52 protein-coding genes and 3 pseudogenes (1 of these 55 only partly in view) are annotated in these 57,671 nt (G+C 69.8%); 33 read left to right on the top strand and 22 right to left on the bottom strand.

Translation table 11 applies throughout. The annotated features are described in order from the left end of the window. A protein-coding gene (locus OHA03_RS36610) for a polysaccharide deacetylase family protein (RefSeq protein ID WP_267008334.1) crosses the window boundary here: on the top strand, positions 1-103 show its end. Its footprint begins 653 nt before the window's first position; the window shows 103 of its 756 coding nt (coding positions 654-756); the start codon falls outside the window, past its left edge; its stop codon occupies positions 101-103. A 177-nt stretch (positions 104-280) separates the two neighbouring features. Next, complete coding sequence (locus OHA03_RS36615; protein ID WP_267008335.1) at positions 281-1,132, top strand: IS5 family transposase; 852 nt, start codon at positions 281-283, stop codon at positions 1,130-1,132. Here the strand turns inward: OHA03_RS36615 and OHA03_RS36620 are convergent. Beyond that, a pseudogene (locus tag OHA03_RS36620) lies at positions 1,125-2,764 on the bottom strand (IS200/IS605 family accessory protein TnpB-related protein). The gene OHA03_RS36615 and the pseudogene OHA03_RS36620 sit on opposite strands and share 8 nt — an antisense overlap. Positions 2,765-2,897: 133 nt before the next feature. Here OHA03_RS36620 and OHA03_RS36625 point away from each other — a divergent pair. The 5 genes from OHA03_RS36625 to OHA03_RS36645 all read left to right on the top strand — a co-directional run bounded on the left by OHA03_RS36625 (position 2,898) and on the right by OHA03_RS36645 (position 8,965). After that, complete coding sequence (locus OHA03_RS36625; protein ID WP_267008336.1) at positions 2,898-3,062, top strand: hypothetical protein; 165 nt, start codon at positions 2,898-2,900, stop codon at positions 3,060-3,062. A gap of 277 nt (positions 3,063-3,339) precedes the next feature. Continuing rightward, complete coding sequence (locus OHA03_RS36630; protein WP_267008337.1) at positions 3,340-5,814, top strand: polysaccharide lyase 8 family protein; 2,475 nt, start codon at positions 3,340-3,342, stop codon at positions 5,812-5,814. 16 nt (positions 5,815-5,830) lie between these two features. After that, complete coding sequence (locus OHA03_RS36635; RefSeq protein WP_267008338.1) at positions 5,831-5,983, top strand: hypothetical protein; 153 nt, start codon at positions 5,831-5,833, stop codon at positions 5,981-5,983. A gap of 118 nt (positions 5,984-6,101) precedes the next feature. Further along, complete coding sequence (locus OHA03_RS36640; RefSeq protein WP_267008339.1) at positions 6,102-8,561, top strand: polysaccharide lyase 8 family protein; 2,460 nt, start codon at positions 6,102-6,104, stop codon at positions 8,559-8,561. 233 nt (positions 8,562-8,794) lie between these two features. Further along, on the top strand, positions 8,795-8,965 hold the full coding sequence (locus tag OHA03_RS36645) for a hypothetical protein (protein ID WP_267008340.1): 171 nt from the start codon (positions 8,795-8,797) through the stop codon (positions 8,963-8,965). Between the two features lie 55 nt (positions 8,966-9,020). On the opposite strand, the gene OHA03_RS36650 is transcribed toward OHA03_RS36645, so the two are convergent. From OHA03_RS36650 to OHA03_RS36685, 8 genes are all read right to left on the bottom strand, one after another. Then, positions 9,021-10,517, bottom strand: a complete 1,497-nt coding sequence (locus OHA03_RS36650) for an HAD-IA family hydrolase (RefSeq protein ID WP_267008341.1) — start codon at positions 10,515-10,517, stop codon at positions 9,021-9,023. Positions 10,518-10,707: 190 nt separating this feature from the next. After that, a complete protein-coding gene (locus OHA03_RS36655; protein WP_267008342.1) occupies positions 10,708-11,763 on the bottom strand; it encodes a hydroxyacid dehydrogenase in 1,056 nt (351 codons plus the stop codon). A 2-nt stretch (positions 11,764-11,765) separates the two neighbouring features. After that, positions 11,766-12,701, bottom strand: a complete 936-nt coding sequence (locus OHA03_RS36660) for a carbohydrate ABC transporter permease (RefSeq protein WP_267008343.1) — start codon at positions 12,699-12,701, stop codon at positions 11,766-11,768. After that, entirely contained in the window at positions 12,698-13,657 is a 960-nt protein-coding gene (locus OHA03_RS36665; protein WP_267008344.1) for a carbohydrate ABC transporter permease, read from the bottom strand. Before OHA03_RS36665 ends, OHA03_RS36660 begins: the two co-directional genes overlap by 4 nt. A gap of 85 nt (positions 13,658-13,742) precedes the next feature. Continuing rightward, on the bottom strand, positions 13,743-15,050 hold the full coding sequence (locus OHA03_RS36670) for an ABC transporter substrate-binding protein (protein WP_267008345.1): 1,308 nt from the start codon (positions 15,048-15,050) through the stop codon (positions 13,743-13,745). Positions 15,051-15,167: 117 nt separating this feature from the next. Continuing rightward, positions 15,168-16,262: a substrate-binding domain-containing protein gene (locus tag OHA03_RS36675; RefSeq protein ID WP_267008346.1), complete on the bottom strand. Its 1,095-nt coding sequence runs from the start codon at positions 16,260-16,262 to the stop codon at positions 15,168-15,170. 279 nt (positions 16,263-16,541) lie between these two features. Beyond that, positions 16,542-17,039, bottom strand: a complete 498-nt coding sequence (locus OHA03_RS36680) for an FBP domain-containing protein (RefSeq protein ID WP_267008347.1) — start codon at positions 17,037-17,039, stop codon at positions 16,542-16,544. A 55-nt stretch (positions 17,040-17,094) separates the two neighbouring features. Next, positions 17,095-17,601, bottom strand: a complete 507-nt coding sequence (locus tag OHA03_RS36685) for an NUDIX hydrolase (protein WP_267008348.1) — start codon at positions 17,599-17,601, stop codon at positions 17,095-17,097. 395 nt (positions 17,602-17,996) lie between these two features. Between OHA03_RS36685 and OHA03_RS36690 the strand changes: the two genes are divergently transcribed. Beyond that, the gene (locus tag OHA03_RS36690; protein ID WP_267008349.1) at positions 17,997-18,851 is read left to right on the top strand and encodes a tyrosine-type recombinase/integrase; all 855 of its coding nucleotides are present in this window, start codon (positions 17,997-17,999) and stop codon (positions 18,849-18,851) included. A gap of 368 nt (positions 18,852-19,219) precedes the next feature. Here the strand turns inward: OHA03_RS36690 and OHA03_RS36695 are convergent. Beyond that, positions 19,220-19,432, bottom strand: a pseudogene (locus OHA03_RS36695) (hypothetical protein); the annotation flags it as partial. 89 nt (positions 19,433-19,521) lie between these two features. Between OHA03_RS36695 and OHA03_RS36700 the strand changes: the two are divergent. The 4 genes and pseudogenes from OHA03_RS36700 to OHA03_RS36715 all read left to right on the top strand — a co-directional run bounded on the left by OHA03_RS36700 (position 19,522) and on the right by OHA03_RS36715 (position 22,273). Beyond that, a complete protein-coding gene (locus tag OHA03_RS36700; protein WP_267008350.1) occupies positions 19,522-19,950 on the top strand; it encodes a hypothetical protein in 429 nt (142 codons plus the stop codon). Positions 19,951-20,070: 120 nt separating this feature from the next. Beyond that, entirely contained in the window at positions 20,071-20,433 is a 363-nt protein-coding gene (locus OHA03_RS36705) for a MarR family transcriptional regulator (RefSeq protein ID WP_323181401.1), read from the top strand. Next, positions 20,430-21,863: an MFS transporter gene (locus OHA03_RS36710; RefSeq protein ID WP_267008352.1), complete on the top strand. Its 1,434-nt coding sequence runs from the start codon at positions 20,430-20,432 to the stop codon at positions 21,861-21,863. Before OHA03_RS36705 ends, OHA03_RS36710 begins: the two co-directional genes overlap by 4 nt. A 33-nt stretch (positions 21,864-21,896) precedes the next feature. After that, positions 21,897-22,273: pseudogene (locus tag OHA03_RS36715) on the top strand (DUF1330 domain-containing protein). Between the two features lie 209 nt (positions 22,274-22,482). On the opposite strand, the gene OHA03_RS36720 reads toward OHA03_RS36715, so the two are convergent. The 5 genes from OHA03_RS36720 to OHA03_RS36740 form a co-directional block, all read right to left on the bottom strand. Further along, positions 22,483-23,610, bottom strand: a complete 1,128-nt coding sequence (locus OHA03_RS36720; protein ID WP_267008353.1) for an SUKH-3 domain-containing protein — start codon at positions 23,608-23,610, stop codon at positions 22,483-22,485. A gap of 392 nt (positions 23,611-24,002) precedes the next feature. After that, positions 24,003-24,902 carry a hypothetical protein gene (locus OHA03_RS36725; protein ID WP_267008354.1) on the bottom strand — a complete coding sequence of 300 codons (900 nt, stop codon included), beginning with the start codon at positions 24,900-24,902 and terminating at the stop codon, positions 24,003-24,005. Further along, positions 24,899-25,912, bottom strand: coding sequence for an SPFH domain-containing protein (locus OHA03_RS36730; RefSeq protein WP_267008355.1), 1,014 nt, complete (start codon positions 25,910-25,912; stop codon positions 24,899-24,901). The genes OHA03_RS36725 and OHA03_RS36730 overlap by 4 nt, the downstream gene beginning before the upstream one ends. Before the next feature lie 55 nt (positions 25,913-25,967). Next, positions 25,968-26,783: an SDR family oxidoreductase gene (locus OHA03_RS36735; protein ID WP_267008356.1), complete on the bottom strand. Its 816-nt coding sequence runs from the start codon at positions 26,781-26,783 to the stop codon at positions 25,968-25,970. 235 nt (positions 26,784-27,018) lie between these two features. Beyond that, positions 27,019-27,648 carry a TetR/AcrR family transcriptional regulator gene (locus OHA03_RS36740; protein ID WP_267008357.1) on the bottom strand — a complete coding sequence of 210 codons (630 nt, stop codon included), beginning with the start codon at positions 27,646-27,648 and terminating at the stop codon, positions 27,019-27,021. A gap of 163 nt (positions 27,649-27,811) precedes the next feature. Here OHA03_RS36740 and OHA03_RS36745 point away from each other — a divergent pair, with 163 nt between their 5' ends. Both OHA03_RS36745 and OHA03_RS36750 read left to right on the top strand, forming a co-directional pair. Then, on the top strand, positions 27,812-28,681 hold the full coding sequence (locus OHA03_RS36745; RefSeq protein ID WP_267008358.1) for a phosphatase PAP2 family protein: 870 nt from the start codon (positions 27,812-27,814) through the stop codon (positions 28,679-28,681). Beyond that, complete coding sequence (locus tag OHA03_RS36750) at positions 28,678-29,640, top strand: hypothetical protein (RefSeq protein WP_267008359.1); 963 nt, start codon at positions 28,678-28,680, stop codon at positions 29,638-29,640. The genes OHA03_RS36745 and OHA03_RS36750 overlap by 4 nt, the downstream gene beginning before the upstream one ends. A gap of 107 nt (positions 29,641-29,747) precedes the next feature. Here the strand turns inward: OHA03_RS36750 and OHA03_RS36755 are convergent, their stop codons facing one another. After that, positions 29,748-30,308: a PadR family transcriptional regulator gene (locus OHA03_RS36755; RefSeq protein ID WP_267008360.1), complete on the bottom strand. Its 561-nt coding sequence runs from the start codon at positions 30,306-30,308 to the stop codon at positions 29,748-29,750. A 63-nt stretch (positions 30,309-30,371) separates the two neighbouring features. After that, a complete protein-coding gene (locus OHA03_RS36760) occupies positions 30,372-32,393 on the bottom strand; it encodes an NADPH-dependent 2,4-dienoyl-CoA reductase (RefSeq protein ID WP_267008361.1) in 2,022 nt (673 codons plus the stop codon). A gap of 208 nt (positions 32,394-32,601) precedes the next feature. On the opposite strand from OHA03_RS36760, the gene OHA03_RS36765 reads away from it, so the two are divergent. From OHA03_RS36765 to hypE, 15 genes are all read left to right on the top strand, one after another. Beyond that, positions 32,602-33,126, top strand: coding sequence for a DoxX family protein (locus OHA03_RS36765; RefSeq protein WP_267008362.1), 525 nt, complete (start codon positions 32,602-32,604; stop codon positions 33,124-33,126). A gap of 214 nt (positions 33,127-33,340) precedes the next feature. Then, a complete protein-coding gene (locus tag OHA03_RS36770; RefSeq protein WP_267008363.1) occupies positions 33,341-35,125 on the top strand; it encodes a hydrogenase maturation protein in 1,785 nt (594 codons plus the stop codon). 59 nt (positions 35,126-35,184) lie between these two features. Further along, on the top strand, positions 35,185-36,270 hold the full coding sequence (locus OHA03_RS36775; protein ID WP_267008364.1) for a hydrogenase expression protein HypE: 1,086 nt from the start codon (positions 35,185-35,187) through the stop codon (positions 36,268-36,270). Positions 36,271-36,372: 102 nt separating this feature from the next. Beyond that, positions 36,373-38,157, top strand: coding sequence for a nickel-dependent hydrogenase large subunit (locus OHA03_RS36780; protein ID WP_267008365.1), 1,785 nt, complete (start codon positions 36,373-36,375; stop codon positions 38,155-38,157). Continuing rightward, positions 38,154-38,771, top strand: a complete 618-nt coding sequence (locus tag OHA03_RS36785; RefSeq protein WP_267008366.1) for a hypothetical protein — start codon at positions 38,154-38,156, stop codon at positions 38,769-38,771. Before OHA03_RS36780 ends, OHA03_RS36785 begins: the two co-directional genes overlap by 4 nt. Further along, a complete protein-coding gene (locus tag OHA03_RS36790) occupies positions 38,768-39,439 on the top strand; it encodes a DUF5947 family protein (RefSeq protein ID WP_267008367.1) in 672 nt (223 codons plus the stop codon). The genes OHA03_RS36785 and OHA03_RS36790 overlap by 4 nt, the downstream gene beginning before the upstream one ends. Continuing rightward, positions 39,436-40,137, top strand: coding sequence for a DUF6084 family protein (locus tag OHA03_RS36795; RefSeq protein WP_267008368.1), 702 nt, complete (start codon positions 39,436-39,438; stop codon positions 40,135-40,137). Before OHA03_RS36790 ends, OHA03_RS36795 begins: the two co-directional genes overlap by 4 nt. Beyond that, on the top strand, positions 40,134-41,582 hold the full coding sequence (locus OHA03_RS36800) for a hypothetical protein (protein ID WP_267008369.1): 1,449 nt from the start codon (positions 40,134-40,136) through the stop codon (positions 41,580-41,582). Before OHA03_RS36795 ends, OHA03_RS36800 begins: the two co-directional genes overlap by 4 nt. Further along, positions 41,579-42,127, top strand: a complete 549-nt coding sequence (locus tag OHA03_RS36805; RefSeq protein WP_267008370.1) for a hydrogenase maturation protease — start codon at positions 41,579-41,581, stop codon at positions 42,125-42,127. Before OHA03_RS36800 ends, OHA03_RS36805 begins: the two co-directional genes overlap by 4 nt. Positions 42,128-42,381: 254 nt before the next feature. After that, positions 42,382-42,774, top strand: coding sequence for a hydrogenase maturation nickel metallochaperone HypA (locus OHA03_RS36810; protein ID WP_267008371.1), 393 nt, complete (start codon positions 42,382-42,384; stop codon positions 42,772-42,774). A 3-nt stretch (positions 42,775-42,777) separates the two neighbouring features. Further along, positions 42,778-43,722, top strand: coding sequence for a hydrogenase nickel incorporation protein HypB (gene hypB, locus OHA03_RS36815; RefSeq protein ID WP_267008372.1), 945 nt, complete (start codon positions 42,778-42,780; stop codon positions 43,720-43,722). Next, a complete protein-coding gene (gene hypF, locus OHA03_RS36820) occupies positions 43,719-46,130 on the top strand; it encodes a carbamoyltransferase HypF (RefSeq protein WP_267008373.1) in 2,412 nt (803 codons plus the stop codon). Before hypB ends, hypF begins: the two co-directional genes overlap by 4 nt. Positions 46,131-46,179: 49 nt before the next feature. After that, positions 46,180-46,500 (top strand): HypC/HybG/HupF family hydrogenase formation chaperone, encoded by a 321-nt coding sequence (locus OHA03_RS36825; RefSeq protein ID WP_267008374.1) that lies wholly within the window; start codon positions 46,180-46,182, stop codon positions 46,498-46,500. Next, the gene (hypD, locus tag OHA03_RS36830; protein WP_267008375.1) at positions 46,497-47,621 is read left to right on the top strand and encodes a hydrogenase formation protein HypD; all 1,125 of its coding nucleotides are present in this window, start codon (positions 46,497-46,499) and stop codon (positions 47,619-47,621) included. Before OHA03_RS36825 ends, hypD begins: the two co-directional genes overlap by 4 nt. Before the next feature lie 13 nt (positions 47,622-47,634). Beyond that, complete coding sequence (hypE, locus tag OHA03_RS36835; RefSeq protein WP_323181402.1) at positions 47,635-48,723, top strand: hydrogenase expression/formation protein HypE; 1,089 nt, start codon at positions 47,635-47,637, stop codon at positions 48,721-48,723. A gap of 455 nt (positions 48,724-49,178) precedes the next feature. On the opposite strand, the gene OHA03_RS36845 is transcribed toward hypE, so the two are convergent. After that, a complete protein-coding gene (locus tag OHA03_RS36845; protein ID WP_267008376.1) occupies positions 49,179-49,400 on the bottom strand; it encodes an antitoxin in 222 nt (73 codons plus the stop codon). 403 nt (positions 49,401-49,803) lie between these two features. Next, on the bottom strand, positions 49,804-50,766 hold the full coding sequence (locus OHA03_RS36855) for a GNAT family N-acetyltransferase (protein WP_323181351.1): 963 nt from the start codon (positions 50,764-50,766) through the stop codon (positions 49,804-49,806). 290 nt (positions 50,767-51,056) lie between these two features. Between OHA03_RS36855 and OHA03_RS36860 the strand changes: the two genes are divergently transcribed. Then, positions 51,057-51,266, top strand: a complete 210-nt coding sequence (locus tag OHA03_RS36860; protein ID WP_267008377.1) for a hypothetical protein — start codon at positions 51,057-51,059, stop codon at positions 51,264-51,266. Positions 51,267-51,728: 462 nt separating this feature from the next. Here the strand turns inward: OHA03_RS36860 and OHA03_RS36865 are convergent, their stop codons facing one another. Next, positions 51,729-52,256 (bottom strand): universal stress protein, encoded by a 528-nt coding sequence (locus OHA03_RS36865; protein WP_267008378.1) that lies wholly within the window; start codon positions 52,254-52,256, stop codon positions 51,729-51,731. A 126-nt stretch (positions 52,257-52,382) separates the two neighbouring features. Continuing rightward, entirely contained in the window at positions 52,383-53,216 is an 834-nt protein-coding gene (locus OHA03_RS36870) for a slipin family protein (protein WP_267008379.1), read from the bottom strand. A gap of 583 nt (positions 53,217-53,799) precedes the next feature. Between OHA03_RS36870 and OHA03_RS36875 the strand changes: the two genes are divergently transcribed. Beyond that, positions 53,800-54,549 carry a hypothetical protein gene (locus tag OHA03_RS36875; RefSeq protein WP_267008380.1) on the top strand — a complete coding sequence of 250 codons (750 nt, stop codon included), beginning with the start codon at positions 53,800-53,802 and terminating at the stop codon, positions 54,547-54,549. A gap of 282 nt (positions 54,550-54,831) precedes the next feature. On the opposite strand, the gene OHA03_RS36880 is transcribed toward OHA03_RS36875, so the two are convergent. Beyond that, positions 54,832-55,473, bottom strand: coding sequence for an HAD family phosphatase (locus tag OHA03_RS36880; protein WP_267008381.1), 642 nt, complete (start codon positions 55,471-55,473; stop codon positions 54,832-54,834). Positions 55,474-56,213: 740 nt separating this feature from the next. Here OHA03_RS36880 and OHA03_RS36885 point away from each other — a divergent pair. Next, on the top strand, positions 56,214-56,831 hold the full coding sequence (locus OHA03_RS36885) for a DUF6230 family protein (protein WP_267008382.1): 618 nt from the start codon (positions 56,214-56,216) through the stop codon (positions 56,829-56,831). Positions 56,832-56,981: 150 nt separating this feature from the next. After that, positions 56,982-57,464 carry a DUF6114 domain-containing protein gene (locus OHA03_RS36890; RefSeq protein WP_267008383.1) on the top strand — a complete coding sequence of 161 codons (483 nt, stop codon included), beginning with the start codon at positions 56,982-56,984 and terminating at the stop codon, positions 57,462-57,464. Positions 57,465-57,671: the final 207 nt, after the last annotated feature.

Raw genomic sequence — 57,671 nt, forward strand, 5'->3', positions numbered from 1 at the left:
CGGGGGAGGCGACCGCAGCCAGACCGTCGACGCCGTCGATCGGCTCATTCCCCTGCTCCGAGCCCAGGGCTGGCACTTCGACAAGCCGGCCCGCCGTGGCTGACCTTCACTCACGACGCTCCAGGAGATCCGTATGAGAGCACACCGTTCCTAGCCAGTGCACATAAGACCGACCGGCAGTAGGTGGCGGAGCACGGTTGCGATGAGGGGTGGCAGCAGAACGGGCACAGGCCCGCGTGATCATGGAGTTCTCTACGCTCTGTGACCGCGAAGGACGACTGTGCCCGCGCTGCCATCATGCCTGCTTGAACCCGCCTGGGACCAGTTCAGGGCCCTGCTGCCCGATCGGGCCGAGTTTGACCCCGACCATCCGCTCGGCTGCCATCGACGGCGTATACCGGACCGCGTCGTCTTCGACCACGTCGTCCAAGCGCTGATCCACGGCTCCGGATACGAGCGCATCTCCTCGCCCGGATGCTCCGACCGCACGATCCGACGCCGCGTCAAGCTGTGGGCTCAGATGGGGATCTCGCAAGCGCTGCACCGGATCGCCCTGGAGGCGTACGACCGCATGATCGGCCTCGACCTCGATGAAATCTCGGTCGACGGCTGCATCACCAAGGCGCCGTGCGGCGGAGAGAAAGCGGGGCGCTCGCCCGTCGACCGGGGCAAGCAGGGACTGAAGCGCTCGGTCGCCTCCGACGCGTGCGGGGTTCCACTCGGGATCGTGTCCGCCGGGGCGAACCGGCACGACTCGCCGCTGCTCGGCCCCACCCTGGCAGCGGCCAAAGAGCAGGCCGGTGCGATGCCGGAGGCCGTCAACGTTAACCTCGACCGCGGGTACGACAGCACCAAGTCACGTGTGTTGATCGGCGAGTTGGGATTCTCGGCCGAGATCGCCCGCAAGGGCGTGCCCGCCCCGATCCAGGCCGGCAAGCGCTGGGTGGTGGAGCGCACGCACTCGTGGATGAACGACTACGGCAAGCTGCGGCGCTGCACCGAGAGGAGCGGCGATGTCGTGGACTTCTACCTCTACCTCGCCGCCGCACTCGTCACGCTCCGCATGCTCATTCGACGCTCGACGAGCCGCTACCGCTGGGACGGCCGCCCCACCACCCGACGCCTCAAGTGATCCATTTGCCGGTGGGTCTAAGTGAGTCCTGGACCCACTGCTGCGTGCTGGGCGCATCCCGAACGGTTTTGGATGCACTGGGTTCCCGCTTTCGCTTCCCGCTCGGCGGCGGCTCTCCGGGGGGCCGGTCCGTGGTGGGTGGGCGGGTTCCCTCACGTCCCCGGTTGCCTGGTGCGGCCTGGGCGGTCCGATGCCCCGCACGATCGCTCTGGTCGTGTGGGGGCGGTGCCGTCCGTCGCCGGACCGGGTGTCCGAGGGCGCGTCTCCCGATCGCGATGCCGGCGGCATCGTGACGGGACATTTTTCGGTGTGGGGTGGTCAGTGGTTTCTGCCAGTGCTGGGCACCCCACAGGCTGGTGTAGGCCGGGTCGACCGCGACGACGCTCAGGCCGTGCTCGGCGGCCATCGATAACAGCCGGGCCTTGAGCTTGCCGGTGGGCATGCCGGAGATGAGCTGCCTGAACCGCTTGCGGCCCCCGTGCTTCTCCCGGGTCTTCTCAGCAGTGAAGTCGAGGTCTTCGATGCCGATCGCGCCGACACCGACCCGCTTGGCCCAGTTGATCAACCGAGTCAGGGCGTGGCGGATCTGTGCGTCGCGGTGACCGGCAGTCCCGGACAGGTCATAGCCGAAGCGGTGCGGCTCGCCAACCGGGTTGCCGTGCCGGTCGAGCCGGTAGGCAGCGAAGTGGTCCGCGTTGGTGTCGACGCCGATCATGCCCCGGGCGCGGGCGGTCTCCAGCGGGATGGTCTGGACGAGGGGGCGTTGCCAGGACGCGGTGAGGTACCAGCGGCCGCGCTCCGTGTCGAGGTGGATGCGGTAGGCCACGACCCGGTTCGCGGTGATGCGGTCGGCCCACTCCACACCCCGGTGCGCGAACGCCACGGTGGAGGCGAGGGTGTACCGGCCGTTTCGGGTGTTGGCCAGGTGCGCGAGCGGAACGGGCGGCTTGATGGACACTTCGCCGTCCGGGGTGACGCGGATCGTCTCGTTCCCGAACCGCTTCCCCGACTCACCATCAGCAGCGAGGAACCGGCGTTCCGCTTCCCACCGTTGTCGCCACTCGCCTTCGGTGAGCCGGGCTTCGGTGAGGTGGTGGCGGGTGTTCAGGAGACGCTTGCCGCCTCGTACCACCCGGACCCGTCCGGCCTGCCAGTCGGCTACAGCAGCCGTGTGCCGCGCCTCCAGCATCGCGAGGCGGCGGGACTTGCGGAACCACTCGCTCTTCGACCGGTAGCCACCCGCCGTACGCTTGGTGCCCTTCTCCCCGAGCGGGAGGGACAGCCGGTGCCGCAACGTCTTGATCCCGGCCGCCAGGTTCTGGATATACGCGGCCTGGCAGCGGCGCGCCAGCGCCCACTGATCGTGGGTGGCCTTCGTGATGGCCCCGCGATCCGCGACGATGACACCCCGGTCAGTTCCCGCTTGCGCGCAGCCCAGGTGTCCGCACCGTGCTCCAGACCATCCGCACAACGGGCCTTGAGATCACCGGACGCCAGCGCACCCTGATGCGCACCGACCGCACGCAGCACCCCCTCGTCCTGGGGCGTGAGGTGCTTGAGACGGTCCCGGACCGCCACCCCGCAAGGCCCAGGCGCCACGAAGGACGCGGCCAGTTCTCGCAACCCACCCACCACATCACCCCCGCCCTCAAGGCCGCACCCCTGCCACCCAGCCCAACGAGCAGCAGCCGCCAAGGTCACCCATTCGGCTCCAGAACTCCCGTTCCCACCCCCGCGAACTCACCCGACGGTGCACAACAGGCTCGTGGACGCCACGCCCGCCACGTCCACCACCGACGATGCCCCGCTGGCCGCGGGCAGGACCCTGGCGGACGAGGTCGCCGACGCAGCCGTCACGGTGTGCGCGGTCGACGCCCAGGGCGCAGACCTGCGCATCGCCGTCGGCGGCACCACGCCCCCTTCCTGCTGATCCGCCATGCCCCGGAGCGGGGCGTCGCACGCTGCACGCCACCGTGCGAACCCGGCTTCGGGACGCGTCGGGACGGGACCCCAGCAGTACACAGTCCACCGCGAACTGCAGCCGAGGAGAAAGCGGTAGGGGAGAGGCATAGTAGGCCAAAGGCGAACGCACAGAACGATCGAAATGCTCAATTCTGCTTCTTCTGTTGAGCGGTTGAGCGCTTGCGTGCTAGAAACCGCCTACTCCACAGCGGTATCCCGCACACCTCCCGGCCTCCGGAGCACCCATGACGCCCCCTCCCTCGCCCCCTTGGTCCCGCCGCACCTTCCTTGCGGCCACCGGCGGCACCGCGCTCGCGGTCGGCCTCACCGAGCCCGGCACCGCCGCGGCCACCACTCGCACCCAGGCATCGGCTGCCGTCCAGACGGACGACGAATTCGCCGTGCTGCGCGCCAAGTGGCGCACTCTGATCCTCGGCGAGGGCTTCAGCCCGACCGCGGAGCCCTTCAAGTCCAAGCTCGCCACGCTCGACGCCCAGGCAGCCGGCTTCCAGGCCACCATGGCGCCGACGGCCGGCTCACTGTGGCCCGGTATCAGCTATGCCGACCCGTCGCCGGACACCGACCAGGAGTCGTACGGCTACTCGGCCAGGATGAACGACAGCTTCACGCGGCTGAACACCATGGCCCAGGCGTACGCCCAGCCCGGAACGGGGCTCACCGGAGACGCCGCACTCAAGGACGCCGTCATCGCCGGACTGGACCATCTCTACTCGGACGTCTACAACGAGAACAAAGCCCGGTTCGGCAACTGGTGGAACTTCCAGATCGGCTCGCCGCAGGCGCTGATGGACACCGCCGTGCTGCTCTACGACCACCTGTCGGCCGAGCAGATAGCCGCCTACTGCCGTGCCGTGGACAAGTTCCTGCCTGACTCGGCCGTGGCGCAGTACACCGGCACCAGCACCGGCGCCAACCGTGTCGACCTGTGCCGCGGGATCATTCTGCGCGGCGTCGTCGGCGGCAGCGCGGCCAAGATCCAGCTGGGCGGTGACGCGTTGTCTCCCGTCTTCCCGTACGTCACCACCGGTGACGGTTTCTACGCCGACGGCTCCTTCATCCAGCACACCAACGTCCCCTACATCGGCGGCTACGGCGCGGTGCTCCACGACGGCCTCGGCCGGCTGTTCGCGCTGCTGCGCGACTCGACGTGGCAGGTGAGCGACCCGGGCAGTCAGCTCTTCCTCGACACCGTCGAGAAGGCCATCGCCCCCTTCATCTACAACGGCCTGATGATGGACAACGTCTCCAGCCGCGGCATCAGCCGAGGGCTGACGGTGTCCGACCCCTTCCAGCTTCCCCAGGACGACCACACCCGCGCGCACAGCGTGATGGCATCCGTCCTACTGGTCGGCCAGGGCGCGAGCCCCGAGGAGCAGGCCCGCTGGAAGGCCATGGTCAAGGGCTGGCTGCAGCGTGACTACTACGGTCCCGCCCTGAAGAACCCGAAGCTGAGCCTGGTCAACACGGCCCGACTGCAGACGCTGTTCGACGACGACACGGTCAAGGCGTCGCCCGAGCCGACCGAGCACCGGGTCTTCTCCAACATGGACCGCGCCACCCACCGTCGCCGCGACTGGGGCGCCTCGGTCAGCATGGCCTCCAAGCGCATCGCGCACTACGAGTTCGGGAACGGTGAGCACGCCCGCGGCTATCACACCGGCTCGGGCTGGCTGTCCTGGTGGGGCGACGACCACGGTCTCGAGCAGTACTCGGACACCTTCTGGCCGACGGTCGACCCGTACCGGCTGCCCGGCATCACCGTCTCGAAGAAGCCGCTGCCGGACGGCTTCGGCGGTAACTGGGGCAACCTGAAGCCGGACACGGCCTGGGTGGGCGGCACCACCGACGGCGAGTTCGGCGTCACCGGGCAGCATCTGCGGGGTGTGGACAGCACGATGACCGCCAAGAAGTCGTGGTTCTGGCTCGACGACTCGATCGTCTGTCTCGGCGCCGGTATCACCTCGGCCGACGGCACCGCGGTCGAGACGGTGATCGACAACCGCAACCTGGGCGCCTCGGGCACCGCCCGGCTCAGTCTCAACGGCATTGCGCAGCCGGGTACCCAGGGCCGGCAGACCACCCGGGCGCACACCAAGTGGGCGCACATCGCGGGGCACGCGGGCTATGTCTTCCCCGAGGCGGGCGGCAGCCGGGTCAGCGCACTGCGCGAGGAGCGCACAGGCGCGTGGAAGGACATCAACACAGGTAGCTCCCCCACCTCGTTCACCCGGCGCTATCTGACGCTGTGGCAGGACCACGGCACCGACCCGCAGGACGCCTCGTACGCGTACATCCTCATGCCCGGCGCGAGCGAGCTGCGCACCGCTGCCCGCGCCATCGACCCGCTGTGGCTGCAGATCCTCGCCCACACGGCGCAACAGCACGGCATCCGCGTCCCCTCCCTCGGCTTCACCGGGATCAACTTCTGGGAGGCGGGCACGGTCGGCAAGGTCACGGCGAGCGCACCGGTGAGCGTGCAGATCCGTGAGAAGCGCGACGGCACGGCGACGATCTCGGTGGCCGACCCGTCCCGCACCGTCACGGGCCTGACCCTCACCTGGAAGCGACCCGTCAAGTCGGTTCTCTCCAAAGCAACTTCGGTCACCGATGTGCAGACGGGCTCCTCCCTCACCCTCACGTTCGGCGACCTCAGCGGCAGCTACGGAACGACCCACCAGGTCAAGGTGCGGCCGGCCTGACGCACGGCACCCCTCGGTGGGCCGGGTTCCCGCCCACCTGCGTGAGCAGGAACCCGGCCCGGTCCCTCCGAACCGGGGCGCCTACGACAGCGACGACCCCGCGAACGCGGAGATCGACTACGTCGACGGCCTGAAGGCAGGTACCTCGTACGCCGACGTCGCCCCCTGAAATCCAGGGCCCATTCCTTGATCCCTGCCCCCGAAGGTCCTCAGCCCCCGCCCCTGAATCTGCACCGTCGGTCCCAGCCCTCTCAGCCCTCCTCCCACCTCCTCATCCGGAGATCGCAATGACGCGTTCCTGGCCTCGTCGCACCTTCCTGGCCGCAACCGGCAGTACGGCACTCGCCCTCGGCCTGGCCTCGGCCCCCCTCCTGACCTCTGAGGCCGCGGCAGCAGGGGGTACCCCGCGGACGGAGTCCGGGGAAGAGTTCTCCGCGCTGCGCGCCAAGTGGCGCACCCTGATACTCGGCGAGGGCTTCAGCCCGACCACCGAGCCCTTCAAGAGCCGTCTCACCGACCTCGGCGCCACCGCGACCCAGCTCCGGTCGTCCATGGCTCCGGCCACCGGCTCGCTCTGGCCCGACCTGGTGTTCGCCGACCCCGAGCCCGACACCGACCAGGAGTCGTACGGCTTCTCGGGGAACATGGCGAGCAGTTACGGCCGACTGAACACCATGGCCCAGGCGTACTGCCAGCAGGGCACCGGCCTGACCGGCCACGCCGGCCTCGCGACCGACATCCTGACCGGCCTCGACCACCTCTACTCCCAGGTGTACAACGAGAACCGGACCCGGTACGGCAACTGGTACAGCTGGCAGATAGGCGCCCCGCAGGCCCTCCTCGACGTCTGCGTCCTGATGTACGACCAGCTGTCGGCCACCCAGCTCGCCGACTGCGCCAAGGCCGTCGACCACTTCGTGCCCGACTCCGCGGTGTCGAGCTACACCGGTACCAGTACCGGCGCCAACCGCGTCGACCTGTGCCGGGTACTCGCGCTGCGCGGCGTCGTCGGTGACAACTCGGCCAAGGTCGCGCTCGCGCGGGACGCCCTCTCGCCCGTCTTCCCGTACGCCACCGGTGGCGACGGCCTCTATACGGACGGGTCCTTCATCCAGCACACCACCGTCCCCTACACGGGCTCGTACGGCTCGGTGATGCTCGGCGGCCTCGGCATGCTGTTCGCGCTGCTCGCAGGGTCCAGCTGGGCGGTCACCGACGCCGACCGGCAGATCGTGTTCGACGCGGTGGAGAACGCCTGGGCACCGTTCCTCTACAACGGACTGGTGAAGGACGGTGTCTCGGGCCGCGCCATCAGCCGAGGGATCTCCGCATCGGACGCGCGGAGCATCCAGCAGGACGACCATCTGCGCGGCCATCCGATCCTGGCCTCGATCGTGCTCCTCGGGCAGGGTGCGAGCGCGGCCGAGAACACCCGCTGGCGCGGCCTGGTCAAGGGCTGGATGCAGCGGGACTACTACAGCCCGCCGATGAGCAACCCCTCGCTCGGGCTGACAAGTCTGGCGCGGCTCAAGGGCGTTCAGGACGACACCGCGGTCTCGGCCATCGCTGAACCGACCGGCCACCGGCTCTTCACCCATATGGCACGGGCCACCCACCGCCGGCCCGGCTGGGCCGCCTCGATCAGCATGGCCGACAGGCGCATCACGTACTACGAGACCGGCAACGGCGAGAATCTGCGCGGCTGGCACACCGGTTCCGGAATGCTCTACTGGTGGGGCGACACCTACGGCAACGGCCAGTACAGCGACGCCTTCTGGCCCACCGTCGACCCGTACCGGCTGCCCGGCACCACCGCATCCCGCAAGGTGCTCGCGGACGCCGCCGGCGGCGACTGGGGCGCGTCCATGCCGGACGTCAACTGGGTCGGCGGCGCCACCGACGGGCAGCGGGCGGCCATCGGGCAGTACCTGAAGGGGCTGCAGAGCACGCTGCTGGCGAAGAAGTCCTGGTTCTGTCTCGACGACGCGATCGTCTGTCTGGGAGCAGGCATCAAGTGCAGCGACGGCACAGCCGTGGAGTCCACCGTCGAACACCGCAATCTCGGCCCCACCGGCAGCACCTCCTTCACCGTCGACGGCACCACCAAACCACTGACCTACCCGTGGTCGGAGACCCTCACAGGCGCCATGTGGGCACACATCGGGGGTCACGGCGGCTACGTCTTCCCCGGCGGTGCGACCGTCAAGGCGCAGCGCGAGGCCCGCGACGGCAAGTGGAGCACCATCAACAAGGGCAGTTCCACGACCACCCTGAACCGCAAGTACCTGACCATGTCGGTCGACCACGGCACGAACCCGGTCAACGCCTCGTACGCCTACACGCTCCTGCCGGGCGCCACCGCGGACCGGACCTCCGCCAGAGCGGCGGACACGGGCTGGCTGCAGATCCTCGCCAACACCGACAACCAGCAGGGCGTCAGCGTCCCCGCACTCGGTTTCACCGGAGTCAACTTCTGGTTCGGCGGCACCGTCGGGACACTCACCGCGAGCGCGCCCTGCGCGGTGATGATCAGCGAAAGGAGCGACGGCACCGCGGTGATCTGCGTCAGCGATCCGATGCGGATGCGGACGTCCCTGACACTCACCTGGAACAGGGCCGTGGCCTCGGTGACCGCCAAGCCGGCCACGGTCACGGGGGCCACCACCGGGGCTTCGCTGCAGCTCACGTTCGGCGACCTCAGCGGCACCGCGGGTGCCACGCAGAAGGTCACCGTCAAGCTCGGCTGACCGGTCGGCCGGCCTCCCGACAACCAACCGACGACCACTCGAGACCACGTGTCGGCCGCCTCACCGGCCGACGGAGGGCGATTCACTGTGCGATCACTACCGATGCGACGGCTGACACGCGTCGCAGGCATCCTCTCCGGCGCGCTCGCCACGCGATCGGGAGCTGGAACGTCTCGTCGTCGGCCGGACTGCTCAAGCCCAGCGGTGTCGGCTTCGTCGAGTACTACAAGTCGGTGGCCGACTGCGCCTCGATCCCGTACGGGCAGGCGGTCTGGGGCAAGCCGTTCGTCAGCCCCGAGCCCGGTACCGGCACCAACACGAGCGCGTACATCTACGGCCCCTGCAAGGCGAACGCCGGCTACAGCCTCAGCAACGGCGAAGTCACCATGACCGGCGGAGGCTGAACCATGCGCACGTCCTTGCCCGTAATCGCAGCCACGGCCCTCGCCGCCCGCAGCACTACCCGGCCTGAAGTCCCGCGGTCCACAGGGTCTGTGGCTCCATCGCCCGCAGATCGCGCAGAACCGTCCTTCGCGGCGCAGCTGGGATCTCCGTGAAGGAGGCCACCGCGAGCACCCTGCAACCCGCGGCCTCGGCGGAGGCGACACCCGTCGGGCTGTCCTCCACGGCGAGGCACGCCGCCGGGTCCACGCCGAGCGCCCGCGCCGCCGCGAGATAGGGATCGGATGCGGGCTTGGTACGAGGCGTCTCGCCTTCGGCGACCGTCGTACGGAACCGCTCCGCGCCAAGGAGCTTGAGCACCGCGTCCACCACGGGGCGCGGGGACGCCGAGACGAGCGCCGCGGGAATGTCCAGGTCCCTGAGCAGATCGAGGACTTCCAACGCGCCGGGCAACACCGTGGTTTCGGACTCGACAGCGGTCAGGAAGGCTGCGTCGAGTTCCCCGGCCACGGACTGCATACTGCGGTCGGTGCCGGAGACCCGCTGGAGATGAGCGGCCGTGTCGGCGACCGCGCGGCCCAGTACGAAGGGCAGGTCGGCCTCGCCCAGCTCGTGGCCGAGCCCGGCGGCGGTCTCCCGCGCGGTTCGCAGCCACAGCGCTTCGGTGTCGACGAGTGTGCCGTCCATGTCGAAGAGGACGGCGTGCGGGGCGGCGGCGAAGGGCCGTCCGTCCAGCGTCCAGTGCCGGTCCACGTGCCGGCCGAGGGAGGCGAACACCTGGGCGGCGACGTCGACATGGCGGACGGCGCGGGGGGCGGCTCCTGCCGCGATGCCGGGACCTGCGGCGATCAGCCAGGCGGTGCGCTCCTCCTCGGTGCGGCCGCCGTGCCCGCCCGCATCCGTATGGCCGTGGTCGGTGACCACGAGAAACGTCCAGTCCTCGTTCTCGTACGAGGGCCGGGACCGCACCGCGTCGAGGAGCCGTCCGAGGCGCTCGTCGGCGGCCAGCACGGCGCTCTCGTACTCGCTGCCGCAGCCCAGGAAGTGTGCCGTCTCGTCAGGCGCGCCGAGGTAGACGAACGAGGCCTCCGGGTCGTCTCCGGCCAGGACCCGTACAGCCTCCTCGGTGATCTGCGCGTCGCACGCGTCCCAGCCTTCGGGGGTGTGTGCGGTGGGCGAGACGTACGCGGTCCTCGCCGGGGCCTGGAAGAGCGGGCCCCCGCCGCGGGCGAGCATCAGAGGCTCCCAGCCGGCCGCGACGAAGGTGCGCCGTCCGTCCTGTTCCGCGAGCCGGGTCGCGAAGTCGGGGAAAACGACCAGTCGGTGGCCGGTGAAGTCGTTGCTCCACACGCCGTGCTTGGCAACGGTGACACCGGTCACGACCGTGGCCCAGCACGGCCCCGACATCGTCGGTGTGCCGTCGTCGATCCCGACCGGTGCGAGGAAGCCCTGCCGTGCGAGGGCGTCCAGGTGCGGGGTCGGCAGCCGGCGCAGGGTGTCGAGCCGCACGCCGTCGATGCCGACGACGAGGACGCGGCGGGCACGACCAGACATGACAAAGTCCTTCCCAGGTTCGATCGGAGTGGCCGGCTCGGGGTCCGGCCGGCCCTGTTGTCGACGGGGTGCTGCAGTCGGTGTGCCGGGGCCACAGGACGCGGTGCCGATTCCGTGGTGCGCCGCGTCGAGGTCGACGTACACCCGGGCGGTGTCCGGCGCGGGTGTACAAGGTCATGCGGGATGTGTCTCAGGCCGAGCGGTTCAGCTCGGCGGGGCCGACTCCGTACGCGAAGGGCGCACCCTGCGCGTACCGCTCCACTTCATCGATCGCCCAGTGCGCCATGCGGCCGAGCTCGTTGCCGAGAGAGCCGGCGATGTGCGGGGTCAGCAGTACGTTGGGCAGGTTGTACAGCGGGGAATCCGAAGGCAGGTGGTCGGGGTCCGTTACATCGATGACGCCGTGGATCCGGCCCGACACGAGTTCCTCGGTCAGCGCCCGGGTGTCGACGAGCGAGCCGCGTGCGGTGTTGATGAGCGTGGACCCGTCCGCCATCAGCGCGAGCAGCCGCGCGTCGAACATGTGCCGGGTCTCCGGGAGTTCGGGCGCGTGGATGGACACCACATGACTGCGCCGTACGAGCTGGTCGAGACCGACGCACTCCACACCGAGGGCGGCGGCATCCTCCTTGTCCACATACGGATCGTGCAGCAGGACCTCCAGGTCGAACGGCCGGAGCAGTTCGATCACCCGTCGGCCGATCCGTGAGGCGCCCACGATTCCGATGGTGCGCAGATAGTTGCCCTGCCCGGCGAAGTGCGGGAGGAGGTCGAAGGGGCCCCGTGTCTCGCGGTAGAGCCGCGCGGCGCCGAGGACCCGCTTGTTGGTGAACAGGATGGCGGCCAGGGTGAATTCGGCGACGGGCAGCGCGTTGGCGGCGGCCGCGGACGAGACGGCGATGCCCCGCTGCCACACCGCCTCGGTGACGTGGTGCTTGATGGAGCCTGCCGCATGGACGACCGCCCGTAGTCGCGGCATGAGCCGCAGTGCCTCGTCGGTGAGCTGCGGCGAGCCCCAGTGGGTGAAGAGGACTTCGGTGCCGGCGAGCACGGCGGGATCGGCGGCGGCGTAGTCGGTGACCAGGAGCGACGTGTCCACCGCCGCGATGCGACCGAGCCGGTCGAGGTCGCCGCCGGCCAGCAGGGTGCGGTGGATCTCGCCGCCCATGGCGAGCACGGTGACCGGTCGCGGGCCGGCCGGGGTGCGGTCCGAGCTGTTCAGGACGGTGCCTTCCGGTACGAGCATGATCACTTCACCGCACCCGCGGTCAGGCCGGAGCGCCAGAAGCGCTGCAGGCCGATGAACGCGATGATCAACGGGATGACGGCGATGAGCGAGCCGGTGATCACCAGTGAGTAGAACTCGGGCTGCTGGGACGTGTTGGTGTTCCACATGAACAGGCCGAGGTTGACCGGGTAGAGGGCGTCGTCGTTGAGCATGACCAGGGCGCCGAAGAAGTTGTTCCAGCTTCCGGTGAAGGAGAACAGGAAGATGGTCATGAACCCGGGGACGAGCATCGGCAGCGAGATCCGGCTGAACGTACGGAGCTCTCCGGCGCCGTCGACCCGCGCCGCCTCGAGTACCTCGTTGGGTACGTATCCCTCGGAGAAGACCCGGGCGAGGTATACGCCGAACGGGTTGACCAGGGCTGGCAGCAGGATCGCCCAGTAGGTGTTGACGACGCCGACCTTGGAGGCCAGCAGATACATCGGTAGCTGGATCACCGTGGCGGGCACCAGGACGCCACCGAGCACCAGGCCGAACAGCTTCTCCTTGCCCCGGAAGTCGTACTTGTCGAAGGCGTAACCGGTGGCGGTGCACAGCAGCGCGGAGGCGGCCGAGCCGACCACCGAGTACAGCAGGCTGTTGCCGAACCAGCGCAGGTAGATGCCGTCGTTGAAGGTCAGGACGTCATGGATGTTCGCGAAGAGGTTGAAGTCCCCGAAGGAGAAGCCACCGGTGGCGAACAGGTCACGGTGATTCTTGGTGGCCGCGAAGAGCAGCCAGCTGACCGGCATCAGCATGTAGAACGCGGCGAGGAGCAGTACTCCGTTGACGACGCCCTTGGAGAGCAGCACATGCGTCGGACTGCGCCGCCGGCCGGCCGCGGCGGGTCTGCGCTCGGAGGGAGCGGCGGGCGCCTGGGCGGGGGCGGATTCCTTGGTGACCGTGTGAGTGCTCATGCGGACTTCCACCGGTTTCCGAGCTTGGTGACGACGTACGAGAGCAGCACGCCGAGGGCGGCGAGCATCAGGGAAGCGGCGGCGGCGAGTCCGTAGTCGTGCTGGACGAAGCCGGCCTTCCAGATGAACAGGGTCGGCGACCACTCGGTGTCCACCGACGCGGTGCCCCGCTGGTTGAAGAGCTTGGGCTCCGTGAAGAGCTGGATCGCTCCGACGCAGGTGAACAGCACGGTCATGACGACCGCGGAGGCGATCATCGGCACCTTGATCTGCAGGGCGGTACGGATGGCTCCGGCGCCGTCGACGACGGCGGCCTCGACGAGCTCACGCGGTACGGCCTGCAGCGCCGCGTAGAAGATCACCATGTTGTAGCCGATCCACTGCCACGCGGTGAGGTTCACCATGGACGAGAGCACGTGGTCGTCGCTGAAGAAGCTCCACGAACCGCCGAGGGCGCCGATCCAGTCGAGTACCGGGCTGAGGCCGGGCGTGTAGAGGTAGATCCACAGGATCGAGGCGATCAGACCCGGCACGGCGTGCGGCAGGAAGAGCGCCAGCTGGAAGAACTTCCTGGCCCTGGCGACCGCGGAGTCCACCAGCAGCGCCAGTCCGAGCGCGGCACCGATCATGACCGGGATGTAGAGCGCGCAGTAGACCGCGATGTGCAGGAAGGACTCGCGGAAGCCCTGGTCGGACAGGGCGTTGGTGAAGTTGGCGAAGCCGGCGAACGCCCGCTCGGTGCCGCCGAATCCGAGCCCGGAGGAGGCGCGTTCCTGGAACAGGCTCATCCACACGGCATAGACGATCGGAGCCGCCATCACGGCGGCGAACAGTACGAAGAACGGAACGATGAACAGGGCCGCGGCACCGCGCTGATTGCGCTTCAGCCGGGACGCGCTCGCGCGGGGGGTGCCGGCTCGTGATGGGCGCACGGCCTTGGCGAGTGGTGCTGCCACGGTGGGCTCCTTGGCGGATGGACGCTGCGGGGGAGGGTGGTCGTCGGGGTCCGGCCGCGGTCAGGCGCGGCCGGACCCCGACGGGTCACTTGGCGAGCTTGAGCCCGCGGTCCTCGATGCCCGACTTGGCCTTCTGCTGGCCGGCCTCGACGCCGGCTGCGAAGCCGCCCTTGGCGGATGCGTCCTGCACCGCCGTGTAGACGTCCATCTGGTTCGGACCCCAGGTCCAGCCGGGGACGATGGTGTCGACCTGCTCGGAGGCGAGCTTGTAGATGTCCTGGCCCTTGAAGTACGCGGTGTCGAACTGGGACGCGGCGACCTCACGCATCTCCGGGTTGGCCGGCAGTGCGCTGCTGGGGGACTTCTTGTCGCTCAGGCGGGCCTTGACGGCGTCGCCGTTGGTGGTGACCCACTTGATGAACTCGGCGGCGGCCTCGGTGTGCTTGCTGCCCTTGAGCACGCCGTAGGAGGTGCCGCCGTAGTTGCCGATGGCGGGGGTGCCCCAGTTCGGCATGGGCGCGGCGGCCCACTTGCCCGCGAGGTCGGGCAGCGAGGTCTTCATGCCACCCGCCGACCAGGAGGCGCCGAGGAAGCTGAGCGTCTTGCCCTCCACCCGGGCCTTGGTCTCCTCCGGGCTCCATCCGGTGAAGGTCTGCACCAGGTCGTCCTTGATCAGACCGTCCCAGTAGGTGGCGACCTTCTTGGAGCCGGCGTCGTCGACGGCGGGCTTCCAGGCGTCACCCTCGGTGGAGAACCACTTGCCGCCGGCCTGCCAGGACAGCGCGGCGAACAGCGCCGGGTCCGACTTGGGCATCGAGGCCAGTCGGACGCTCTTGTCCTTCTTCTTGACCTTCGCGGCAGCGGTCTTGAACTCGTCCCAGGTTCTGGGGACTTCGATGCCGTACTTCTTGAACAGGTCCGTGCGGTAGTAGTACAGCTGCGGTGCGGCGTCGAACGGGACCGTCCAGGTCTTGCCGCCGAAGTTCACCAGGTTCTGGATGGGCTCGGGAAACTTCTCCTTGACCGTGTCACCCGCGAGGTCGGTGAGGTCGACCAGATTTCCCTGGCTCGCGAACTCGGGGACCATCTGGTACTCGATGGTGGCGACGTCGGGGGCGTTGCCCGCCTTCACCGCGTTGGCCAGCTTGCTGTAGCCCTCGGTCGAGCTCGGGATCTCGGTGAACTTGACCTGGATGTCCTTGTGGGTCCTGTTGAACTCGTCGGCAGTCGCCTTGGCGCCCAGCGTCCAGGTCCAGTAGTTGATGGTGACCGGCTTGCCGTTCGACTTGGCGTCGGTCGAGCCGCCGTCGCCGCCGCAGGCAGTGGCGAGCAGCCCCAGAGCGGCGACGGAAGAGACGGCGGCTATACGGAACGAACGTGAAGTGCGCGGCATTGCACGGCTCCTACGGGACCTCGTACGGGAAGAGAGGCGAACGAGGGACATCATTTGCGCGATGTCGATCACAGTCAAGAGCGAACGCACACAACAATCAAAACGATCGAATCACGATCAGTTAGTGCTCACTTCGCTGGCCCCGCACGACGCCCGTACCCGTAGCTCAGGCAGCAGCTCGAGGTGCTGGCGCGGCGTCGGAGTCCGGCCCGAGGCGCGCTCCGCCAGCCGCTGCAGCAGCAGTTTCGCGGCCAGCTCGCCCACCGCCCGCTTCGGTGGCGCGACGGCCGTGAGCGGTACATCGGAGAGGCCCGCCACCTCGTCGTCGTACGCGATGAGGGCCAGGTCGGCGGGCACATTGATGCCGCGCTCCTGCAGCCGGGGCACCAGTACGATCGCGTCCTCGTCGCTGTGCACGAGTGCTGCCGTGACACCCCGTTTCTCGACCGCATCGACCAGGTACTGCACTGTCTCGTCGTACTCGCCATGCCCCCTGATCGCCGGTGATCCCGAGACGGGCGTCAGCCCGAGCGACTCCACCGCGGCCAGATATCCCGCGGTGATCTGCGCGGCATGCGGTCCTTCCTGCAGCACCGCCGCGACCGCCCGGTGCCCCAGTTTCGCGAAGTGACCGACCGCCACCGCGGCGCCGTGCGCCCGGTCCGTGCGCACGCGGTCGAGCCCCGCGGCGGGATTGCCGGCCGGTGCCGTGCGCTCGACGAGCACGGCCGGAACCGGGCATTCCAGCAGCCATTTCTCCTGGCCGTCGGCGGGTACCCCGCCGAACCAACTGGGCGCGATCAACAGCCCCTCGGCCCCTCCCGCCAGCAGATGTTCCGCCTGTACGGGGTCCTCCGTGTCGACATAGCCGGACATCCCGAGCACCAGGCGGCCGCCCTGGGCCTCCACGGTCTCGCGCGCCCCGCGCACGATGTCGGCGAAGATGAAGTTGGTGGTCGGCACGATCATTCCGATCACGGCGCCCTCGATGGCCGGCGCCTGTACCGGCACCTCCGAGGCCTGCCCACCAGGCCACACCACGGCCCCGTGCAGCCGCTGCACCCTCCCCTGAGCCGCCAGCGCCTCCACATCGCGCCTCAACGTCACTGCTGAGACGCCGAGTTCGGACGCAAGCTCGGCGACCCGGAGGCTGCCGCGCTCCCTGACGAGCTCGAGCACCCGCTCGTGGCGCTGGTCGACATGCAGTCGCATGGGCTCCCCCTGTGGCAAGGCTGGACGGACAGACGCGGAGAGTGACTCCTCGCAGGTCACTGTACGCCCAATAGCGTATCGAGCGTCTGCGTTCAATACGATCGTCCGGGGGTGAAGGGGCATCCGCCGACTCCTCCTGCAGCCACCCTCTGCGGGGACTGGCGTACGCCGTTGCCGTCGCTGCGGCCGGCGCCCGGAATCCGGTCGCGCCGACTCGCCGGAGCCGCAGATCAGGGGCCCTACCGGATCCGGTAGGGCCCCTGATCTGCGGCAAGCCGGTCAGGCCACGTACAGCGTGCGCAGGAACGCGGCAAGGTTGGTCCGGGTGCGCGCCACCTGCTCCTCCACGGTCAGCGACTCCTTGAAGCGTCCGCCGGAGGCCGGGACCTTTCTGCCGCGGACATAGAGCGAGCAGGCGAGGTCGGTGCAGATGTACACGCCGACCGTATTCCCCTCCCGCCCCGCCGGGCCCGTCTTGCGGGCGGTCATCAGCGACACCCCGCTCCCCGGGTGTGTGGTCAGGCAGAGCGAACACATGCTGCGGTGGAGAAAGCCCCGCTGCTGGGAAGGGAACCGGAGGGTGATGCCGACCAGCTCGCCGTCGTGCTCGGTGACGATATAGCTGCGCCCCGGTTCGGCGAGATCGCGCCAGCCCAGGAAATCCAGGTCGTCCCAGGGCTGCTCGGAAAGATCGCGCGGCATCGGCAGACGCTTGGCTTCCCCCTTCGAGCAATTGACGAACGATGCGCGGATGTCCTGCTCACTCACGGCATTCATGCCGAGGACGCTAACGATGCCTATGAGGCCTAGGCAAACGATTAATTGTCCTAGGTTACGAGTCGGATCCGGCAGGGGCGGCCATGACCTTCAGACAGTGGGCGGGGGGATGCTCGACGGGCAGTTCCGGGCGCCAGGCGGCGAGGATCTGGGCCGAAGGATCGAAGAGCGGCTCCGGCAGGTCGTCGAGGCCGGTCCACTGCCAGGTGCTGATCAGATGGGGTTCGGTGACCTGCGGGTTCTCCGCCCGCACGGTCACGACGGCCGCCATGGTCACGCGGTTGATACCGCCGACCACGTCGTGGAGCATGGCGAAGACCGTCACCCGGTCCTCGGTGACGTCCAGTCCGGTCTCCTCGCGGAGCTCGCGCACGGCAGCCGCGGCGATCGACTCGTTCGTCGGATCGACCTTGCCGCCCGGCAGCTCCCAGGTGCCGCCGTGGTGTCTGCCGAGCAGGATGCGTCCCCGCTCGTCCTGGACGACGACGCCCACGCCGAGCGCCGCTTGGGCGACGGGCGGACGGGTGTTGCGTGTGGGCTTCTCGGTGGGTCGGGAATCCATGGTGCTCCTCGATGGCCGGGATCGTCGCGCCCGGTGCGAGCGGGCGCGACGATCCCCCTGTGTGGTCGTCGGTCGGTGCGGTCGTCGGTTCAGCGGTCCTGCGACAGGGCGTACAGCTCGGCGAAGAGGCCGTCGCCGTACGCCAGTTGGTCGAAAGTCCCTTCTTCCCGGATCTGGCCCCGGTCGAGGACGAGAATCCGGTCGGCCATCCTCACATTCTCTGAGGGTTCCCCGGCTGTGGTGTGACGTCGTACAAGTCCTTGTCGTTGAGGAGGTTGCGACGGTTCTCAGGGGGTGTGGCTCTGCGGTGGATCGTTGCGATCAACTCGTGGAGTAGAGGTAGATCAGTGCGTGCATTCCCTGTACAGCTGCCATCAGGCATCCGGTATTGGACCGTGGTGGACGATGAATTGGGTGTGGTGGAGGAAGCTGACCGCTTCCTCCGGGAGCTGAGGTTGGCCCGGGGGCGGGCAGAGACGACGACGAAGGCGTACGCCGAGGCCGTCGTGCTGTTCCTGACCTGGTGCGCGAACTCCAGGCGGGAATGGCGGACCGCCGCTCGCGACATGGGGTTGTTCATGCTGTGGCTGAAGTGGACCCCGGGAAACGGCGGTCAGCGGCGGGTGGTGGTGCCTGGGCCGGGTGCGAAGCCGGTCCGGGGCGAGAGTCGGATCAACAAGGTGCTGACTGCCGTTCGGATGTTCTTGGTGCATGCCGTGGTGAACAAGGCCGCGCCGACATGGGTGTTGGAGCAGATCTACGAGCTCGGCGACGATCGCGACCTGCCTCAGGAGGCTCGCGGCGAGAGTGGTGCGATGCGGTATCGGATGCGGGCCCGCCACCCGCTCCAGGAGCCCGCGACCACCATCGACAGGGCTGGCGACGAGGAGATTGTCGCCATGTTCCTGAAGTGCCGCTCCGCCCGTGACCGGCTCATCCTTCTCCTACTGGTCAACCTGTTCCGGCCGCCCTACGGGGCGCCAATGACGACCGACGCGATCGGCGAACTGTGTGAGTCATTGTCGCGGCGGGCCGGGCTGGGCCGGAAAATCGGCCCCCGGATGTGTCGACATGCGATGGCCAGCAACGTCGCCGATGCCGGCGGCAAACTGGACGAGGTCCAGGCCTTGCTCGGGCAGAAGAGCGCGGAATCGCCGCGACCCTACCTGCATCCCAAACCATCGCGACTTCGCGAGGCCGTTGAGCGTGTGCCTCTTCCGCGTGTGAGCGCCAAGGAGGGGGATCGATGACGCTCGCTCTGGTCGAGAACCTGCCAGCAGAGCTGGACGACGTCACCGACACTCTCCTGGGGGCAGTGACCGCAGAATTCCTGCAGCTCATGAGCTGGGATGCCGAGGGGCGCCAGCTGGTCTTCCCCCGTGATCATCCTCTGCTCGGCGGCCCGGAGTGCTTGGTGACGGGCTGCGACAAGGTCGTCTTCCACACGAAGGACCATGGGCTCTGTGTGGGCTGCGCGAAGCGCCTTAAGGCGAGCGGGCAGGGCTTCGAGGAGTTCGTGTCCACCGTCAAACGGCACTGGCGCTCGATCGGAGCCGGCCCGACGTCCTGTTCGCGATACTTCGCGTCGGCACCTTCTACGAACTCAGGACAGCGCTGGTCACGTGACCGGCGGCTCTGCCAGCAACACGACCTGGTCGGCTTCGATGTCGAACCCGAGCGCTGGACGGTTCCCGTCACCACCCTCGGAATCCATCAGCACTGGCTTGCCCAGCCGCCGCCCGAGCGCCTCCAGGAACTGGCAGAAGACATCAAGTCGCGCCTGTCCCTGAAGCTCCCTCAGGTCGACGTCGAAGTCGATCTCTTCCGCGGATGTCGGCGTACGAGGATCTCTCCCCAGATGTGTACGGGCGAACGTCCCCAGCTGTTAGGCCACTTGGTTCTTGCGCTCGCTGGAGTGTCATGACGGATGAGGGGATGCTGGAGCGGATCGCCACGCGACGTGCCGAGCTGGACCTGCTGGAAGAGGAGCTGGTCAAGCAGCTGACCGATGTGCGGGTCGAGCGTGATGAGCTGGTGGTGGCCGGGCGGGTCGTGCAGCGGATCAGCGAGCAGGGCTTCGGGGAGTACCTGTCGCTCGCGCCGCCGGCGCCGGAGGTTCAGGTGGGCGGCCGGTCGGTGCTGCTGATCCCGGCCCGCGCCGCCGGTATCGACCCCGACGTGCTGCCGCAGGACTATCAGCGGCTGGTGGCCATCGTGCAGGAGGCGGCCGGGCCGGTCACGGTCCGGGCCGTCGGCGAGGTGCTCGGCCTGCCGGTCGAGGTGCGGGGCAAGCTGGAGCCGCTGCGGGCGAAGCTGAACCGGCTGGCCAACCATTTCCATAAACTATGAATATAAAAATGCTATGCTTCGAGCATGAGTCGTCAAGACACCGCTCCTGGCGCGTCCGCCGCCATCGGGGCAGCCCTCTACGGCCTGGCCACCAGGGCCGCGAGACGCCTGCCCCGGGACATGAGCCTGACGTCCGCCGCCACCCTGGCCACCCTGGACCGGACCGGCCCGCGGCGCATCACCGATCTGGCCGCGGTCGAGGGCGTCACCCAGCCCGCGATGACCGCCCTGGTCCGGGTGATGGAGGAGTCCGGCCTGGTCGAGCGGCGGGGCGACGCGTCCGACAAGCGGGTCACGCTGGTGTGCCTGACCGAGGCCGGCGCCTTCTATGTCCGGACGCGGCGCCAGGCGGGCGTCCACGCGTTCGAGGGGTTGATCGGCGAGCTCACCGGCGACGAGGTCGAGGCGCTGGTGGCGGCCCTTCCGGCGCTGAAGCATCTGGCAGAGCTCGAAAGCCAGGACCGCGAAGGGCCGAAGCAGTGACCGGGCAGCCGGTCGGCGGGGTCGCGGTGAAGGCGTTCCCGGTGGCGCGTTCCGAGGCGCGGCTGCTGGTCCCCGCCCTGACGTTCATCGCTCTGGTCGTGGCGGCGGTCGCCAGCCTCGGGACGCCGCTCATCACCAGCGTGGCGACCTCGTTCCACGTCTCGCTCGGCAGCGCGCAGTGGACGCTGACCGTCGCGCTGCTCAGCGGCGCCGTCGCCACGCCGGTCCTGGGCCGGCTCGGAGCCGGCCCGCACCGGCGGGCCACGATCCTCGCCACGCTGGCGGTCGTCGTCGCCGGCAGCGCGCTCACCGTGCTGCCGCTGCCGTTCGCGTGGCTGCTGGCCGGCAGGGCGGCCCAGGGCGTCGGGCTCGGGCTGACGGCGCTGATGATGGGCGTGGCCCGGGACCACCTCCCCGAGGAGCGCAGCGCGGCCGTGATCGCCTTGATCTCGGTGGTCTCGATCATCGGGGCCGGCGTCGGCTACCCGCTGGCCGCACTGCTCGCCGAGCTCGGCGGGGTACGGGCCGCCTACGGCCTCGGCCTGGTCGTCACCGCCGCCGCCCTCCTGACCGCGTGGCGCTCCATGCCCGAAGCCCCCGAAGGCCGCTCCGCCCACGTGGACGTGGCAGGCGCGGTCGTCCTGGCCGCTGCGCTGCTCCTGGTGCTGTTCCTCGCCGGCGAACGGAATCTATGGAGCCGGCACCTCGCCGTGGCGGCGGGCCTCGCCGTCGTCGCGGTGGTGCTGCTCTGCGTCTGGGCCGTCATCGAGCTGCGCAGCACGACGCCCCTGGTCGATGTGCGGGCGGTGCGGCACCCGGCGGTCGCCGGGGCGAACCTCGCCATGTTCGTCGGCGGGATCGGCATGTACCTCCTGCTCACGCTCATCACCCGGTACGCGCAGACGCCGCACGGCGCCGGCTACGGCTTCGGGCTGACGACCTTCGTCGCCGGGCTGGTCCTCATCCCGTTCTCGGTGCTGGGGTTCGTCGCCGGCAAGCTCACGCCGCGGGTCCGGACGCGGATCGCCGACCCCCTGCTCCTGGCCGGCAGCGCCGTCGTGGTCGGCGGCGGGTTCGCCCTGTTCGCGGCGGCCCGGTCGGACCTGGCCGAACTGTTCGCGGCGATGGGCGTGCTCGGCTTCGGCGTCGGCGGCTTCTCGGCCGCGATGCCCGGCGTCATCCTGGCCGTCACCCCCAAGAGCGAGACGTCGAGCGCCATGAGCTTCAACTACGTCGTCCGCAGCGTCGGGTACTCCCTGGGCAGCGCCATCGGCGGCCTGATCCTCGCCGCGGGCACCAGCCCCGGCCACCTCTTCCCCGACGACAGCGCCTACACCACCGCGGCGCTGGTCGGCATCGGCGCCATGGCGATCACGACGCTGACAAGCCTCGCTCTCGCCCGCCGACGCTCGTCCGAGACCAACCCGTAAGTCAGATGCACTCATCCCAACACTGGAGGTTCCATGCCCAAGGGCTACTGGGTCAGCGCCTACCGCACCATTTCAGACCCTGAGAAGCTGGCTGCTTACAACAAGCTGGCCGGTCCGGCCGTCGAGGCCGGGGGCGGTCGGATCCTCGCCCGTGGCAGTCGGGTCGTGGCGCATGACGCCGGAATCGCCGAGCGCACCGTCCTGATCGAGTTCGACAGCTTCGAGCAGGCCGTCGCGGCGCACGAGTCGTGGCGCATGACGCCGGAATCGCCGAGCGCACCGTCCTGATCGAGTTCGACAGCTTCGAGCAGGCCGTCGCGGCGCACGAGAGTGCGGCCTACCAGGAGGCGCTGGTCGCCCTCTCCGACGGCGTCGAGCGCGACTTCCGCATCGTCGAAGGCATCGACTGACCGAGGTCCAGTCGGATCTTCACTGAAGATCCACCATCTTGGTTTTCGCTGGTGCGGCTGCTGGTGTGGCGGGGTTCGTGGGTGCTCGTGCTGGTCGTGGGCGGCTGTCTTCGGTCTTGATCGTCTGTCACGACGCCATCCTGCCTTCCGGGCTGCCCTGCACCGACCCGGTTTCCTAGACGAACCCGACAGGGGCACCCTGTCGAAGTTCATGCCCTGGCGATAGTTTCCGGAGCAACACCCAGGACGAGCTTCTCCAGCGCGTCCTGGGCCGGACCGAAGGTCGCGACCCACGTCTCGACCAGATAGACCTCGCTGTTCTGATCGATGCCGAGGAAGAACCGGCCTTCGTCGAGTTCGCCAATCGGGAAGAGATCGCGTCCGATCGTCTGGCTCCACTCAGCGAAGCGGCCCTCCTCGCCGACGAGGCACTCGGCGTCGAAGTTAAAGGGCGACTTGGCGCACGTGGTGCCCTGCCCGCCGATCCACACACTCAGGCCGCCGAACTCCGCCAGGAAGCTTTTAGCAGCCTCGTGCATGCGCACTTCGCCGCTTTCCTCCAGTCGCTCGCGCCACAGCTCAACGGATACGTGCCGCCCGGGAAACCACCCGGCCGCACGTAGCGTCTCCTCCGTCTCCGCAGTGAAACCCGTCACCACGCCGGTTCCCCGAAGGGGCGTCGCCGTCGCGTTCACCCATGCCTCGGCCAACGTGGTGTCCTCCGGCAGGTTCTGCCCGTGCTCAGCTGGCCAGCCAGGCCGCCACTTACTCAGCCACTCGTCGAAATCATCCCTCAGGAAATGACGATCCACCGGCTTGAGCCGCACTTGCGGGCGCTCATCGGCCCACCAGAGCTCGAACTCGGCAACCGTCCCTTCCTCCGGCCACCGCTCCGAAGCCATCGGCAGCAGCAGCACGTCGACGAATCCGCCGACAGGAAGGCCGATATCCACGAAGATCCCGGTGGCGGTCAGCGCCGGCCACGCGCGGTGAAGACCGGCCGCGGCGTCCGCCGAGCCGAACAGCGGCCCCATCGCGTCCGCCACCGAGGCGAGCATCACGGCCGTTCCGACGCCGGAGAGCAGTTGGCAGAGCAGCACGGTCACCACCATGTGCCGGTCGACCGACCAGGCCAGCCGGAACGTACGGCCGAGCGCGGCCGGGATACGGCGCGCCATGTCCCACAGGGTCGCGTCCTGCATCGCGTTGGCGTGCACCCGTCCGGTGAAACTCAGTTCCGGGGGTGCGGCGGGCCGTGGTGCACCGGGCTTCGTCCTGCCCACCTGGTGCGGGACGGCGGCGGTGGGACCGGTCGGCAGGGGCTTCTCCAGGCTCATGCCCACCACCCCGAGACCGGGCCGGCCAGGGTCAGGAGTGGAACTGATGCAGCGTCAACCCGATGCCGGGGAAGCGGGGGAGGCACCGGAAGCGGATCGAACATGAGATGAACACGCTGAAGGGCGCGTACGGAATTCATTGTTCCTCCTGAGTCGCTTCGATCGGGACAAGCGACCGGAGAACGCAGCTGATCACGAGGTCGTCACGGAGGGGCGAGAGCGAATCGTCGGCCTGATGTTCGAGTTGGAGGCGTGTTCCGGAGTACGGCTGGGCGAGCGGTCGTAATCGGACGTTCGATTCACCCGTGCGGTGGGAAGTCACTCGATCGAGGCATTGACCGGGATGCGGCCAGGACCCGGCAGCCCTTGTCCGCCCGCCTCGCGATGGCTGCTCATACGGTCAGCCGCAGCGATGTCGCCGAGATGCCGATGCGCACGGTCTGACCCCATGCCAGTTCCAGTGCGTCGCCCTCCATTCCGTCGCCGAAGACCGCCACCCGGTCGGACTCGACGGTGAGACGCAGGCGCTGGTCGTGCCTGAGTTCGCCCGCCACCAGCGAGGTGCCGGTCGTGGGCGACGGCCAGGCCTCGCGTACGAACCAGACCAGCCGGGGGTCGGTCGGTCCGGGCAGCGTCAGAGCGCTCCCGCGCTCCTGCCAGAGCGAGCGCAACCAGCCGGTGGAGCCGGTGCCGGTGCCGACCAGGACGCCGGAGGACGCCTGCGGTTCGGCGGGGGACCCCTCGGCGTCGGGGCCGAGCCGGTACCGGGCCGTCTGGTGACCTGGCGGGCCCAGATAGATCTCATTGAGTGCGAGGAGGTGCTGGGTGTCGTCGGCGACGGCCTCGACCATGGTGAGATCGTCCGTCGTGCCGCCGGGGGACGCGGCCGCCCGGAACAGGGCAGCCGCATCGCCGGGACGGTGGCGCACCAACACGCCCGGGTTGCGGCCGGGGTCGGTGTCGATGCCCACAACGGGCTGGCCCGACAGGTATTTGGCGACGTTGGCGACCAGTCCGTCCTGCCCGACGACGACCACCACATCCTCGGGCCCGAAGAGGAAGCGGTCGAGATCCGCGCGCTCCACCCGGGACTGGCGCCACTGCAGCGGTACGGCTGCCGCCACATCGGCGAGCGCCTGCCGGGCCCGCGCGTGCCGCCGCGCCACCTCCTCGATGGACCGGCCCCGGGAGGACAGGAAGAACTCCGCCTGGCCATGAGTGCCGTGTCGGGCGAGCAGCTCCTCGTACTCGGTCGTCCGGTGCACGAGCACCGCCCGGGGCGCGAGGCTCACGCGCGCGCCTCCGGGTCGGGCCGGCCGAGCCGGGTCAGCAGTCCGGTGAGGACGTCGGGGGAGAGGGTGACGCTGTCGATACGCGGCAGGTTCTCGGCGAGCCGGGTGGCGGCGAGGGCGTGCAGCGTCCCGGTGTCCACTTCCGCGTGCACCCGCAGCCAGGCCGCCTGCGACTCGGCGCGTGCGGCACCGACTTCGCGGGCGGCTTCCGCCTCGGCGCGGGCCAGGCGCACCTTGCGCGCCGCTTCGGCCTCGGCGCGCACCCCGTCGGCCGCCGCGTTCTCCTCGGCCTCGCGGCGGGTGTTGGTGCCCCGCTGCCCCACCAACTGCTCCTCGCGGCGTGCGAGTTCGATCTGACTGGCGAGCTCGTTCTCGGCGATGGTCCGCTCGCGCTCGACCGCCACGGCCCGGCGTTCGTACGTGGCCCGGTCGGCCTCCTGTTGGATCTGCTCCCGGGCGGGGGTGCGCAGGGCGCGCTCCACCTCGGCCTCGGGGCGGATCGCGACGACCCGTACGGCGACCACGTCGATGCCGGTGGCGGGCAGTCGGGGCTCGGCCGCAAGTCCCTCGGCGACCCGGTTCCGTACCGACGCGACTCCGTCGACCAGTGCCCCGGCCAGCGGGGTGCGTGCCAGCACGTCCAGGGTGTGCTGCTGGGCGGTCTCGGTGAGGAGTGTGGCGATCTGCTCCAGCGGCGCACCGCGCCAGACGCCGGTGTCAGGGTCGACGGAGAAGTCGAGCCGGGCGGCGGCCTCGGCCGGGTCGCTGATCCGGTACGTCACGGTGGCCTGCACGGTGACGTCCTGGAAGTCGGACGTACGGGCGTGGAAGGCCATCGCCAGCTCCCGGTCGTTGACCGGAACTTCGGAGAGCGCGGCGCTCAGTGACCGGTACCAGAAGCTCAGTCCCGGCCCGTCGTGCGCCAGTTGGCCGCGCTTGTGGTGGCGGATGTGGGCAGTGGGTGCGGAGCGCAGATGGCGCCAGCCGAACCGCTTGGTGATGTCGGCCATGTCGGATCCCCCTTGATTCTCGTCATTGAGACGATAAGGAGGGTCATTGATATCGTCAAGAGGACGAGAATGGTTCAGGGTGCGAGTCTCGACGTCGACCGCCCTTCGCGGCGAGGAACCTGGCCGGTACCTCGCCACCCCCGTGCACCGCCAGATCGGCGCCGTTGACGTACGGAGCGAGGCCGCCCGCCAGGTAGAGACAGGCGCGTGCGACATCATCGGGCACGGCCATCCGCCCCATCGGAATGACGCCCGCCACCGCCGCACCACCGTCCTCGCCGTACACCGACGCCGCACTCGCGGTGCGGATCAGCCCGGTCGTGATGTGGTTGACGCGCACCTTCGGCGCCCACTCCAGGGCCAGCGCCCGGGTCAGCGCCAGCAGTCCGGCCTTTGCTGCCGTGTAAGCGGCGGTGCCCGGCTGCGGGGTGTGGGCGGAGACGCTGCCGATGTTGACGACGGAGCCGCCGTCCCGCTGGCCCTGCATGATCCGGTTCGCCGCCTGCGCCACATAGAACGGGGCCAGCAGATTGAGCGCGACGACCTTCTCGACGAACCGCGGCGACACGGTCGCCGCGTCGGCGTCGGGGGAGCCGCCCGCATTGTTGATCAGGACGTCCAGCCGTCCGAACCGCTCCACGGCGGCGTCGACGAGACCGGCAGCCGCGGCCGGGTCCCGGACGTCGACAGACCGGAAGTGAGCCGTCCGCCCACCGTGCCCGGGCAGTGCCGACGGCTGGTTGCGCCCACAGACCATGACCTCTGCGCCCGTGGCGAGGAACGCCTCGGCGATCGCGGCGCCGATGCCCTTCGTGCCGCCGGTGACGATGACCGCTCGCCCCTTGAAGTCGATGGGATTGCCGATGCCCATGGTCCACCCCTGCTGTTGCCGAAGTGCGTGCCGATCGTGAAGGCAATCTACCAATCGTTTGTTTGATAGATGGTGGCCGGGACCGGACAGCTGTCGAGGGAGACGGACATGCGAAATGCGGGCGGCCGGTGACTCCCGAAGAAGTCACCGGCCGACCGGACGGTGCGCCGCCCCCGTCCCCACGGTGCGGCGCAGGCGGGCCCTCGTCATCCGCTCGGACGACGGCCCACGTTCATCAGGACCCGGTCGTTGCCGGATCCAGTCCGAGTGACGGAAAAACGGCGCTCTCCACGAAGCGGGTGAGATATGCCTCATCCGCGATCTTCGCCTCCAGCAGCGGCCTGGCGCGCATCACGCCCAGCAGCTGCGCGGAGACGAACTCCGCGCCCGTGTTGTCCGCGGTGATCTCGCCGCGCTCCATGCCGCGCCGGACCATGGCGTCGATCGCCGCCAACTCGGGCAGGATCAGCGCTTCGCGCAGTGCGCAGAGCAGCTCCGGGCTCTGCAGCGCGGCATGGCTCAGCGCATGCATCAGCGGTGTGTCGCGTCCGGCACGCCCGCCGATGACCCGCGCCGCCTCGCGCAGATCACCGGCGAGCGTGCCCGTGTCGATGTGCGACAGCAGCATCTGCCGGGTGCTGTGCAGTGCCGCGACGACCAGCTCCGGCTTGGAGCCCCACTGCCGGTAGAGAGTGGACTTCCCGCACCGGGTGCGGGACGCGACCCCTTCCATGGTGAGGGACTCGTAGCCACTCTCCCGGAGCAGTTCGAGCACGGCCGTATAGAACTCTTGCGCCCGCTCCGGCGTGATCTTCGAGCGGCGCGGCGTGTGAGCCGGTTCCTGCACGGAATCGTGCGACGACATGTGCTGTTCCCTCTCTGCGAGTGTGCGACGAGGTCCATCGATACGCCAGTGTACCGAAACGCCGCTGTTCCGATACGTTCGCGTATCGGTACACTGGCGTATCGATGCGTCATGGACTCGACCATGCCGCCGTAACACCGCTTCGTCAGCAAAGGGGCACCGGGTGATGTACGCCCGCAGTGAGCCCGCAGAACGGGAGCCGGACACTTCTGCCCGACCGCCCCTCGTGCGCGAGCTCCTTCTCGTCGTAGGACTCTTCGCGATCTACAAGCTCGGCCGCCAGGCCGCGAGCGGTCACCTCGAGGAGGCGTACCGCAACGCCGGACACGTCTGGGACTTCGAACGCGCCGTGCACCTGCCGGGCGAGGGCGCCGTACAAGGCGCGCTGCTGCACAGCGAGACGCTGGTCCACCTCGCGAACACCTACTACGCGATCGTGCACTTCCCGGCCACGCTGCTCTTCCTGGCCTGGCTCTACTGGCGCCGGCCCCTGCACTACGTCTGGTCGCGCCGGATCCTCGCGGTGCTCACCGGGGCCGCGCTCGCCCTGCATCTGCTGTTCCCGCTCGCTCCGCCGCGGATGCTGGCCGCCGCCGGCCTCGTCGACACCGGGCAGGTGTACGGGCCGACGGTGTACGGAGACACCCCGGCCACCGACTCGATGGCCAACCAGTTCGCCGCGATGCCTTCACTGCACTTCGGCTGGGCGCTGATGGTCGCGGTCGGGCTGATCGTCGCCACGCGTTCGCGGTGGCGGTGGCTCTGGCTGCTGCACCCGCTGGTCACACTGCTGGTGATCGTCGGCACCGCCAACCACTACTGGCTCGACTCGATCGTGGTCAGCGCGTTGCTCGCCGTCGCGCTCGCGGCGCTGCGGCTGGAGCGGACGGCGCCGGTCCGGGTACTCACTCCGTGGCCGTCCGGCGCCGGTGCGGCCGAGCCCACCGTCGCCCCGACCGCGCTGCCGATGACCCGTATCCCCGATCCGGCCGTCTCCGAGGCGTACGCCTCGTCGTCCGGAGGCCGGCCATGAACGCCACGCTGACAGCCGTCGCGCTGTCCCTGGTCTCCGCCGTCGCCTACGCCGCGGCCGCCGTGGCGCAGGCCCGGCTCGCGGGGCGCAGCGAGCCGGGCGCCGGAGTGTTCCGGATGCTCGGGCGCGCGGCCTGGTGGTCGGCGGTGGCACTGAACGCCGGTGGAGCGCTGCTGCATGTCGCGGCGCTGAAGTACGGCCCGCTCACCCTCGTCCAGCCGCTCGGCGCACTCACACTGGTCGCCGCCGTTCCGCTGGGCGCACGCGCCGCCGGACGTCGGGTCACCGGCACCGAATGGCACGGCACGATCCTCACCCTGCTCGGCCTGGGCGCCCTGCTCCTCACGGCAGGCGGCACAGCCCCGCACGAGACGCTGAGCCTGGGCGAAGCGCTGGCGGTCGGTGTGGCGACCATGGCGGTCGTCGCCGGACTCAGCCGCCCCGGGACCCGTCCCGGGCTCCGGCACGCGGCGGCGTCCGGCATCACGTCCGGTGTGGCCTCGGCGCTCACCCAGACCCTGACGGTGGCGGCCACGGACCACACGGGCCCGCTGTTCAGCTGGCGCCTGGTGACGGTGGCGCTGCTCGTCTCGGCCTTCGCGATGGGCGGTCTGCTCCTCGCCCAGACCGCGTACCAGGGCGGTCTCGGCGCGCCGCTCGCCGTGGTCACCCTCGCCAACCCGGTCGCCGCCGCGGTCATCGGCCTGGCCCTGCTCGGCGAACGCCTCCAGGGCGGGACGATCGCGCTGATCCCGGCACTGCTGGGTTCCGCCGCCGCGGTACGCGGGGTCATTCTGCTCAGCCGCGCCCAGGGCGAGACGATGTCGCTGGCGGACCGGGCCAGGACGGAACCGGAGCCGAGCGCGCAGTCCCGGGTCGTGATCGGCAGCCCCCGGACGAGGGACGACCGGCTGGTCCTCAGCCCGGAACCGGGAGGGACGCGGGTCGGCGGGCCGTGACGCGGGTGGACGAGGCGGGGTGGCGGCCCGGTCGCGCCCGGCCCGCCACCCCGCCCTGATCGGCAGCCTTGGTCGACCGTCCTGATCAGATGTCCTCAGGGCTGCCCTCATGGGCCGGACGGACCCGCCGGTGTGGCCGAACCGGTGTCCTGCGCCAGAGCCCGGGTCAGCCAGCCGATCCAGAAGTTCTCCAGATCGATTCCGCCGCGCAACACCAGATGCCGCAGCCGGTCCCCCTCGGAGTCCCGACCGGGTAGGAAGTCCCGCTTCTCGATCGCCAGATACTCGGCCAGCTGCTTCTCGTGCAACGCCAAGTGGCGGCGCAGCTCCGCGGTGAGGCCCGGTGCGCCGACCACCGCCGCCGCTCGCATCCGCAGCAGCAGCGGATCGCGGATCTGCTTCGGGTCCTCCGCGAGCGCCACCCAGGCGGCCAGCGCCTCGCGGCCCGCGGGCAGCACCTCGTACTCCTTCTTCCGGCCACGAGCCGGCTGGGTCGACGGCAGGGCCCGGATCTGTCCGGCCTCCTCCAGCTTCCCGAGTTCGCGATAGATCTGCTGGTGCGTGGACGACCAGAAGTAGCCGATCGACCGGTCGAACCTGCGAGTCAGCTCCAGCCCCGACGACGGCTTCTCGAGCAGGGCGGTGAGGATCGCGTGCGGGAGTGACATGGGACGCATCCTAAGGACGGCGCCGCGCCCGGAGCCGTGGGCCCCGGGCGCAGCGGCCCGTTGTCACAGTGCGGCGGCGAGCTCCGTGCCCTGGCGGATCGCCCGCTTGGCGTCCAGCTCGGCGGCCACGTCGGCGCCGCCGATCAGGTGCGCCGTACGGCCTGCGGCGAGCAGCGCGTCGTGCAGGTCGCGTCGCGGTTCCTGTCCGGCGCAGAGCACCACCGTGTCGACCGGCAGGAGGTGCTGTTCGCCGTCGACCGTCAGGTGCAGACCGTCGTCGTCGATGCGGTCGTATGCGACGCCCGCGATCATCGTCACACCACGGTGCCGCAGCTCCGTGCGGTGGATCCACCCGGTCGTCTTCCCGAGCCCCGCGCCGACCTTGCTCGCCTTGCGCTGTAGCAGGTGGACGGTGCGCGGCGGCTTGGGGCGCTCGGGGAGGCGCAGACCGCCGCGCTCCCGGTACCCGGTGTCGACCCCCCACTGCCGGAAGAACACCTCCGGGTCGAGGCTCGCCGCGTCGCCGCCGTCCGTCAGGAACTCGGCGACGTCGAATCCGATCCCGCCCGCACCGATGATCGCGACCCGCTCACCGACCGGCACCCCGTCCCGCAGGACATCGAGGTAGCTGACCACGCTGGGGTGGTCGAGACCCTCGATCGCGGGGGAGCGCGGCGTGACCCCGGTGGCGAGGACGATCTCGTCGAAGCCGTCGAGGGTGCCCGGCGTGGCCTTCGTCCCGAGCCTGAGCTCGACCTGCTGCTCCGCGAGCCGGGTACGGAAGTAGCGCAGCGTCTCGTTGAACTCCTCCTTGCCCGGGATCCGGCGCGCCACATTGAGCTGGCCGCCGATCTCGTCGGCCGCGTCGAAGAGCGTCACCGCGTGCCCGCGCTCGGACGCCGAGACGGCGCACGCGAGACCCGCGGGCCCGGCGCCGACGACCGCGACGCGCTTACGGGTCCGGGTCGGCGACAGGGCGAGCTCGGCCTCGGTCTCGTGGCAGGCGCGCGGATTGACCAGACAGGAGGTGATCTTCCCGCTGAACGTGTGGTCCAGGCACGCCTGGTTGCAGCCGATGCAGGTGTTGATGGCGTCGGCGCGGCCCGCGCCCGCCTTGGCCACGAAGTCCGGGTCGGCGAGGAACGGCCGGGCCATCGACACCATGTCCGCACGGCCCGACGCGAGAATCTCCTCGGCGACCTCGGGGGTGTTGATCCGGTTGCTGGTCACCAGCGGTACGGAGACGGACCCGCGCACCTTCTCGGTGACCCAGGTGTAGGCACCGCGCGGCACCGACGTCGCGATGGTGGGGATGCGGGCCTCGTGCCAGCCGATCCCGGTGTTGATGATCGTGGCCCCGGCCGCCTCGATCGCCCGGGCGAGCTGCACGACCTCCTCCAGCGAGGAGCCGCCGGGCACCAGGTCCAGCATCGAGAGCCGGTAGATCAGGATGAAGTCGCTGCCGACCCGCTCGCGGACCCGGCGCACGATCTCGACCGGGAACCGGATGCGGTTCTCGTACGAACCGCCCCAGCGGTCGGTGCGGTGATTGGTTCCGGCCGCGATGAACTCATTGATCAGGTAGCCCTCGGAGCCCATGATCTCGACACCGTCGTAGCCCGCCCGTCGCGCCAGTTCCGCAGTCCGCACGAAGTCCTCGACGGTCTCCTCGACCTCGTCGTCGGTCAGGGCGTGCGGTGTGAACGGGCTGATCGGGGCCTGGATCGCGCTCGGCGCCACCAGGTCCGGATGGTGCGCGTACCGGCCGAAGTGCAGGATCTGCATGGCGATCCGGCCGCCCGCCGCGTGCACCGCGGCGGTGACCTGAGCATGCTGCTCGGCCTCCGCCTCGGTGGTCAGTTTGGCGCCGCCGGGATACGGGCGGGCGCGGTCGTTCGGCGCGATGCCACCGGTGACCATGAGGCCGACACCGCCGCGGGCGCGGGCCGCGTAGAACGCCGCCATCCGCTCGAAGCCGCGCTCCGCCTCCTCCAGGCCGACATGCATCGAGCCCATCAGCACCCGGTTGGGGAGGGTGGTGAACCCGAGGTCGAGCGGGCTCAGCAGGTTCGGGTACGGGGTCATCCGGCGGCTCCTCACACAGTGTCGTTGCGCCAGTTGTAGACCACCGAAACGTCATTGTGCAACAAGTTGCACAATGACCTGCGTCGCATTTGCTCACCACCGGACGGCGGCCCCGGACGGAGTAGCAGCGGGGCACGTCCACCCGTCGCGGCGCGGAGAGTGGATCCGTAACCCCGGAACACACCCGACCCCCCCCACGGAGACCCCCATGGCCTGCCTCGACCGGCGTGACCTCGGCCTGCTCGTCCTGCGCGTCGGCACCGGCGCGGTCCTGGCCGCGCACGGCAGTCAGAAGCTGTTCGGCTGGTTCGGCGGCGGGGGCATCGAGGCAACCACCGCGGGCATGGAGGCCATGGGCTTCCATCCGCCCAGGCACAGCGCGCTCGCCGCCGGACTCGGTGAGGCGGGCAGTGGCGTACTGCTGGCCCTCGGCCTCGCCACCCCCGCGGCCGGAGCGGCCGCGGCGGGGGCCATGTCGGCCGCCGTCGCCGTCCATGCGCCCGCGGGCTTCTTCGCGCAGGGGGGCGGGTACGAATACCCAGCCTTCCTCGGCTTCACCGCCGCCGCGGTCGGCCTGACCGGCCCCGGACGGTACTCCCTCGACCACGCGACCTATCACCTCCTCAACCGGCCGTGGATCGCCGCCCTCGCCTTCGCAGGCAGTGCGGCCGGGGTCGTCGCCGTCGTCGGGAAGCGGTCCAGGGGGCTGAGGAAGAACGCGGCCGAGAACTGAGCCGACGGTGTGTCAGAGCCGCCCTGACCGCCCTGCCGCACCGTCGCCCCCACGGCTGCCTCCTCGGCCGTCGGGTGGCCGCAGGACGTTCCTCCTTTCGAGTGACTCCGCCGCCCGGTGATGACGGAGCCCGTCGGGTGTGTCCGAGGCTTGCAGGCGGCCGGACCCGCTCCGGTCGGGAGCCGCAGAACCTCAGAGCCGCTGGGAGTCCGCCGTGCACATCCTGCTCGTCGCGAGTGCGTTCAACAGCCTTACTCAGCGCGTCCACGCGGAGCTGCGGGACCGGGGCCACACCGTGGCGGTCGGACTCGCACTCTCCGACGGTCATCTGCGGGACGCGGTCCGGGGGTTCGCACCGGACCTGATCGTGGCTCCGATGCTCAGGACCGCCATCCCGCGCGACGTGTGGTCGGCGCACACCTGCCTCATCGTCCATCCCGGACCCGTCGGCGACCGCGGACCGTCCTCGCTCGACTGGGCGATCCATGAGGGCGTCACCCGTTGGGGCGTAACGGTTCTGCAGGCTGACGAGGAGATGGACGCCGGAGACGTCTGGGCGGCGGTGGAATTCTCCGTACCGCCGGTGGGCAAGAGCGACCTGTACCGCAACGAGGTCTCCGACGCGGCGCTGACGGCGGTGCTGAGGGCCGTCGACCGGTTCGCCTCGGGGATGTACGCCCCCCGGCCCCAGGACAGCGCACGTGCCACGGACGGCACCCGGCCGTACTTCCGTCAGGAGCTCCGGCGGATCGACTGGCGGTCCGACTCCACCGAGACCGTGCTGCGAAAGCTGCGGGTGGCCGACTCGCACCCCGGCGTGCTGGACGAACTGCTCGGCGTCGAGTGGTTCCTGCACGGGGGACACCCCGAGGACCGGCTGCGCGGCCGCCCCGGAGAGCTGCTGGCCACGCGGGCCGGCGGGGTCTGCCGGGCCACCGTCGACGGCGCCGTATGGATCCCGGAGCTGCGCGCCAGGCGGCAGCCGGGACAGCCCGCCCAGTTCAAGCTCCCCGCGGTCCTGGCGCTCGGCGACCGGTTGCCGCCGCTGCCCGAGGACCCGGTCCCGTCGGACGCACCCGGGCGTCGCGAAACCTGGACCGACATCCGTTACGAGGAGACCGGCGCCGTCGGACGTCTCACGTTCTCGTTCCCCGGCGGGGCGATGAGCACCACCCAGTGCACGCGTCTCCTGGACGCCTACCGGACCGCCTGCTCACGGCCCACCTCGGTCCTGGTACTGGGCGGTGGCCGGGACTTCTTCTCCAACGGCATCCACCTGAACGTCATCGAGGCGGCGGCCGACCCCGCCGAGGAGTCCTGGGCCAACATCAACGCCATGAACGACCTGGTGGAGGCCGTGCTGACCACCACCGACCGACTCGTGGTCGCCGCCGTGGGCGGCAACGCCGCCGCCGGCGGAGCGATGCTCGCGCTGGCCGCGGACGAGGTGTGGTGCCGCAGGGGCTCGGTGCTCAACCCGCACTACCGGCTGATGGGGCTGTCCGGCTCGGAGTACTGGACCCGCACCCTGCCGAGCAGGGTGGGGCCCGAGACGGCCGAGCGGCTGGCCGGCGAAGCGCTGCCGCTCGGCGCCGAATCGGCCGAGCGGCTCGGCCTGGTGGACCGGACCATCGCCTGTCGGCCCCAGGACTTCGCGAGCGAGACGGTCCGACTGGCTGTCCGGCTGGCCTCGTCGACCGCCGCACAGACACGGATCGCCCGGAAGAAGACGGTGCTCGAGCGCCAGGAGGCGCTCAAGCCGCTGGCCGCCTACCGGCAGGAGGAACTGGCCGCGATGCGGTCCATCTTCTTCGACCCGGACGCGCCGTACCACCGCCTGCGCCGTGCCTTCGTACGCAAGGAACCCCCGACCCGGACACCGCCTCACCTCGGCGTCGGCGTACCCGGAAGGCGCACGACACATCCGTCCGCCACCCGGGACCGCGCCGTCACCGCAACGGCGGCGCTCACCGATGTACCCGGACCGACTGAAGGTTAGCTGGACATGAAGGCCGAAAAGCGGGCTTTCAGCGCAGAGCTCCCCAAGGAGACATCCCCATGGATGCAGCAACAGCGAACACGGTCGGCGACCGGGCAGACGGTGCGGCCGCCGACGAGGAGTCCCCGATCCACATCCTCTGGATCAACGCGGGGCTGAGCTGTGACGGCGACTCGGTGTCGCTGACGGCGGCGATGCAGCCGAGTATCGAGGAAATCGTCCTCGGTGTGCTGCCGGGCCTGCCGAAGATCCAGGTCCACTGGCCCCTGATCGACTTCGAATGCGGTCCGGTGGGCGGTGCGGACACCTTCATCGAGTGGTTCTTCAAGGGCGAACGTGGCGAGATCGATCCCTTCGTGCTGGTCGTCGAGGGGTCCATCCCCAACGAGTCGATCAAGCAGGAGGGGTACTGGTGCGGCTTCGGCGACAACCCGGAGACCGGCCAGCCGATCACGACCAGTGAATGGATCGACCGGCTGGCGCCCAAGGCGCTGGCGGTCGTCGCCATCGGAACCTGCGCCACCTACGGCGGCATCCATGCGATGGCCGGCAACCCGACGGGTGCCATGGGCGTGCCCGACTACCTGGGCTGGGACTGGACCTCGAAGGCCGGCATTCCGATCGTGTGCGTGCCCGGCTGCCCGATCCAGCCGGACAACTTCTCGGAGACCCTCACCTACCTGCTCTACCAGGCGGTGGGCTCCGCTCCGATGATTCCGCTGGACGACAAGCTGCGCCCGACCTGGCTCTTCGGCGCCACCGTGCACGAGGGGTGCGACCGGGCCGGTTACTACGAGCAGGGCCAGTTCGCCACGACGTACGACTCGCCCAAGTGCCTGGTCAAGCTCGGCTGCTGGGGCCCCGTCGTCAAGTGCAACGTCCCCAAGCGCGGCTGGATGAACGGCATCGGCGGCTGCCCGAACGTCGGCGGCATCTGTATCGCCTGCACCATGCCGGGCTTCCCCGACAAGTTCATGCCGTTCATGGACGAACCGCCCGGCGGCAAGGTCTCCGTCGGCGCCAGCGGAGCGTACGGGGCGGTGATCCGCAGACTCCGGTCGGTCACGGCCAGGACCGTGGACAAGGAACCGAAGTGGCGTCACACGGGCAAGAAGCTGACCACCGGGTACCGCCCGCCCTGGTGACCGACCGCCCGGCGCCACCGCCCCGCGATCGACGGAAGGCCCGCCCGCGCCTCGCTCACCCTCCCTCAACTCCCGCTTCCCAGAAGGGTTATGGCACACACAATGGCACCCACGACGAAGGCGGCCGGCGACGGCAGTGGCCTCGTCGAGATGGCCTGGGATCCGATCACCCGGATCGTAGGCAGTCTCGGCATCCACACGAAGATCGACTTCAAACAGAAGCGGGTCGCGGAGTGCTACAGCACTTCGTCGGTCTTCCGTGGCTACAGCGTCTTCATGCGGGGCAAGGACCCCCGGGACGCCCACTTCATCACCAGCCGCATCTGCGGGATCTGCGGCGACAACCACGCCACATGTTCCGTGTACACGCAGAACATGGCCTACGGGGTGAAGCCGCCGCACCTCGCTGAGTGGATCATCAACCTGGGCGAGTCGGCGGAGTACATGTTCGACCACAACATCTTCCAGGAGAACCTGGTAGGGGTCGACTACTGCGAGAAGATGGTCCGCGAGACCAACCCCGGAGTCCTGGAGCTCGCCGAGCGCACCGAGGCGCCGCACGCCGGGGAGCACGGCTACCGCACCATCGCCGACATCATGCGCTCCCTCAACCCCATCGAGGGAGAGTTCTACCGCGAGGCTCTTCAAGTGAGCCGCTACACGCGGGAGATGTTCTGTCTGATGGAGGGGCGCCATGTGCACCCCTCCACGCTCTACCCGGGCGGTGTGGGAACGATCGCGTCCGTCCAGCTCTTCACGGACTACCTCAGCCGCCTCATGCGGTACGTGGAGTTCATGAAGCGGGTCGTTCCCCTGCACGACGACCTGTTCGACTTCTTCTACGAGGCGCTGCCCGGGTACGAGGAGGTCGGCCGCCGACGGGTACTGCTCGGCTGCTGGGGAGCGCTCAACGACCCCGAGTACTGCGACTTCACGTACGCCAACATGACGGACTGGGGACGGAAGATGTTCGTCACCCCCGGCGTGATCGTGGACGGCAAGCTGGTCACCAACGACCTCACCGAGATCAACCTCGGCATCCGGATCCTGCTCGGCAGTTCGTACTACGACGACTGGCAGGGCCAGGAACAGTTCGTCACCCACGACCCGCTGGGCAACCCGGTGGACCCCCGCCACCCTTGGAACCAGCACACCATCCCCGCCCCGCAGAAGCGGAACTTCGACGACAAGTACAGCTGGGTGATGTCGCCCCGCTGGTTCGACGGCAAGGACCACCTGGCACTGGACACCGGCGGCGGTCCCATCGCCCGCCTCTGGTCCACCGCGCTGTCCGGACTCGTCGACGTCGGCTATGTGAAGGCCACCGGCCACAGCGTCGTCATCAACCTGCCGCGCACGATGACCAAGCCCGAGACCACCTTCGAGTGGAAGATCCCGAAGTGGAGCAACGCGCTGGAACGCAATCGCGCCCGCACCTACTTCCAGGCGTACGCCGCCGCGATCGCGTTGCACTGTGCCGAGAAGGGGCTCGAAGAGGTCCGCGCCGGACGCACCCAGACCTGGGAGAAGTTCGACGTGCCGGACGAGAGCATCGGCGTCGGCTTCACGGAGGCCGTACGGGGGGTGCTCTCCCACCACATGGTGATCAGGGACGGCAAGATCGCCAACTACCACCCCTATCCGCCCACCCCGTGGAACGCCAGCACCCGGGACACGTTCGGCACCCCCGGCCCCTATGAGGACGCGGTGCAGAACACGCCGATCTTCGAAGAGAACACTCCGGAGAACTTCAAGGGCATCGACATCATGCGGGCAGTGCGCAGCTTCGACCCCTGTCTGCCCTGCGGCGTGCACATGTACGTGGGCGACGGCAGGACCGTCAAACAGATGCATGTGCCCACCGGGCTGAGCGGACTGGCCGGATGAGCGCCGCCGCCCCGTCGGCCGTCGCACCGTCGCGAGCCGTCGACGCCGTGGAGGCCGGACAGCGGGTCGAAGAGCTGCTCGACCGTCTGACCGCCATCGGAGACCAGGAAGTGGGTGCCGCGGCCGAGGATCTGGTGCGGGTCCTGATGGACTTCTACGGCGCCGGCCTCGCTCGTATCGTCGACCGCCTCAGCACCCCCGCTGACCGCGGAACCGGCAGCGGACCGCTTGCCGCACTGCTCGACGACGAACTCGTGTCGAGCCTGCTGGCCCTGCACGACCTGCACCCGGAGGACATCGGCACACGCATCGCGCGCGCCCTCGACTCCGTCCGTGACCCTGTCGAGGTCGTCGGCTTCGACGAGGAGACCGGCATTCTGCGGCTGCGCTCCTCGTCCGAAGCCGGTGACGGCGGTGGCTGCGGCTGCCCGAGCACGGGCGCGGCGACCCGGCGCAGCGTCGAGGACGCGCTGGCGTGCTTCGTACCGGAAGTGAACCAGGTGGAGATGGAGTCCTCGACCACCGACCGCGAGCCACCGCTGCTCCAGATCGCCACCCGTCCGCCGACCGGAACTTCCGTGGCCGGGCAGGCCGTTGAGGCGAAGGCGCCATGATCGCACCCCATGCGCCCGCCGGGCGCCCGGCGGGCGTTGCCCGCTCCCGAGGCCTGCGCAGGTTCACCACGCCGCCGGAACCCCGGCAGGAGCGCTGCGAGCTCTGCGGCGTGCCCGTGACCGAGGGCGGCCATCGGCATCTCGTGGACACCGAGAAGCGGGCGCTGGCCTGCGCGTGCACCCCGTGCGCCCTGCTCTTCGAGCAGCCGGGCGCAGCCCACGGACGCTTCAGAACGGTCCCGGACCGCTACCTTTCCGATCCGGACCACCGTCTCGACGACGGTGCGTGGGAACTCCTGCAGATTCCGGTCGGCGTCGCGTTCTTCTTCCGCAACGCCGCGCTGGACCGGCTGGTCGCGCTCTACCCGAGCCCGGCGGGAGCCACCGAGAGCGAACTCGACCCGGAGACCTGGCAGACCGTGCTCGGCACCACTCGCCTCGCCGCACTGCTCGAACCCGACGTCGAGGCGCTGCTGATGCGCCGCACGGAGGGCCGGGCCGAGTGCTACCTCGTACCGATCGACATCTGCTACGAACTGGTGGGACGCATGCGCCTCCTCTGGCAGGGCTTCGACGGCGGGGCCGAGGCGAGGGCCGACCTCAAGGCGTTCTTCGCGCACGTCGAGGGACGCGCCGCCCGGACCCAGGAGAAGGGGCAGCCGCGGTGACGGAATTCGCCTTCACCTGCACCGGAGTCCGCGCCGACCCGTACGCGGCGGGCCCCACGCTGGTCTTCCGGCTGCGCATCACCGCGTCGGCGGAAGCCCGGGTGCATGCCCTCGCGCTGCGCTGCCAGATCCGTATCGAACCCGGCCGGCGCGGCTACGCGCAGGCCGAGGCGGACGGACTGCACGACCTCTTCGGTGACCGCTCACGCTGGGGAAACACGCTCCAGCCCGTGCAGTTCGCCCAGGTCTCACTCATGGTCCCGTCGTTCACGACCGAGACCGAGGTGGACCTCGTCGTGCCCTGCACCTACGACCTGGACGTCGCCGCGGCACGGTACTTCGACGCGCTCCAGGACGGCGAGGCGCCGCTCCTCCTGCTCTTCTCCGGCACCGCCTTCACCGGGGACAGCGGATTCCACGTCGAGCCGGTGCCCTGGGACCGCGAGGCTTCCTGCCGGATGCCGGTGGCGGTGTGGAAGGACATGATCGAGCAGCACTTCCCGGGCTGCGGGTGGATCCGGCTGCCGCGCGACACCATGAACGCGCTGCTCGCCTTCCGCTCGCGGCAGGCCCTGCCGTCCTGGGAGGCGACCGTCCAGGCACTGATCGACCTGGCCGGAGCCGCCGGGGCGCCGCCCCCCGAGCGCCCGGTGCGCCGGCCCGTACTGCCCCGCGTCACCGAGAGGACGGCGCCGTGACCGCATCACTGTTCACGCCCGCACTGGAGTCCCGGTTCGCCACCGCCCGGCAGGTCGCCGACACCGTCCTCTTCGAGGGCTATGTGCTGTACCCGTACCGGGCTTCCGCGGCCAAGAACCGGCTGCGCTGGCAGTTCGGGGTGCTCGTGCCGCCCGGCTGGGGCGCCGATCGCGAGGAGCACGACTTCCAGCACACCGAGTGCCTGATGGAGCCGAAGCCAGGGGCGACGCTCGCCGTCGAGGCACGGTTCCTGCACGCCCAGCGACGGACGGTGCAACAGGCCCTCGACGACGGCACGTTCGAGACCGTGACCCGACTCGACCTGGCCGACCGGGTGCTGGTCCCGTGGGACGAGGGCGCCGAGGATCGCGTCGAAGTGGTCGTGGACGTCGCCGAACTGGCCGGGGACGGAGTCACCGTCCCCTTCACCCGGCCCGCCCGCGAGGAGACCGAACCCGTCCTGGACGCGGACGGGCGGACGGTGGGCCGCCTGGTCCGCCGCTGCGAGGAGATCAGCGGTGCTGTGCGGCTGTCCGCCCGCGAACTCGAAGGCCCCTACCGGGTCATGAGGCTCACCGCGGTGGTGGAGAACACCACCGCCTGGACGCCCGACTCCGCCGAGGCCGAACGGGACGCCGCGCTCCCACGGTCGCTGGTCGCCGCGCACCTGCTGCTGGGTCTCGGCGCGGGATCGTTCCTGTCGATGACGGACCCGCCCGAATGGGCCAAGGGTGCGGTCGCGGCCTGCCGCAACCTGCACACCTGGCCGGTGCTCGCCGGGGAACCCGGGCGCGCGGACCTGATGCTGTCGTCCCCGATCATCCTGGAGGACCATCCGGCCATCGCCCCCGAGAGCCCGGGCACGCTCTACGACGCCACCGAGATCGACGAGATCCTCGCCCTGCGCACGGCGGCCCTGACCGACCAGGAGAAGCGCGAGGCACGCGGCACCGATCCCCGGGCGGCAGCCGTCATCGACCTGGCCGAGTCGATGCCTCCCGAGGTCCTGGAGCGGCTGCACGGCGCGGTACGGGCCCTGCGGGAGATCACCGGACCCGACACGCCCCCGCCCGCCGCTCAGGACCCGGTCCCGGACGGTGTGGACCTGATCGACACCCGCGGCGTACTCCGGCCCGACACCCCGTGGTGGGACCCGGCGAGCGACGACACCGCCGACCCGGCCCGGGACCGGATCCTGGTGGACGGACGGTCCGTGGGCGTGGGCAGCCGCGTCCTCCTGCGACCGGGGCTCCGGCGGACCGACGCCCAGGACCTGTTCCTCAAGGGCCGCAGCGCACAGGTCGAAGCAGTGCTCCACGACGTCGACGGCGGAGTGCACCTCGCGGTCACCGTGGAAGGCGACCCGGGCGCCGACATCCGCCGCGAGCAAGGGCGCTTCCTGTACTTCCAGCCGGACGAGGTCGCCCCCCTGGAGGACGCGTGAACGACCTTGCGCAGCAGCACGCGAGAACCCTCATCGCCGGGATCGGGAACATCTTCCTCGGCGACGACGGCTTCGGCGTCGAGACGGTGCGCGCACTGTCCTCGCACCGGCTCCCCGACGACGTCGAGATGGTCGACATCGGCGTACGGGGCGTCCATCTCGCCTACCAGCTCCTCGACGGATACGACACCCTCGTCCTGATCGACGCCACCGCACGCGGTGGCCGCCCGGGGACCCTGTATCTGATCGAGGCCGACGAACCCGGAGCCGTCGAACCGCAGAACGCGCTGCTCGACGGCCACCGGATGTCCCCCGACGCCGTCCTGGCACTGCTCGGCACCCTGTGCGCGGGCACCGGAGCCGTACCGCCGAGGCGCACGCTCGTCGTCGGCTGCGAACCCGAGAGTGTCGACGAAGGGATCGGGCTGAGCGCCCCCGTGGCCGCAGCGGTGCCCCATGCCGTGCGGATGGTCCTGGACCTCGTACAAGCAGCCGACCGTCCGGCCGACGCCCGGCGGACGGCGGCCGGACCTGTCATGAACTGATGCAGAAGGAACCCACCATCATGAAGAAGATTCTTGTCTGCGGCCTGAGCGCCGTCGCTGTCGCCGCCGTAGTCGCGCAGATCCTGCCCGACGTCAGGCGCTATCTGCGGATGCGCAGCATGTGACGGCAGCTGCCGCCCGGGCCCGGCCCATGGCTGCACCGAATGGTGCATGTGCCGCACGGGTACCGGCGAGCCGGTCCGCCGGCCCCTGTGACCCGCCGCTGTAATGACGCAGTGCAGGACGGAGAACCAATGCACGAGATGTCGATCGCCATGGCCGTCGTCGACCAGGTGGCAGAAGCGGCTCAGGCAGGTGGAGCCACCTCGGTCGGGTCCGTCCGGCTCCAGGTCGGGGAACTGGCCGGAGTCGTCCCCGACGCCCTGTCCTTCTGCTTCGGACTCGCCTGCGCCGGGACCGTCCTGGAAGGAGCCGAACTCGTCATCGACTCCGTGGCGGCCCGCGCGCGGTGCGTCCCCTGCGCGGACGAATGGGCGGTCGGCATGCCGCCACAGCTGTGCTGTCCGGTCTGCGGCGAGGCGACCGCCGAACTCCTGTCGGGTCGCGAGCTGCAGATCCTCAGCGTGCACTGGCAGGACGGCCCCGCACCCGAACACACCCGCGAACCGATCTCCCAGGAGCACTGAACGATGTGCCGTGAAGTCAACCTGCAGCAGGCGGTACTCGCCAAGAACGACGCGACGGCGCACAGCCTGCGAGCCGGGCTCACGGCCCGCGGCACCACCGTCGTCAACCTGCTCTCCAGCCCCGGCAGCGGCAAGACCGAACTGCTGGAACGCGAACTCGGCCGGGCCCGCGAAAGAGGAGTGCCGGTCGCCGCACTCACCGCAGACCTCGCCACCGAGAACGACGCCGTACGCCTGGCCCGGTCCGGCGCCCCCGTCAAGCAGGTGCTCACCGACGGACTCTGCCACCTGGAGGCCGGCATGCTCGGCCGCCACCTCGACAACTGGCTGCCCGACGGGACCCGGATCCTCTTCGTGGAGAACGTGGGCAACCTGGTCTGCCCTGCCTCGTACGACCTGGGGGAGACCCTCAGGGTCGTCCTCGCCTCCGTGACGGAAGGCGAGGACAAGCCGCTGAAGTACCCCACCGCATTCGGACTGGCCCAGCTCGTCGTGGTCACCAAGACCGACATCGCAGAGGCCGTCGACTTCGACGAGGCCGCGTTCCGTGCCCATGTCCAGCAGGTCAACCCCGGTGTGGAAGTGGTGCTCACCGCCGCCCGCCGCGGTGAAGGGGTGGGGACGCTGCTCGACCGGGCCCTGGCCGCCGGTGACGGCACCCCGGTCCACACACCGGTGATGGCCCGGCAGCACCCGTACCAGCAGCACACCCACACCCACGGGGACATGAGCACGCACGACGACACCCACACCCATCCTGACCACGGCGCGCACGGCGGCTCGCACACCCACACCCACACCCACGCGCACACCGGGATGCATACGCACACACATCCGGACCTGGGTACCCACGAACACCCCCACACCGGCCCGCACGCACACGCGCACCCCGACGAGCCGCTCGTCATGACGACAGCACCCGACTCCACGGCGCAGTACCGCTCGTGACGACCCCACAGCCCGGCGCCGCCGCCCTCGCGGGAGCCGTGGAGCGCCGACGGGTCGTGATCCGCGGCGTCGTGCAGGGTGTCGGATTCCGGCCCTACCTGTACGCCCGGGCCACCGGACTGGGCCTGGCCGGACACGTCACCAACACCACCGAAGGGGTCGTCGCCGAGGTCGAGGGCGCCCCGGCCGCCGTCGCCCTGTTCTGCGACCGGATCGCGGCGGAGGCACCCCCGCTCGCCCGGGTGGACTCCGTCGACCACACGGAGGTCCCGGCCGCGGGCGGATCCCGCTTCAGCATCGTGGACTCCCACACCGGCGGACCGGCCCGCACACTGGTTTCCCCGGACGCGGCCACCTGCGCCGACTGTCTCATCGAACTGGCCGATCCGGCCGACCGGCGCCACCGCCACCCGTTCATCACCTGTACGCACTGCGGGCCCCGGTTCACGATCGTCACCGCGGTGCCGTACGACCGCGCGCACACGACCATGGCCCGCTTCCCGATGTGCGCCGACTGCGCCCGTGAGTACGCCGACCCCGCGGACCGGCGCTTCCACGCCCAGCCGGTCGCCTGCCCCGCCTGCGGCCCCCGGCTGCGACTGCTCGTCGGGCGGCCGGACCGCACCGCCCCCGCGCAGTGCGCAGCCGGACGCGACCCGGTCGCGGAGGCACGCCGGCTGCTGTCGGACGGTGCGGTCCTCGCGGTCAAGGGGCTCGGCGGCTACCACCTCGCCTGCGATGCCGAGAACTCCGCCGCGGTGTCCCTGCTGCGCCGCCGGAAGGCTCGAGGCGACAAACCGTTCGCCATCATGGCCCGGGACATCGACGACGTCGCGCACCTCGTGCATGTGGGCGGCGAGGAGCGGGCCCTGCTCACCGGCGGTGTCCGGCCCGTCGTCCTGCTGCGGCGGCGCGCCGGCGCCCAGCCGGACCCCCGCACCCCCTGGCCGACCGATGCCGTCGCCCCACGCAGCCCCGACCTCGGCGTCATCCTCCCGTACACCCCGCTGCACCACCTGCTGCTCGGCCTGCCCGGTGACCCGCCGGGACCGCGCCTGCTCGTCATGACCAGCGGCAACGTGGCCGGTGAACCGATCGTCACGGACGACGACGAGGCGCTGGAGCGGCTCGCTCACCTGGCCGACGCCTGGCTCACGCACGACCGCCCGATCCATGTTCCGTGCGACGACTCCGTGGTACGCGTCTGCGACGGGGAGCGGCTGATCGTACGCCGCTCACGCGGTTACGCCCCGCTGCCGCTCACCCTGCCCCACCCGGTGCCTGCGACCCTCGCCACCGGCGGCGACCTGAAGAACACCTTCTGCCTCGCCGAGGAGCGCAGGGCCTGGCTGTCCGCCCATGTCGGCGACATGGACGACCTGGACACGCAGCACGCCTTCGCACGCGCCGAACAGCACCTGGAGACCCTCACCGGCGTGCGGCCCGGCCTCCTGGCCACCGACCGGCATCCCCGCTACCGCACCGGCCAGTGGGCGCTGCGCCGGGCCGACGGCCGACCGGTGGTGCGCGTACAGCACCACCACGCCCATATCGCCGCCGCGATGGCCGAGCACGGCCGGGACGGCAGCCGTCGAGTGATCGGCGTCGCGTTCGACGGCACCGGATTCGGGGACGACGGAGCGGTGTGGGGCGGCGAGATCATGCTGGCCGACTACGACGCCTGTCACCGCTTCGCACACCTCGCGTACGCGCCGCTGCCCGGCGGCGACGCCGCCGTACACCGGCCCTACCGGATGGCGCTGGCACATCTGTACGCGGCGGGCATCGGCTGGACGGACGATCTGCCCTGCACGGCAGCCTGTCCACCGGACGAACGACACGTGCTGCTGCGCCAGTTGGAGCGCAACCTCAACTGCGTTCCCACCTCCAGCATGGGCCGGCTGTTCGACGCAGTCTCCTCGCTGGCGGGCGTCTGCCACCGCGCCGGGTACGAAGCCCAGGCCGCCGTCGAACTGGAGGCCGCCGCGGTCGGCGCCGCCGCGGACCCCGGACCCGATTACGGCTTCGCGCTGCGCCCGGCGGTCCCGGGCGACGGACAGCCGTTGGTCATGGACCCCTCACCGGTACTCGCAGCCGTCGTCGACGACGTGCGCGCCGGTGTACAGCCGACACTGGTCGCCGCACGCTTCCACGCGGCCGTCGCGGACATCGTGCGCCAGGTGTGCGTCGCAGCCCGCGAGCAGCACAGCCTGCACGAAGTGGTTCTGACCGGCGGCGTGTTCGCCAACACCCTGCTCTCCTCCCGGTGCGCCCGGACGCTGAACGAGAACGGCTTCACCGTCCTGCGCCACCGCGAGGTCCCCCCGAACGACGGCGGACTGGCGCTCGGCCAGCTCATGGTGGCCACCCGCAACGCAGCGGCGCGAACCGGCGCAGCCGCCGACTGACGTCCGGCCCGGCAGAGCCGGGCAACGCCCCCCACAGCAAGGAGCAGCCATGTGCCTGGCGGTACCCGGCAGAGTGATGGACATCGAGGAGCGTGACGGTACGCGGATGGCCACCGTCGACTTCGGCGGTGTGGTCAAAGAGGTGTGCCTGGAGTATCTGCCGGATCTCCAGGTCGGTGAATACGCCATCGTCCATGTGGGGTTCGCCCTTCAGCGGCTGGACGAGGAGTCGGCCAGGAAGACGCTGGAACTCTTCGCCGAGCTGGGCCTGCTCCAGGAGGAGTTCGGGGACTCATGGGAACGGGCCGCGGAGGCCGGCCTGACGTCCGGGTCCGGTGGCGCCGACGCACCGCAGGAGGTTCAGCAGTGAAGTACATCGAAGAGTTCCAGAACCCGGACCTGGCGCGCCGACTGCTCGACGACATCCACTCCGTGGTGACCCGGCCCTGGGCGCTGATGGAGGTCTGCGGCGGACAGACGCACACCATCATCCGGCACGGCATCGATCAACTCCTGCCGGACCAGGTCGAACTGATTCATGGTCCGGGCTGCCCCGTCTGTGTCACGCCACTGGAGGTGATCGACAAGGCGCTGGCCATCGCCTCCCGCCCCGAGGTGATCTTCTGCTCGTTCGGGGACATGCTCCGGGTACCGGGAACCGGCCGTGACCTGTTCCGGGTCCGCAGCGAGGGCGGCGACGTGCGGGTCGTGTACTCGCCACTCGATGCCCTGAAGATCGCCCAGCAGAACCCCGATCGCGAGGTGGTCTTCTTCGGGATCGGATTCGAGACCACCGCACCGCCCAACGCCATGACGGTGTATCAGGCACGCAGACTCGGCATCGCGAACTTCAGCCTCCTGGTGTCCCATGTGCGGGTCCCCCCGGCCATCGAGGCGATCATGCAGTCGCCGAGCTGCCGGGTGCAGGGCTTCCTCGCCGCCGGTCACGTGTGCAGCGTGATGGGCACGCGGGAGTACCCGGAGCTGGCCGAACGGTTCCAGGTGCCCATTGTGGTCACCGGTTTCGAACCGCTGGACATCCTCGAAGGCGTACGGCGCACCGTCCTGCAACTGGAGCGCGGCGAGCACACCGTGGAAAACGCGTACCCACGCGCCGTGCACCCGGCAGGGAACCCCGCGGCGCTTGCCATGCTGGACGACGTCTTCGAAGTCACCGACCGTGCCTGGCGCGGCATCGGCACCATCCCCGACAGCGGCTGGCGGCTCTCCACGCGCTACCGGGACTACGACGCCGAGTACCGCTTCTCCGTCACCGGCATCCACACCGAGGAGCCTGCCGCATGCCGAAGCGGTGAGGTCCTGCAAGGACTTCTGAAGCCCCACGAGTGCGAGGCGTTCGGCACCACCTGCACTCCGCGCAACCCGCTCGGGGCCACCATGGTCTCCAGCGAGGGCGCCTGTGCCGCGTACTACCTCTACCGGCGACTGGACATCACCACCGCAGCCAGGGAGACGAGCCCCGTTGCCTGAGACGACCGAAGCACTGAACACCACCGGCACGGCCGCTCCCGGCGAGCCGCCGGTACTCGACCTCACGGCATGGACCTGCCCGGCACCGCTGCGCGACCAGCCGCGGGTGGTGATGGGCCACGGCGGCGGCGGGGCACTCTCGGCAGAACTGGTCCAGCACGTCTTCGCGCCCGGCTACGGGGGCGACGTGCTCGCGCAACTGACCGACTCGGCCGTGGTATCGCTGGGCGGCGCCCGGCTGGCCTTCTCCACCGACTCGTACGTCGTGCGGCCGCTGTTCTTCCCCGGCGGCAGCATCGGCGACCTCGCGGTCAACGGCACGGTCAACGACCTGGCCATGAGCGGCGCCCGGGCCGCCTACCTCTCCTGCGGTTTCATCCTGGAGGAAGGCGTAGAGGTCTCGGTCGTCGCACGCGTGGCCAACGCGCTGGGCGCAGCCGCGCGTGCGGCGGGCGTCGAGGTGGCGACCGGTGACACCAAGGTCGTGGACGCCGGACACGGCGACGGCATCTTCATCAACACCGCCGGGATCGGCCTGGTCCCGGCCGGCGTCGACCTCCGTCCTCAGCGGGTGGTCCCTGGCGACGTCGTGATCGTCAGCGGCGCGATCGGCGTGCACGGCGTGGCGATCATGAGTGTGCGCGAGGGCCTGGAGTTCGGCGTGGAGATCGAGAGCGACTGCGCGGCCCTGGGCGGGCTGGTGGAGACCATGCTCGCGGTCACCCCCGACCTCCATGTCCTGCGCGATCCCACACGAGGGGGGCTGGCCGCGGCGCTCAACGAGATCGCGACGGCCTCCGGCACCGGTGTCGTCCTCCAGGAACGCGACATCCCGGTCCCGCCGGCCGTGGCCAACGCCTGCGCCATCCTGGGCCTGGACCCGATGTACGTGGCCAACGAGGGAAAACTCGTCGCGTTCGTCCCCCGGGAGCACGCCGAAGCCGTTCTGGAGGCGATGCGGGCGCATCCGTTGGGAGCGGGGGCGGCCGTCATCGGCGAGGCGGTGGAGGCGCATCCAGGCATGGTCGTCGCTCGCACCGGGCTCGGCGGGACGCGCGTGGTCGACCTGCCGATCGGGGAGCAGCTGCCCCGGATCTGCTGAGCCGTCGCCCGCGGGCGCGGCTCGCGGAAGCGATGCCGGGACATGTGGCGCCCCTGGAGAGAAGGGGCGCCGCGCATGGCCATGCCCGCCGTCCCCGAAGGCGAGGTGCTCCTCGGCGGTGCGGGACACGTCGAACGCCTGCGTCGGCGCTCCCTCCGCGCGCCGGTTCGCCGCGGCGAACGATGCGAGGATCGCTTCGCCCTCGCGGATCGGCCGTGGGGCAGCGTTATGTCACGGACGGCATTCCGCAGCGGGATGTGTCTGGCGGTCGGTTCCGGGCGCAGCGTCTCTTCCACGACGTCTGCCCAGGTCGCCCAGCCGGCGCGGACGAGTTTGAGAGGGGTCTCGACCACACCGCGTGGGAATCGGCCGGACATCCGGCCGCCCCTGCCTGCTCACGACATGAGCAGGCGAGGCGGCAGCGGCCTATTGACGGTGCAACGGCCTTGTGAGGGTCAGGCCTGCGGCGGCGGCGGCGGCTGCGGCGGCTGCGGCGGCTGGTCCTGGCCGCGGTCCGAACCGAGCTGGCCCTTGAGCCTGTCCTGAGCGGTGTCGACCTGGCCGGTGTACTTGCCCTGGGTCCTGTCGTCGATGGTGTCACCCGCCTTGTCGATGCCCTTGCCCGCCTGGTCCTCGTGGCCCTTCAGCATGTGCTTGATCTTGTCCATCATGGACATGGGTCCTCCTCGGTGCGTTCACCCTGACACTTCCAGCGTCGCCACTTGTGCCGCACTTCGCATCCGCATGGGACGGCGCGCACGCCACGACGGCCGCCTGTACACATTTCGTGCTGTCCCGGATGCGGCGCGAGCGCCTTCCACGGAGCGTGGGGAAGTGGCGCAGCAGAGCAGAGTTCTGTGGATCCCCGTCGGTGCCTCGACGTGCACGGGACGGCCAGGGTCCTCGAGCCCTCGGAGGAGGCGCCTCCTGGGGGTGATCACGCTGGGGGACTGGGCCTTCCCGATCGACAGCTTTTCCATCCCGCCCGGCTCGACCCTGCTCTGCTACACGGGCGGAATCACCGAGTCGAGGGATGCCACCGGACGTTCTACGGCGCCGCCGCGTGTGCCGGGTGGGGCTTCAGGCAGGGATTCTCGTCCCCGATATCCCGCGGACGGCCGGTGCGCCGGTGGCATCGTGGACGTATTCGCGTACTAGGCGGAAGCCGACGTTCCAGGCGAGCAGCCGACTGGCTCTGTTGTGGCGCGAACAGCTCCAGCTGGGGGTGTGGCCGCGTGCCGTGACGTCGGCGCAGAGTGCGGTGACACAACCGAGGGCGAGCTGCCGGCGGCGATGGTCGGGGGCGGTGACGACGGCGAGGTCCTCGTACGCGCTGCCGAGAAAGTACGTGCACGCCACGGCGAGGGCTTCGCCTTGGCGGAAGGCGCCCCAGGCGTGCCCGGAGGCGGCGAGCCCGGCCGGGCCGCCCCAGCTGGCATGTATCCAGGCAGCACCCGGGCCGAGCACGGCGAGTGCGCCTGCATCGGCGGCGGTGATGCGGCGTACGGCCACGCCCTTGGGGGTGCGCGCAACGGAGGTCGGCTCCTCCTGCTGTACGCAGACCATGCGCTCCCACGGCATGATCCGGTCGAAGGAAGCGCCGAGGGCGGGAAGGAATCGGGCAGGTGCCTCGATGTAGCGCGAGCCGAGCGGCGCGAGTTCCGCGGGGACGAGTGCGCCGGGATCGCCACGCAGCAGTACATGGGCGGCGCAGTCGACGGCGATCGCGCGCGGCTGGACGGCGTGGTCGGCCCAGAAGCGGCCGATTCCGGTGGTCAGGACATGCTCGGCCAGGGCCGCCGGACCCGGCGCTCCGGCAGGGAACCAGCGTGCGTGTGAGGGAAGTTGGTGCGGCAGGAGTTCGATCATGGTGGGTGCCTTCCGGAGCCGGGTGTACGGGAAAGGGGCGGCCTGCGCGCCGGGTTCAGGCCGCCCCTTCTGGCGGTTCAGCCGCTGGTGGGCGGCTTTGCTGCCGTGGTCGGCCCTCCGGCTGATGCGATGGAACAGCCCCAGCCGCCTGCGAATTGAGACATAGGGATGCATGTGGCAAGGCGTGCACAGTGGATGGAGGAAAGAAAAATGGAGAAGCGGCCGCTTCATTGATCGGGCGGCCGCCGGCGAGCGGTGCGCAGGAGCACCGTGTGCCGAAGCCCGGGCGAATGCGTCAACGCATTTTGGGGTGAACAGCGCGCATCACCGGTGGCACCGTATTCGGAGGCCGGTCGTCATGTCGCAGACCGCTGTTCACGTCACCTATCCCACTCCGTCGAATGCCCCGCCTCAAGCGGGCGCACAAATCCCTGACGACCCTCTGATACGAGTCTGCCGAGGCGGTGACAGACGCGCAGCGGACGCTGCGCAGGGCGAGCGGGACCGGAGCCAGGGTGATCAGGGTGCTGAAGATGATCGTCGACGTGATGACCGGCTGCGGGCTGTACAGGCCTCGACAGGTCAGCGAGCCGATCCCCGGATGCGCGGAGGCGGGCCTGGCCGGAATGATCGCGCCCCTGGCGGGCCGCCCGCACAGCGCGAGCACCGGGTGAGTCGGCCAGGAGTGACGCTGAGCCTTTCCGGTACCGGGGCCCCGGTACCGGAAAGGCCGTGCGCGGACGCGGTGCGGAGAATACGCCGCCGCGTATCAGCCGCGGGTGCGACCGGGTTGTCGGGCGTGGTCAGGCCCTGAGCGTCCGCGGCCTTTGAGTGGCATAAAAAGAATCTAGGCGAAACAGATGGTGCTACTCGGCCAGTACAGCCCATATTTACGGCCTGCTGACAGCTTCTTGACGGTAGCGCCGCTCTTTCCGCCGGTCGATATTCGCGGATCCGCAAGGGCGCGCAGCCGAAGGCTGCGACATGCGCCGCAGAACGAGTGGCCTCGATGCATTGGCTGCGATCGGCCTGATTTCCCCCGATCGGCGTGACACGTTCCGCTGTTCTTCCCCCTCGGGGCGACGGGGACGCGACCACTTCATGGCGACCGTCCTCACGCGCACGGACGCAGCGAGTCAGTCCGCCAACTCCCGGGTGTTCAGCGGCATGTGCCAGGATATCCGGCGGTGGACGGCGGCAATGTCGTCCTGCAGCGGAGAGGGCGGTACGGCGAGCACGGGGCAGGTCGCGTGCGCGAGGCAGTACCGGGCGACCGAAGGATGCAGGGCCCTCCGCAGCCCCCCGCGCGCCCCGGCCCCGACGACCAGCAGGTCCTCGGGGCCGTTCGTCGCAGCGATCAGAGCGAGGCCCGGTGTGCCCCGTACGACCAGAGTCTCCATCGGCACCCCGGGCCCTGCCGGGCCGAAGGCGGTGCCCACCGCCCGGAGCAACCGGTCGTCCGCCACCCGGCGGCACTCGGTCAGCAGCTCGGGCCACGGCTGATTGCGGTGCCCGAGCTCACCGCCGGGAGGTGACCAGGCCAGTACGGCCCGCAGTACGGCATCGGTGCGCCGGGCCTCGGTCGCGGCCCGGTGCAGCGCTGTCAGACTGCCCAGCGTGCCGCTCACGCCGGCCACCACACGTCGCCCGCCCGCTCGCTCCATTTCGTCACCACTCCTCGCCGCACCTCAGGTCCTGACCTCATGGAAGGCCCAAGGGCCTCGGCGATCATGGCGCGTTGGCGAATCCCTGACGCCGGGGCAGCAGACCCTGACGGACTCATGACGGCGTTACGCGCGAGGGTCGGGCACTGTTTCGCCGTGCGGGTCCGGAACCGGTGTCGCGACATCGCTGCCCGTCCCGAACTGGCGAGCCGCCCGGTCGAAGTACCGCAGCAGTTCCACCGGGAACGGCATGACCAGCGTGGAGTTCTTCTCGGCTGCCACCTCGACCACCGTCTGCAGCAGCCTCAGCTGCATCGCCTCCGGCGTGTCGGCCATGATGCGCGAAGCGTTGGCGAGCTGCTGTGCCGCCTGGAACTCACCGTCCGCGGTGATCACCCGGGCGCGCCGTTCCCGCTCGGCCTCGGCCTGCCGCGACATGGAACGCTTCAGCGACTCCGGCAGCTGTACGTCCTTGATCTCGACCCGGTCGATGTGCACACCCCAGCCGGCCGCCGGGCTGTCGATCATCAAGGCCAGTCCTTCGTGCAGCCGTTCGCGGTCCGAGAGCAGATCGTCCAAGTCGCTCTTGCCGATGATGGAGCGCAGGGAGGACTGGGCGACCTGGCCGACCGCGAAGATGTAGTCCTGCACCTCGATCGTGGCCCGCACCGGATCGACGACCTTGAAGTAGACGACGGCATCGACCTTCACCGACACGTTGTCCCGGGTTATGCCCTCCTGCGTCGGCACGGGCAGCGTCACCACCTGTACGTTCACCTTCCGCATCCGGTCGGCGAACGGGATGAGGAAGGTTATGCCGGGCTGCCGATGGCCGGGCAGCGCCTTGCCGAAGCGGAAGACCACCCCTCGGTCCACCTGATTGACCACACGCATCCCGCTGCGCAGCACCAGCAGCACGCAGACGACGACAACCACAGCTCCAACGACAGCGCCATCCATGGCAGCGGACTCCTTCACGAGGGGCAGGTTCGACACCACTGAGGACAGCACCGGAGCCGCCATGGATGTGGTCCGGGAGGTCAAGGGATCGTCAACATCCCGAGCACGGGGCATCCGGAACATCCCGAGCACGGGGCATCCGGAACATCCCGAGCACGGGGCATCCGGGTCGGGGACCGGTGCGGGGCGCCGGGCGGGGGCCATTCGGTCTGTGTTCTGCGGGACTCACCATGGGGGCGCAGAACCTGGAGAGACCTGACCGGACATGCGACGCGCAGGCGTCGGGACGGAAGGGCGGGGGTGCGTTCTCGCCGAGCTGGAATCGGCGGCATGCTGCCGACAGGGTGAGCGGGCCACAGTATGTCGCCCGGAAAGCCCAACGGTGCGCCAGATATGCCCATTTTCCTGGGCTTTCACGACCCGTCAGATGTTGCCTCGGCCCATGAAACCCGCCGTTCGTACACCCGGTCGGCCCCTTCGAGTCACACCATCGGTATGTCCGATATGACAGCTAAAGGGACTATTAGTACGTTCATCGCAGGTCGGCTTCCCGGCCGACGTCTCTGAGACAGGGAGAAGTGACATGACGACGCGAACCGTCGCTGTGACTGCCGCCGTAGTAGGCGCCGCAGTCCTCGCGACAACCGGCATTACTTATGCCTCGGCTGCTGGATCCGCTCCGGCCGCCCCATCCGTCCAACAGGCAGCCCCCGCCCCGGGCCCCGCTGCCGGCGACGGGAACGGAAACGGAAACGGAAACGGAAACGGAGGCCGTGGCGGCGACAACGGTGGCTTCGGCGGCGGCGGCGGCGGCGGCGGTGGCGGCGGCGGTGGCCGTGGCGGCGACGACGGTGGCTTCGGCGGCGGTGGCGGCGGCGGTGGCCGTGGCGGCGACGACGGTGGCTTCGGCGGCGGTGGCGGCGGCGGTGGCTACGGCGGCGGTGGCGGCGGCGGTGGCCGTGGCGGCGGCGGCGGTGGCTACGGCGGCGGTGGCGGCGGCGGTGGCCGTGGCGGCGACGACGGTGGCTACGACGGCTACGACAAGGGTCGGATCCACATCAACGAGCGGTCGTACTCCGCCCAGCCGGACGGCTGCATCACCGTGGTCAGCGGCCTGGGCTCGCGGAGCTTCAACGTCCGCAACGACAGCCGCAGGACCGTAGAGCTCTTCCGCGGGGCGACCTGCGACAACGGCTCCCCGGTCGCCACTGTCGGCCCTTGGAGCACCAGCAATGGTGTCTTCACCCGCCAGGTCCACGGCGGCGTGTGGGTCCGCAACGGTGTCGTGGGCAGCTTCCGAGTGGTCAGGGACCACTACGGCAACAAGTGGTAACAGCTCCACCTGCATCACATGGAAACCCCGGCCCGTCGGAATCGGGCCGGGGTTTCCGGCATGGGGCGCCTCTCGGCGCATGCCCGGCTCCGGGCGGAGGCACGCGTGTGCGACACAGGCCCGGTGTCCCATACACCTGCTACGCCATACTAGGTCTTGGACGATGTGGTCGGCCGCGGACTTCGAGACCCCGGACAGCGGCGCCGACCGGCGCACCGTCAGGTTCATCCGCCTCTTCGCGCGGCTCATGGCGGTGGCTCGGACCGTGGAATCCCCGCGTGCTCACGTCGCATAAGCCAGGATCTCGGGTACTGCTTCGCGCAGGCTCCCGAAATGGCGGTGCACGCCGTCCACCGCAACAGGAGCGTTGACTCCCCACACCGTCATGCCGGCACGCAACCCCGACTTCACACCGGACGGCGCGTCCTCAATGACCAGGCAGTCCTCCGGCCCGGCCCCGAGTAGCTCAGCAGCCAGCAGATAGGGCACCGGTGACGGCTTGCCCTCCGTGACGACAGCGGCATCCACCAGCACGCCGGGAACCGGCAGACCGGTCCGGGCGAACCGCCCGCGCACCCGGTGCTCGTAGTTGGATGTCACCAGACCCCAGCGCCCTGGGGGCAGAGCCGACAGCAACTCCGTCGCACCTTCGAAGGCGGCGTAGACACCGGACCGTACGTCCTCGTCCTCCAGCTCATGCAATGCCGCCAGGCACTCCCGCGGATCCCGATCAGGAGCGACCGTCGCGAAGGTCTCCATCGGCCGCGTCCGCAGCGCCACCCTGTAGACCTCATCAGGGTCCAGTCCGTATTGCGCCGACCAAGTCCCCCAGACCTGCCGTTGATTCGCTACTGCGTCGATCAACGTGCCATCGACATCGAACAGGACATACTTTTCGGCGGATCGAGTAAGTTCACTGGTCACGCCTTGATCATGCCATCGGCGCACCGAGCGAGAATTTTCCGGGCGGCCTTGGGGCGTTGGGCCCGGGGCTGCGTAGGAACTGTCCTGAAAATGGCTCCGGTCCGCTTACGGTGGCCGACCCGGCGGGTCGTTGACGCGGAATTCCGGAGATCGACTCCCCTCGGCTCGCCGCGGTGCACGGTCAACGCGCAGACATGGAAGGTGAGTCGGTACGTGTGACCGACCGCAGCGGGCCGAGCCGACGGTGTGCCCTCAGCTCGGTCGTCCGCCCCGCACCTTCTGTGAGAGGTCGAGCCGAGCCCGGAGGGGGCCCGGCCTGCTCGCCGCGCCGTTTCGATCGGTCCGCCGGGCTGTCGTGGCGTCCCCGGCCGGCCCGGTGCCGGGCGCGGTGTCACGGTTCGGGCGCCCCGGCTTTCACGGACCGCCGCCTGTCGCGGACCAGGGTGGCTTCCCGTACTGGACGCTGACTTTCACCCAGTTCGTCGACCACCGCGATCCGTCGAAGGGGACCGTCGCCAGTGCCCCTGTTTCACCCGTCTGGGCGGGCTGGCGTGCCGACGGGTTTCCTTGTCCGCACTCTAGAGTCCATCAAAGGCGCAGGGCAGTGGTCCATGTCGGACCGCCGGTACCTGCAAGGCTTGTGTCGCGACCGGAATGTCCGCCGTCCAGCCTGACGGGCGAGCCTGTCCGAGGGCACGGTGTTCGGGGGCGGCCTGCACTTCACAGGAGAGAGGCACGGCATGTCGCACGGCTGCGGCAGGACGCGGTGGAAGCGTTTCGCCCTTGTCCTGGTTCCGAGCACGGCGGCTGCCGCGGCACTGGGTATCGGCATGGCGCAAGGTGCACTGGCTGCGTCGTTCTTCATCTCCGGTGACCGGTTCCAGTTCGCTGCAGACACACTGACCACTCGCGGTACGAGTATCTACGGCATGGTGGACGTGACCAGAGAGGGCCGCCATGTGCCCGTCGTGGTCACAGGTGCCAGGTATGCGACGATCAAGAGACTGTGCGAGTCCGTAGCGGTCGAGATCCCGGTTCTGGGCCTCTACACACTGCGGCTCACCGGCGGCGACCGGGCCGAGGCGCGGGACATCTTCATCGACGCGACATCCCTGACAGCCGGTCGGGCGACCTTGAACGACCTGGACATCGGTGTCGCCGCGGGCTCGGTCACCAAGGGTCCGATCAACCCGGGCGACCGGAACTCGGGGCTCTTCGATCCCAACGGCTTCGCCCAGCAGGCCGTGTCGACCACCCTGACCGACGTGCGCATTGACGCGGTTGCGATCTCGGCTGCCACCCTCAGCGTCCCTGACCTCGAAGTGAGTCTCAAGCAGGGCAGCCACCGCTGCTTCTGACTCCGTGCACACCGCTACGGCCCCGGACGCCGTGCCGACGCGGTCATGGACCGGCCCATCCGTACTCGTTCAGCCGAGCACCAGCCCGCGCCGACTCCACGTACCGCGTCATCACAGGCGATACCCACCCCTTCACCCTGGAAGCCGCACGTGATCAACGAGCCTTTCGGCACCCTCCCAGGACTACGCGACAGGATCGACGGCACACGACGCAGATTCAGAATCTGGCGTGGTGGGCGCCCGTTCTGGGCCGGCCTGTTCCTGCTCCTGGCGGGGGCGCCCATCATCTACTTCCCTTACGTCCACATCACGCTGAAGGGCGTCGCTGTCGCCCTGTCCACCACGGCCGGTGCCGCATCACTGATCATCGGGATCCTGCTCATGACCCTGGGCATCACGCTCTGGTTCCATCAGCAGGTGCGCGTCTTCGCCGGGATCGCGGGCCTGTTGCTCACCCTCGTCTCCTTCCCCCTCGCCAACTTCGGGGGACTGCTTTTCGGACTCTTCTTCGGCCTTGTGGGCGGTTCCCTGGCCTGCGCCTGGGACCCCTGCCCGCCGGAGGCCGAAGCGCAGCAGACGGCAGCCTTGCCACCTGTGACCGTTCCTGGGAGCGATGGCCCACAGGGCAACTGACAACCTGACGGGTCGAGCCGGGTGCGGCCCGGATGCCGGACCTTGTCGCCGGGGCGAGAGCGCGCCCGATGCTCACGGCGCACCGCGAGCGGTCACCGTGCTGCGGGCTGTCATTCGTCCGGACCGCGGCGCCGACTTGGCCGAAGGAGGCGTCCGCACTCTTTACACGTGACCCATGCGTCGCTAGCTTCACTGGCTGGTGACAAC

The sequence above is a fragment of the Streptomyces sp. NBC_00154 genome, from assembly GCF_026342835.1.
GTDB lineage: Bacteria > Actinomycetota > Actinomycetes > Streptomycetales > Streptomycetaceae > Streptomyces.

Coding starts and splice junctions, on each gene's coding strand:
- OHA03_RS36650 (WP_267008341.1), bottom strand. CDS start 10,517: ATGTCTGGTCGTGCCCGCCGCGTCCTCGTCGTCGGCATCGACGGCGTG.
- OHA03_RS36720 (WP_267008353.1), bottom strand. CDS start 23,610: ATGAGCCTGGAGAAGCCCCTGCCGACCGGTCCCACCGCCGCCGTCCCG.
- OHA03_RS36660 (WP_267008343.1), bottom strand. CDS start 12,701: ATGAGCACTCACACGGTCACCAAGGAATCCGCCCCCGCCCAGGCGCCC.
- OHA03_RS36680 (WP_267008347.1), bottom strand. CDS start 17,039: ATGAATGCCGTGAGTGAGCAGGACATCCGCGCATCGTTCGTCAATTGC.
- OHA03_RS36825 (WP_267008374.1), top strand. CDS start 46,180: ATGTGCCTGGCGGTACCCGGCAGAGTGATGGACATCGAGGAGCGTGAC.
- OHA03_RS36790 (WP_267008367.1), top strand. CDS start 38,768: ATGATCGCACCCCATGCGCCCGCCGGGCGCCCGGCGGGCGTTGCCCGC.
- OHA03_RS36765 (WP_267008362.1), top strand. CDS start 32,602: ATGGCCTGCCTCGACCGGCGTGACCTCGGCCTGCTCGTCCTGCGCGTC.
- OHA03_RS36730 (WP_267008355.1), bottom strand. CDS start 25,912: ATGGCCGACATCACCAAGCGGTTCGGCTGGCGCCATCTGCGCTCCGCA.
- OHA03_RS36865 (WP_267008378.1), bottom strand. CDS start 52,256: ATGGAGCGAGCGGGCGGGCGACGTGTGGTGGCCGGCGTGAGCGGCACG.
- OHA03_RS36750 (WP_267008359.1), top strand. CDS start 28,678: ATGAACGCCACGCTGACAGCCGTCGCGCTGTCCCTGGTCTCCGCCGTC.
- OHA03_RS36785 (WP_267008366.1), top strand. CDS start 38,154: ATGAGCGCCGCCGCCCCGTCGGCCGTCGCACCGTCGCGAGCCGTCGAC.
- OHA03_RS36735 (WP_267008356.1), bottom strand. CDS start 26,783: ATGGGCATCGGCAATCCCATCGACTTCAAGGGGCGAGCGGTCATCGTC.
- OHA03_RS36875 (WP_267008380.1), top strand. CDS start 53,800: ATGACGACGCGAACCGTCGCTGTGACTGCCGCCGTAGTAGGCGCCGCA.
- hypB (WP_267008372.1), top strand. CDS start 42,778: ATGTGCCGTGAAGTCAACCTGCAGCAGGCGGTACTCGCCAAGAACGAC.
- OHA03_RS36760 (WP_267008361.1), bottom strand. CDS start 32,393: ATGACCCCGTACCCGAACCTGCTGAGCCCGCTCGACCTCGGGTTCACC.
- OHA03_RS36855 (WP_323181351.1), bottom strand. CDS start 50,766: ATGCATCCCTATGTCTCAATTCGCAGGCGGCTGGGGCTGTTCCATCGC.
- OHA03_RS36685 (WP_267008348.1), bottom strand. CDS start 17,601: ATGGATTCCCGACCCACCGAGAAGCCCACACGCAACACCCGTCCGCCC.
- OHA03_RS36885 (WP_267008382.1), top strand. CDS start 56,214: ATGTCGCACGGCTGCGGCAGGACGCGGTGGAAGCGTTTCGCCCTTGTC.
- OHA03_RS36675 (WP_267008346.1), bottom strand. CDS start 16,262: ATGCGACTGCATGTCGACCAGCGCCACGAGCGGGTGCTCGAGCTCGTC.
- OHA03_RS36780 (WP_267008365.1), top strand. CDS start 36,373: ATGGCACCCACGACGAAGGCGGCCGGCGACGGCAGTGGCCTCGTCGAG.
- OHA03_RS36705 (WP_323181401.1), top strand. CDS start 20,071: ATGAGCCTGACGTCCGCCGCCACCCTGGCCACCCTGGACCGGACCGGC.
- OHA03_RS36870 (WP_267008379.1), bottom strand. CDS start 53,216: ATGGATGGCGCTGTCGTTGGAGCTGTGGTTGTCGTCGTCTGCGTGCTG.
- OHA03_RS36630 (WP_267008337.1), top strand. CDS start 3,340: ATGACGCCCCCTCCCTCGCCCCCTTGGTCCCGCCGCACCTTCCTTGCG.
- OHA03_RS36810 (WP_267008371.1), top strand. CDS start 42,382: ATGCACGAGATGTCGATCGCCATGGCCGTCGTCGACCAGGTGGCAGAA.
- OHA03_RS36700 (WP_267008350.1), top strand. CDS start 19,522: ATGACGGATGAGGGGATGCTGGAGCGGATCGCCACGCGACGTGCCGAG.
- OHA03_RS36655 (WP_267008342.1), bottom strand. CDS start 11,763: ATGCTCGTACCGGAAGGCACCGTCCTGAACAGCTCGGACCGCACCCCG.
- OHA03_RS36640 (WP_267008339.1), top strand. CDS start 6,102: ATGACGCGTTCCTGGCCTCGTCGCACCTTCCTGGCCGCAACCGGCAGT.
- OHA03_RS36845 (WP_267008376.1), bottom strand. CDS start 49,400: ATGTCCATGATGGACAAGATCAAGCACATGCTGAAGGGCCACGAGGAC.
- OHA03_RS36670 (WP_267008345.1), bottom strand. CDS start 15,050: ATGCCGCGCACTTCACGTTCGTTCCGTATAGCCGCCGTCTCTTCCGTC.
- OHA03_RS36740 (WP_267008357.1), bottom strand. CDS start 27,648: ATGTCGTCGCACGATTCCGTGCAGGAACCGGCTCACACGCCGCGCCGC.
- OHA03_RS36775 (WP_267008364.1), top strand. CDS start 35,185: ATGGATGCAGCAACAGCGAACACGGTCGGCGACCGGGCAGACGGTGCG.
- OHA03_RS36755 (WP_267008360.1), bottom strand. CDS start 30,308: ATGTCACTCCCGCACGCGATCCTCACCGCCCTGCTCGAGAAGCCGTCG.